A 56,035-nucleotide genomic window follows, 5' to 3' on the forward strand; every position below is an offset into this window, starting at 1 on the left:
ATCATGCTCGCCCTCGCTATGGGCATCACAACTGCCAACGCGCAGGAGAATGTAACCGTTGAAACGACCAACGGAAGTGAACAGCCGACCTTGACGAAGGAGGTCTATCCGCAGAAGGAGGCGGACGGCGACCTGTATCACGGTCTGTCGCGCAAGCTGGCCTTCGACCGCATGATACCGCCGCACGGTCTGGAAGTGACCTACGACAAGACCGTCCATGTCATCTTTCCGGCGGAGGTACGCTACGTCGATTTAGGCTCGCCCGACCTGATTGCCGGGAAAGCCGACGGAGCGGAGAACGTCATCCGTGTAAAGGCTACGGTACGGAATTTCCCCAACGAAACCAACATGTCCGTCATCACGGAGGACGGCAGTTTCTACACCTTCAACGTGAAGTACGCCGCCGAACCGCTGTTGCTCAACGTGGAGATGTGCGACTTCATCCATGACGGCAACACGGTGAACCGCCCGAACAACGCGCAGGAAATCTATCTGAAAGAGCTGGGCAGCGAAAGCCCGATGCTGGTGCGCCTTATCATGAAGTCAATCCACAAGCAAAATAAACGGGAGGTGAAGCATATCGGCTGCAAGCGTTTCGGCATCCAATACCTGTTGAAAGGCATCTACACGCACAACGGCTTGCTTTATTTCCACACGGAGATAAAGAACCAGAGCAACGTGCCTTTCGATGTGGACTACATCACTTGGAAAATCGTGGACAAGAAGGTGGCGAAACGTACCGCCGTGCAGGAGCAAATCATCCTGCCGCTCCGTGTGCAGAACTACGCCACACTCGTGCCGGGCAAAAAGAGTGAGTGCACGGTCTTCACGATGGCGAAGTTCACCATCCCCGATGATAAGTGCCTCATTGTGGAACTTAACGAGAAGAACGGCGGCCGTCACCAGTCCTTCGTGATTGAGAATGAGGATTTGGTACGCGCCAATACCATCAATGAACTTCAAGTGCGATAAGCCATGAGAAAGTACATCACAATAATCATCGCGTCGCTTGCCCTTTTTACGGGGCAGGCGCACGCCCAGCGGTGTCTGCCGAAGATGCAGGGCATCGAGGTGAGGGCGGACATAGCGGACGGTTTCAATCCCGGCGGCAAGGACGGCGGGTACAGTTTCGGGGCCGCACTCTCCACCTACACAAAGAAGGGGAACAAGTGGGTGTTCGGTGGCGAATACCTCCTGAAGAACAACCCCTATAAGGACACCAAGATACCCGTGGCGCAGTTCACGGCGGAGGGCGGCTATTACTTCAAGATACTGTCGGACGCCCGAAAAATAGTGTTCGTCTATACCGGGGCTTCGGCTCTCGCCGGATATGAGTCGGTGAACTGGGGGAAGAGAGTGCTGCACGACGGCTCCACGCTGCACGACCGGGACGCCTTCATCTACGGCGGTGCACTGACGCTCGATGTGGAGTGCTACGTGGCAGACCGTATCGCCCTGCTTGCCAACCTGCGTGAGCGTTGCCTGTGGGGTGGCGACACACGGAAGTTCCATACGCAGTTCGGGGTCGGCATCAAGTTCATCATCAACTGACACGGGCATGGAACGGACGGAAATAGATGCTGTCAGAAGGATGCCGCTTGCAGATTTTCTCGCACGGCTGGGGCATGAGCCTGTTAGAAGGAGCGGTAACGAGCTGTGGTATCTTGCCCCGTACAGGGGCGAGCGCACACCCTCTTTCCGTGTGAACGTGGCGAAACAGCTCTGGTACGACTTCGGGCTTGGCAAGGGCGGCGACATTTTCACGCTTGCCGGGGAGTTTCTGCAAAGCGATGACTTCATGAAGCAGGCGAAGTTCATAGCGGAAGCCGCCAACATGACGGTGACCGGATGGGAAAAGCCCGCCTATCTCCCAAAGCCGACCGAACCCGTCTTTGAGGATGTGGAGGTCGCTCCGCTGTTTCGTTCACTGCTGACGGAGTATTTGGCAGAACGGGGCATACCTTACGCCATCGCATCCCGTCACTGCTGCCGCTTGAACTACGGTGTGCGTGGGAAACGGTATTTTGCCGTTGGCTTTCCGAACATGGCGGGTGGCTATGAAGTCAGAAGCCGATATTTCAAGGGGTGCGTACCGCCGAAGTTCGTATCGCTGGTAAAATCGGACGATACTCCGTCTAATGAATGCCTCGTGTTCGAGGGCTTCATGGACTTCCTTTCTGCGGTGACGCTTGGCGTAACCGGTAACGCTGACTGTCTTGTGTTGAACTCTGTCGCCAATGTGGAGAAGGCGGCGGGATTGCTGGACGGCTACGGGCGCATCGGCTGTTTCCTCGACCGTGACGAAGCCGGACGGCGGACGCTTGCCGCGCTTGTGGGGCGATACGGGGAGCGTGTCACTGACCGTTCCTCCCTCTATGACGGTTGCAAGGACTTGAACGAGCACCTGCAACGGACAACGAAAAAACAGAAAAACAATCATCTAAAAATCGAAGAACAATGAACATACTGAACAACAGAAACAAAAGGACATCCATCTTTAAGGCGGTGGCGTTATGCCTGATAGCCGCCGTGTCATTCACCTTCTTGTCGTGCGACGACGACATGGACATCCAACAGTCCTATCCCTTCACGGTGGAGGTCATGCCCGTGCCGAACAAGGTGACAAAGGGGCAGACGGTGGAAATCCGCTGTGAACTGAAAAAGGAGGGCGACTTCGCTAATACGCTTTACACCATCCGGTATTTCCAGTTCGAGGGGGAAGGCTCTCTCAAAATGGATAACGGCATCACCTTCCTGCCCAACGACCGCTATCTGCTGGAGAACGGGAAGTTCCGCCTGTACTACACGGCGGCGGGTGACGAGGCGCATAATTTCATCGTGGTGGTGGAGGATAATTTCAAAAATTCCTATGAGCTGGAATTTGACTTCAACAACCGGAACATCAAAGATGACGGCTTTACAGCCATTCCCATCGGAGGTTTCAAACGTGTATGAAGATGATGCGTGTATTCATGACAATGCTCTGTTCGCTTCTGGCGGTCTGTTCCGTGTCCGCACGGATCAGCCGCCAAGAGGGAACGGACGGGCAGACGGCAATCTACCGGCTGCCACTTTTCGAGAGGGCGGTGCGCTGCACGAAATATTTTGAGGGCTGGCATTCAGAAAAGCACCACCCATACGTGGGTTGGGGTCACAAAATTCTGCCGGGTGAAAGGTATTCGGCACGAACCATGACGAAGCGGCAGGCGGACGTGCTTCTGCGGAAAGACTTGCGGAAGTTCTGCACGATGTTCCGGCAGTTCGGAAAAGACAGTCTTCTGCTTGCCACGCTTGCCTACAACGTGGGTCCATACCGGCTTTTGGGTAGCAAGACAATACCCAAAAGCACCTTAATCAAGAAGCTGGAGGCTGGCGACAGGAACATCTACCGGGAATATATCGCCTTCTGCAACTACAAGGGGAAACGCCACGCCATGCTGCTCAAACGGAGAAAGGCGGAGTTTGCACTGCTGTATATGCCGCCTTGACTATAAACGAGACTCCGATAAGGTTGGTTTCTTTATCGGAGTCTTCTTTTTCCTTGAATTGAGACTTGATTGTTTTCAATATTCTACATTATTCAGCGGTTGAAATTAGCCACTTAAACATTTTATTAAGGCGGTTTAGTAGATTAAATATCACCACCTTATCTGAATCTTGAAGTATTCCAAAAAAATTAAATAAGGTTTCTGTTTTTGCATCAAGTTTCGTACTTTTTCTGTGTGCGACAGTACAAGAACGTAACTCTTGTATTTCACGTAAGAGTTTGACAAAATCACTATTTAATAACCCTTCTGAAATTAAGAAATATTCAAACTTCGTGATTCCTCCTTGAATATTTGAAGGCTTAAGTTCCTTTACTTTCTTTACTGTCAGTAATTGTTCTACATCCGGCTTTGTGCAATTGATAGCCTTTACCAATTCTTTTTCATTCAATGAATCGATAACCAACTTCGTAATTGACTGAATTAGTCCATCAAATTCCTTTTGATCATCATCTTGTCCCATTAGATGTAAGGTCTGAAAGTGATATTGGTCATCAACTGCTAACTCCTTGAATAACAACCAACCATACTTCTTCGCCCATTTCTTATTTGCCTGTACATAAAGTTGCTTGAACAGCAAATCTGGAGCAATGGAGCAATTCGTTGGTATGGCGCCAAACCATCTACTAAAAGTTGTTATACTATATGAGCCATTTTTTGGGGGCAAAACATTGAAATTTTTCCAATGAAGTTGCTCCTTATGTGGTATTCTACCTAAATCAACAAGAGCAACCACCACATAATCGTCTGAACGATCATTATCTATTCGCATACTCCACGATGGTCCTGAAAGGTAACCATCTTGAACAGAGTATTTCTCTACCGCTTGGAAATACTTAGACAGGACATCTCTTTTGAAGAAAATAGGCGAAAGCGAATAAGGCTCGTCACCTTGTCTTGTAAATAGATTTGGTATTCTATATTCATCGCAAGACATAACAACATCGTTTCCTTCTTCATCTGCACCAACTATGAAATCTTCATATCCTGAGTCACTAAGTTTCCACAGGTGTTGAATATTCTTATCGTTATGTCTAAACACACACTTACCGCGAAATATTGCACAAGATACATATTCCAAACCGCATCCAGCAGATTCATTTAGAGCATAGCTGAATATATAATCTATATCTTTTATAACGCACAAGGGAATAGGATGACCGCTTAATTCATCTATGCGCTTATTACTATAAGCAATCTCATCACAGAAGACCAAAAGATTCTGTTTTTTTACGGCTATATATTCCTTTACATATTTCAGTTTTACTTCCAAATTCATTTCTTTAACTCTGGCAACCTCTACATCATCTCCACACTCGTCTACTTGATAATAGATATATTCATTTTTACCTTTTACTTCCTTGTGTAGCTTGAAGTACATGACAAAATCCTCTGCAAGAAAACATCATTATCCCATCTACCTTCATTCTCTAAATACATAACTATGGGTTCCGAATAATCATTGTTATGTCGATTATAACTAATAAATGTGCCGTCCAATTGTTCATTAATAATAGGTCCCGCTTGATTGTGAGTAATATCCCAAGTGTCATAAGACATACACTTATCAACAACATCGTCATTTACAAGGCATGAAAAAATATGCTCATCACAAAGTGTAATCCAGCCTCCAACATTAAATTTCTGAATTAACCTTTCTACGAACTGTTCGCATAAAGGGTATTGTTTTGAATTAGTCATAGTTATTCTTATTTCAATTCTAAATATTTATCCAATCAATCAAATATTACTTATATACAATTATGATTATCAATGTTTTTGCAAAGATACCCATTATATTCCATATATCGCTTCTTAGCGAGAAAAACAGAGGTTTCTTTGCTACTTTCTTTGTCCGCCATCATGCTCACTGAAAGAAAGTAGGGCGGCTCTCGCCGCCGCCACTCAAAAGCGTGTAAAGCCCTGTCACCATCGTGAACATTTCCTCCAGCATATCAAAATAAACTCCCTCGTGTACGGCAATGTCTTTCGTCCTGCACTCGAATGTCTTTTTGCTGAATGTCTTGCGGTAGAAACGCATATTGTAGAGGTCTGCTCCTGCATCATAGATGATGTCAAGTCGGTTGGCACTTGTCTTGTTCCTTGCAAGGCTCATCCGTAAGCCGTTGCCCATATCTATGAAATCACGGCTACCTGTCATGGCGGTGAAGCGTTTTCCGCCTATCTGCTGTAATATCGTCTTTGCTATCATATCCGTTGTTTTTAGGGTTTTAAGTGTTGGCGGTGTGGACACCGCCAACTTGTTCAAAATTCTCGCATCTCGGAAATGGGTGTCTGCCGTTGCAGCCACTCCTTCACACATTCCATGTTGTATTCGCTCGTGATGACTGCCGTATGGCTGTCGGTGGCGGTGAAACGTGTGCTTTCGTAATCATCTATCCACCCTTTGAGGGTGTCCGTTCCCCACGCTCCGGCATCGTCAAAGATGCCGTCCAATGCCGTGATAGGCTCGCTGAATCTGACTATCAGCGTCTGATAGGTCGTGTTCATCGGTTGCCCTCCTTTCCTGCTTTTGCGTCCAGCCACTTGTCCCTTGCGGTTCGGCACTCGTCCAAAGTGGGCTTGACACAAGCGAACAATTCTCCGTCCGTGTGGCGGTAGTCGTACTGCACAAGCGTCCGCTTGCGTCTGCCGATACCCGATTGGAAACGCTCGTATTTCTCCGTTCCTGCGTCCGTGCAGGTGCTTACTCCGTTGATTGTCATTCGTGTTGCCATAATGTTGCTTTTTAGATGGTTAAAAATGTACTGACAGAACTCTGTTCTTCATCACCATTTCGAGGTTGCTTGTGTAGCGTTGGTGCAGGTAGAAATGGTGAGAGCCGAAGCCGTAAAGGAAAAACTTGTCAAGTTCGTGCTTCTCGGCAAACTCCTTTACGCTCTTTCTTAATCCCTCCTCACTCGTTGTGAGAGTGAGGAGGTTGACAAATTCAAGGAACAAAGCGGGGATTTTATCATCCCACACACAAATCATACTTTCAATTCTTACTTCCATATTATCGTTGTCTTAGGGTTTATGCTATGCCGCTTTCATCCGCTCACGGATAAGGTTGGCGTTCTTGTTCACAAGGTCTATGATGCGGTCGTGGTGTTCGGTGTTCTCGTTGCATAAGCCACGACACTGCACCACCTCAAAGGTTTTCAAGGACACTTCCACCGTTTCTATGCGTCTGCCGTCAATGGTCGCTGAAAGGATAAGGGAGTTTTCCCGATTGTGGTAACCGCCCACGCAGTGGTGCATCATCCGTCCTTCCTCTATCATTTCCTCCACACTCTCTATGACCTTGACGCAGATAAGGTTGTCGGAAAAGGCAAGTCCGAAGAATATGCCTTTGGCTTTCAGATATTGTTTTTCATCCTCAACCGCTTTCTGCCGTTGCTGTTCCGTCCGTTCACGTTCCCTTTGGCGGTTGCGTCTTGCCACCAACCTGTCGTGTTCGGCTTTGAGGTCTTGGGGGCAGGCGTACTTCGGGCTGTTCGTGTCCTTGCCGAAGTGCCGCAGGAGGTCTATCGTGTCACGCCACACGGAGCCGTCAGCGATGGTGTAGCCGTTACGGATGCAGATTTTGATTGACGCCCAATACCCCCCGATATTGAAAGAGTGGTGCAGGTAGTAGCGCAACATCTGATATTGCCCTGCCTTCAACAGCGTTTCCGCACGGCTGTCGGAAAGGATGCCTTTGAATAGGTCGTAAGGCAGGATATTGTGGTATTCGCCTTTGAAACCGTTGCGCTCCACTTCGGGAATGAAACGCTGTCGGGGGTAGGTGCATCTCGGAGTGATGTCGTATGCACGGGTTTCTTGGTTCCTGCGCACCTCCATGTCGCTGTATTCATTCCACAAGTCATAGTAGAATAAAGACATGTTACGCAGACGGGCAACGGTCGTTGTCCTGCCGTTGGGGGCAATCCACCTCTGCACTACCTCAAAGACGGAATACTCGGCTGGTTGTCCTGCCTTGTATCGGGAATTGACGGAAAAGAAACGTACCACTTGGTACTGCTTGCAGGTGGTGACGATGGAGAAATACTCCATATCTCTGAAAACGCTCTTTCGGGTGCGCAACGTTTCCAACTCCATGCCGCAACGTGGGCAGGTGCATCCGCAGATGGTGTCCGCAAGGTCGTGGTCGCTCTTCCACGAATGTCCGCACTCGGTGCAGATATTCATGCCGTTTGCCCTCTTGATTGCGTAATGCTTGAAGCAATGGCAGAAAGCGTATGCCCTTTGTTCTTCGGTCAATCTCGGTAGTCGCTTGCTCAAACGTGCGACTTCCTGCTGTATGCGTGTTCTCGGTTTCATAATCAGAAATTGAATAGGTTGGGTTGTGGTACTTCTTGTGCGGTCGCTTTGGTGGCGGTTCTCGGCTTGTGGCGGTTCTGCAACTTGCGGAGTTCCTCCTCTTGGTATCTGCGGACAGCGTCCTGACGTGCCTCCGCCTTTTCCTCTGCCGTGAGTTCCACAACGTGGTTCACGACCGCTTGGCAGTTCATCGGCTTGCCTACCTCTATCTCGTTCTCGTCATAGTAGTGTACGGCTTGTCCGAAAATCTCTCCGTCCGTGAAACCGTTGCAACCACTTTTTTTCACGTAGTTCAGAATGTAGGTCACGCAATCGTCTATGTTCTTGGCAGGGTTGCGGTAGTTCTTCGCAAAGAGCGCATCTTCCTCCGCACGCTGTTCCAGATACATCTGTATGGTTCTCTTGAAATGGTCTGTTCCTTTCATATCGCTGTTGTTTTTAGATTGTTTGTTTCAGTATTTCTCTCCAATAGGTTGGCTCTACCTCGCTGAAAAGGAAGTCTATGAAATCCCTCCGTGCGTCCTTGTTCAGTTCGTGGTAGAGTTCACGGAACACGGATATGTTGCCGTTGATGTACGTTTCCGCCATATACTCGAAGAAGTTGTCCACCTCGTAGTACCTGCACTGCTGTGCTGCCGTCCTGCTGTTTCTCTTTGCCATGTCGGTAAGGATTAAAGGGTGAATAACCAAAGGATGAAACCGAAGATGGCAATGGTGGAAAGGATAGCCACGATTACGCCTATCGCCACTCGGAACACTCCGTTTACAATCTCTCCGATGATGCCCCAAAGGATGCCGAACACCCCGAAGGCGGTGCGCATCATCAAGCCGCATATCGCCAGCCCGATGTATTGCGCTACTTGTCTGAAATTTGCCGTTGCTGTCATATTTTCGCTGTTTTTGATTTTTTTGTTTTTTATGCGGATTCAAGAGCTGAGGGAGTTGAGTTTCAAACTATCGTATCTGCCTCTCGTTTATCCGACATTTTTTTTATGCGTCTTTCTGTCGCATCGGTCGTTTTCGTTTCGGGTGCTTAAAAAGGTAGGGATTAGGGAATGCAAGGTTTTTCGGTCAAAATACTACCCGCAGGGCTGGAGATTTTTACCGAAAATAGGAGGCTTGACCTTGCTTTCCCGTCCAATCCCGGAATTACCTTTGCGCCCAGAACGGAAATGACTGCCTGATGCGGCTCACTGAAAGGCGCAAAATGGAGGTAAACGGAAGTAGAGGCAGATTAGACTGAAAACTTCAAAAGAGAAATCCGTGAAAAAAGAAATCCCTTCCAACAAAAAAGAATATAGCCGGTAGCGTGAAACCGGGCAAACCACCTGTAAGGAAGTATGGTTTTATCTGTTTGGTCAGACGTGTCGGGGCGGGCAGATAAAACCATTCTTCCCGGTTTGCCTGCTGTGGGTGACGGCTTGTTTCATTTATGGACAAGCGGTCGCACACAGCTTTCCACTTCCGGTTCAAAGGAACAGCGAAAAAGAAAAATCATCAGATAATTTAGAGCGAATAGTTCTAAAAATCAAGCTGTTTTATTTATATGTTTCCCATAAAAACATTACTTTTGCAGGAACAAATGATTTGTGGTAAACAAAAGATGCGTCAAAGTCTTAAAAAATTAATCCAAAATGCAATCGTTTTGCAATACGAACTCCCATATAACATGGGAGGGATAGAAATTCCTCATGCCCATATTTCCACTTTGAATGACCGTTGCTTAAAACAAGTAGGAACTAATGACGATATTGCAAAGTTAATTTATAACGGTATAGTTGAGTATGCGTATAATGAAAATGAGATAAATCTTACGCAACTAGACAATCTACAAATAAGGGCATTGAAAAGTAAGTTGAAATATAATTCTGTCGCCCCACAACCAACGCAACTAGCTTATGGATTTCACGGGGAAGTTATGCTCCATCTCATTCTTGACCATTTCTATAATGCAAGTAAATGTATTGCCCGTGGTTATATGTTTTCTGCATTAGAAAATGCTGAGACTAAAGGATATGACTCCTATTTGATGGTGGAGAATAGGGACGTAATATTTTTGCTCTTTGGCGAAGCAAAATTTTATATTCAAGGGTATAAAACATCATTGAAAGCTATATTTGAGAACATAGAAAAGGCTCTATCTGACGCATATCTTAATCGTAATTTTGTAGCAATGGATAACCAATATGTGAATATAGCGACAGGTAGCAGAATCCCTGCTATTATTGACGAATGGCGGGCAAATCCCTTGATTAACACGGTTGCATGTGCTCGACGTCACAATATGCACTTAGTTTATCCGATGCTTATTATTTTTGATGATAAGGCAAATACATATGACGAATTAATATTGGAGGTAATTAACCATATCCAATCTAAATATGGAGATGTAAATTCTACACTATCTATTCCACATTCCATTTTCTTTATTTTCCTTCCAGTAGAAAATAGTCGAATCATAAAAATGCAAGTATTGCAATGGATAAGTCAACAGCAGCCTGTTATGCAGTAAAGCTAATTAATCAAGCAAAAGAAAATTTGGAATTACGACCTTCGATGATAAAGGCAGTATGTTCCTATTTCGACTTTATGAAAGATAAAGAACTATCTGAAGCAGATAGACTCTTTATGCATTATTTAGCCAATCAGGCTGGGATACCACAGTATTACTATCCTATGCTGAATGTGGGAACAGACGTAGATAAAGAAATTTGCCTACAGACGTTCTCCAATTATATCCATGAAAGCAGTTTGGTGGTTGGCGAAGGAGTTATGTTACACCGATATCAGAAAGAAATTTTAGAAAGGTTTTCCAAAGGAAAGAGAAACAGATATTTTCTAAGTGCTACAACATCTTTTGGAAAGACGTATGGGGCACAGAACGAAACGTATATTGAGGATTGAGCGGAAAGAATATCAAACCTATTGATATACAAAATGTTATGCAAAATATGAGTGGATGGCTCTGCAAAACGAAACGTTTACGTGGGTTTAATTTGCAGCTACATTTATGTGCTTTTTAGGCATACAGATTTGCAGATAGGTTTAATTGGGTTTACATAAGGCTTACATGGTTGATTCTGGTGGGGGAGTGAGTGGCAGCTGCGGCTGCTTTTTTTGTGCCTGATTATTTGATATAATGCTGCTTAAATTATTCCATATAATAGTTATTTGGTATATTTGCGACAAAATATTATTAGTTATGGCAAAGGTAATACATATACATTTGACACACGGAATAGAAGGAACAAAGCGGAAAGACTGGTATTTTAGTAGTATAACGGCCATTTATACTGTTTTGACGGCAGAACAGGTGGGCGCAACGAAGAATTATCTGCTTCATGCAGGATTATCTGGTAACGGGACTGTATGCACCAAAAAGGCTATAATAAAGCAATCTACGCTCATTTCTTGCGGGCGTAGTGGAAATGTATCAGACGAATAATAAGCGGCTAAAAAGGCAATAAAAACGGCTTTAGAATGATCCGGTGTGGGGAGGTGGTTATACCTCCCCTTTTTTTGTGCTTGAAATCGGTCTTTTTTGACGCTGGATATTCAGGTGGATATTCAAAGTGGATATTCACTTTTATAGAACTGGATATTCAAAATAGGGTTTTGGCGGTGTGCGATACAGACATGCTAAAATACCACAATTTTAAAAATACCCCTTGTTTTTTATTTGATAGCCCCCCCCTAAAAACCTATCATTTTTCACGTTTTACTTTTAAATTCCCCAATATCAGTGCCTTTATGCCCTTATATAATGGTAGGGGAGGGGGATTGCTTGGGAGGGGGACATCATGGGGGATGATAGGGGGTACGCTTCGTTTTCCATCACCGGTGTATGGTAATAGTAAATCCGCCTACCCGACATTTGCAGTACCGGAAATGGGCGCATCCGATACATGTTTTCCTTTTCGATTGTCATTTGCCGGATTCGTTCCTCTAAGCGTCCGATTTCTCTATCTTGTTCCCTGATGATTTCTTCTTTTTCTCTAATTAAGGCAAGGAGAGAGGATAGTTCGGTTGTTTGTGTTGTTGTAGATGATGTATTATAGTAAATATCACCTTTCCCAGTAAGTAACCAGGTAGGGTTTATATCATTATGTATTTCGATAATTTTCGACACCCATAAACTTGATATATCTGTTCCTTTGCTAATGCATCTTGAAATTACTCCATTCGAGCACCCAATAGCTTGTTCAAGTGCCCTTGTACTGATACCTTTTTCTTTAATTAGGATTGCAATCCTGTCGGAAATATTCGTCATAAGTCGTAAATTATCTACATAAAACTTTTTAGTGTCGAAAATATTCTATATATTTGCAGCGTGTTCAAAAAGGAACACCGCGCCAAATATACGAAAAAGGCATGTGATTAGCGAATTTTAAGGATTAAAGAAAATGAACGAAGAAATAAAAGAATGGCAGACACAGAGCGTGAAGCACAAGGTGGCTTACGTGTTGATGATGGACGGTATCAGCTTCAGATATACCGAAGAGACCGGGATTGTGTTTTCCGCACCTGATTTTTATGTGAAGAACCTTATCCGCCGCCTGATGAGTTGTTACGGCGTGAGTTTGAAACCGATTATAAACGAATTTAAATAAGTGAGATTATGGAAAACAAGAAAATGAGTTGCTGGGATTTTGTATTCAGTTCTGTAAAGACCCATATAGATGATTTGGTAAGACAGGCTGACAAGTACACCAAAGACATGAATGAGGATTTTGAACATTTCTTCTGCTGGTATGCCGAGGATATGTACAAGACGCAACGTGAACTTTCCTGTTACCGTGCCTTGAAGGTGGTTTTATCTGCCGGTAGCCATGATGATGTAAAGTTATACATGGAAAGCAAGATAAACAGTCTGACTGATAGTCTTCTTACCGGAAGCATCCGCAAGAACAGCACCAGTGCGGCTTCAAATTTGGCGCATACGTTGGAACTGGAAGTGAACCAGAAGATACGTGAGAAATTCACTATACTTCTTGGGATTATTGAAAAAGGTGAAAAGGTTGAGGGACAACAGTAAACCCAGCGTGACAACCCGGAAGGCGTTAAGAGACGGGTGACGGTGTGGAAAGACACACGGGAGTGCATGGTTCTTGTGCCGGGGTTCGATTCCCCGGACTCCCCCCAATATTAATCATTAAAACAAGTGAGATATGAACAAGAGGTACATTCACATTACGAAAGCCGACCGCGACTTTATCGCAAAGGCACTCAACGTGACAGAGAAGACTGTTTATAACGCTATCCGGTTTGATGACCGTCGTGGCAACTCCGAACTTTCTGCAAAGATCCGTAAGTTGGCCATGGATCGTGGCGGTATTGTGATGGTTGTTATTCCGGAAATAGAAACTTTCCATGATTATGACAATGTGATGCGTCAGTACTGTCCGAACGGTGCCTTGATAGAGCTTGACCGTAATGATGGTAGCGGTCAGGTAATATTCAAGGGAGAAACGGTGAAGACTTACGAGCATGTGATGGTTGCCGATATTAACCAAATCCAAGCGTTTGCATCGGCATTGAGATAGGAGGCGGCTATGTTGGTGTATTACGGTAACATACAGTGTATTTCTGCACGTGAGCTCATAGATGGCGGCTATATCACCGAATCCTGCTACAGGAACTGGGTGAACCGTGGCCGTATCAAGGTGGTGCGTCGTGGTGGAGGTGCTGCTGGAAATTGCGCGTTGGTCGCCCTCAATAGCCTGCCTACCGAGTGTCTGGAACGGGTGAAGGAAGACAACCCCGGTGGAACAGAGCAGGCACTTCGCCACTGGATACTCTCAAACTATGTGCTGGATCAGGCTGCAGTAGCCTATTTTTTGGATTGGGCTTCTCATTCTTCCAGCAACAGAGCAACAGACGAACTTGCCCGGAAATATGCGGTGAATGCTTCCGTGTTGAATACTTGTATCAAGCTTTATAACAGAAACAATGATTACCGAAAACTGATGGGTGAAAAATATAACTGGGACATGATGGCCACCACCATCGAGACCCTACGCGAAGACTTTGGTCATGATCTTCCTGCCAGTACCCTTCGTTTCCGCAAGAAAGTGAACGAATATAAGCAATACGGTTATGAATGTTTGATAACCGGAAAATTCGGCAACCAGAACAAACGGAAGGTAACTCACATGGACGAACGCCTGGTGATGAGTTTGAAAGTACTTCCCAACCAACCATACGGCAGTGATGTGCATGAAATGTATCTGTCGTTTGTATGCGGTGAACTGGAAGTATGGGATCTGGAAACAGGAGAGATATTCAATCCGGAAAACTTTACGGATAAGAACGGGGAACCGAAAGAACTGAGCGAAAGCACTATCCGGAACATACTGAACAACCCGGCAAGCCAGCTGCTGATAGAAAAAGCCTTGCGTGGACGTATGGAATTCTATCATGAGCAAATGCCGCACATGCACCGCCATGGTGGTAAGTTCTCCCTGTCACAAATAACGATGGATGACGTGGATTTGCCGCGTCGGATGAAAGGCGGCGAGTATGTGCATGCCTATTATGCTTATGATGTGGTGAGCCAGTGCCGTATCGGGCTGGCCTACGGGCGGGATAAGGATGATGCCTTGGTAGTGGACTGTTTTCGTGATATGTTCCGGCTCATCGAACGCAACGGATGGGGTATTCCAGCCGGTATTGAGGTGGAGCAGCACTTGATGAGCAAGTATAAAGAAGGATTCCTGAAGGCAGGTGAGGTATTTAAGTTTGTGCATTTCTGTGCCCCACAGAACTCACAGGAGAAATATGCTGAAGCTCTGAACGGTGCGTTCAAGACAACCATAGCACATAAGAACCATGAAGCCATTGGTCGCTGGCATAACAAAGGTGCACGGCGGGTGGACCAGAAGAAAGTGAGTGACAGCAGCAACCACACCTGGGAAGACAGAAAGTATTATACGTTTGAAGAGCTTGTGGCGGACGACCGGCGCGATTGTGAAGAATGGAACAATACGCTTCACCCCAATCAAAAGAAATATCCCGGAATGACCCGTTGGGATGTGCTCGTAGCCAAAATCAATCCGACCCTTCGACCGCTTGATAAACTGACCTTGAGCAGATATATCGGAGAAAAGGTAGATACCAGTATTCGTAGAAATTCCACAGTACGTGTGGCAAATGCGGACTGGTGGCTGAGCGGTCCGGAAGTGCTGGAGCAGCTGGAACCAAACAACCGCAAGGTGACGGCTTACTATCTGCCGGATGAAGAGGGCAAGCCTACGGATGTCTTCCTGTACCAGAACGACCGCTACCTTGACAAGGTTCGTCCGGTAGTGACTTACAACCGGGTGATGGCAGAACAGACCGAAGAAGACCGGGTAGCCTATACAGAGCAAAACAAAGTTCTGAGTCATTTCAGCAAATACCTCAATGACCACGCCATCGGAAAGGTGGGAACCGGTACACCGGATCAGCCAACGGATGACCCGGAAGAGGAACTGGAACTTCCCCCGGTGGAACTATCCGATGATTTGCCAGCCGAATTGTCGGCAGATCCGGAATCAGATTATGAATGGCACTCCGGAATAAGCGAGGCAATGAGGGCCATCAGTGACATGTAAGAATAGAATTAGAACAACATTAAAACAGCGTTAGAATTATGATTACAGAAGCGCAAAAACAGAAGATTTTAGCAGCGATAGCCGCCAACCGTGCGAACTATCCCAGTGATGCCAAGCATGCTGCCTCTTTAGCCATCAGTACATCTGTGTACAGTGCAATCAAGAACGGACAGACAGACAAAGCCCTGAGCGATGCCAACTGGATAAGCATTGCCCGCAAATTAGGGGTGAACCTCCGTGGTGAAATGGAATGGAAAGCAGCCAAGACCCCGACCTTTGAATATATAACTGCCCAGCTGGAGTTCTCACAGCAGTCCAGTCTGTCGGGCATCTTGTGCGACATGCCCAATATCGGCAAGACTTTCACGGCACGTTATTATGTGCAAAGCCACAAGAATGCCGTTTATATCGACTGCTCGCAGGTAAAGACAAAATTGAAGTTGGTACGCAAGATTGCTGCAGAGTTTGGTGTGGACAGCAAGGGGAAGTATTCTGATGTGTATGAAGACCTGGTATATTACCTCCGTTCGATGGAAACCCCGCTTATCATCCTCGATGAAGCAGGCGACCTGCAGTATGAAGCTTTCCTGGAACTGAAGGCCTTATGGAATGCCACTGAGCGCTGCTGCGCCTGGTATATGATGGGGGCAGACGGATTGAAAGAGAAAATCAACCGGTCCATAGAATGTAAGAAGGTGGGCTATACCGAAATGTTGAGCCGTTATGGTGACCGGTACAGCAAGGTGACTCCGGATGATGGAAAGGAGCGCGAACAGTTCTTGAACAACCAGGCACGTATTGTAGCCAAGGTAAATGCTCCTGCGGGGGCTGATATAGCCCAGATTGTACGGAAGACATGCGGTGGTTTGAGAAGAGTCTATACCGAGATTGAGAAACTTAAAATGACAGCGGAATAATGAAGCGTGCGTACAGTCCGAAGGAAATAGCCGCCAAGAAATGGGTTACTCTGCCGTGGGATGAGAAATGGAGCAAACCTTTCGGGTTCCCGGCAGAGAACGCTTCGTGGTTCATCAGCGGTGCCAGTGCCAGTGGGAAAAGCAGCTTTGTGATGCAACTTGGAAAGGAACTGTGCAACTATGGGACGGTGCTGTACATGAGTTACGAAGAGAAAATCAACCAAAGCTTCCAACGGCGTATGGGTTATCTGAAGATGAATGAGGTGCAGGGTAAATTTCGTGTGGTGACAGAAGGCAGTCTGGAGGAAGTGATTGCCAGACTGAAAAAACCGAAAAGCCCGAAGTTTATCATCATCGATTCCTTTCAGGTGGCCGGATGGGATTATCCGCAGGCTGTGGAACTGATGGAAACCTTTCCGAAGAAATGTTTCATCTGGATCAGCCAGGAAAAGAAAAGCCAGCCGATGGGTGGCGGTGCAGTAAGATTGAAATATATCTGTGATATGAAGATTCGGGTGGTCGGTTATAAAGCTTATTGTCAAGGACGCGCCATTGGAGACCCGGGAAGCTATTATGTGGTATGGGAAGACGGAATCATTCAAACAAGTAATAATTTACCAAAATGATTATGGATAATAACGAGAAGGCTTTTGAAAGCTACACCGGAACTGAAGTGTTCCAGATACTGCTGGACGGAAATTCCAGCCGGTCCGTATTGGATGACTGGCTGGAGCGAAACATCCAAAGCGACTTAAAAGTGAGAAGAGCGAAAATGCCCGGTCATGTCGTAATAGAAACGGGTGATGTCTTGTTTGCACGTAATGTGCTGATATGGAATCCAAGTTGTAAAGTAAACATTAAAAAGATTTGAAGTGATGGAAAAGAAAGAAGAAAAGAAAGTGTGCTGCATCTGCGGCAAAGAGTATGAGGGCTACGGATACAATCCGTTCCCGGTGAAAGAAGAAGGCTGCTGCTGCCAATCGTGCAACTACAGTGTGGTCGTTCCGGAACGGTGGGAACGGCACAAGGCTTATCAGCGCGGTGAGGCGACCGGTGCCGGGAAGGTGTACATCAGCGGAGCTATCGCGCATTATGACATGGATGAGCGCAAGGAAGCCTTCAGCCGTGCCGAGGAGGAACTGAAGGCACAAGGCTATGACCCTGTAAACCCTTTCAGGAACGGATTGCCGGATGAAGCTCATTGGAGAGCCCACATGCGGGCCGACATTGCCCTGTTGCTGGCTTGTGACTATATCTATATGCTGAAGGACTGGGAACTGAGCAAGGGAGCCAAACTGGAACTTGACGTGGCCAGTTCGTGTGGCATTAAAGTGTTGTTTGAATAAAATTAGTCGATATGGGAAAAATAAAAATGGAAACCGGTGTTGTGGTGATGAAGTTGACCGCTACGGTATATAGAGGAACAATTCGTGAAATCCAATCCTCACGCATAGGTTTTTGCGGGGAGTACAATAAAGAAATACTTTCTAAAATGGGTGATGAGTTCAAAAAGATATTTGCTAAGCAAATTGAGGCTGAATACAAAGGTAAATCAGTGAAGCCGGATAAGATAATTTATCGTGTCAGTACCAAATCAACGGAATGTGAAATGATTCTTAATGGTAAATGACATGGCACAGGAAGTAACCAATTTCGCCCGGTTCTACACATTGTTCAACAAGCTTCCCTGTACAGGAGACCGGGAAGAATTCAAGAAAAGCATTGTGCTGCAGTACACGTGGAACCGGACGGACAGTCTGAAGGAAATGACAGCCAAGGAGTATGAAGCCTGCTGTACGGCTCTGGAGAAGCTGAGCGGACAAGACGAATGGCGACAGAAGCTGCGTGAGGAGCTGCGGCGGAAACGGAGTCTCTGTCTGAACCTGATGCAGAAGCTGGGCATAGATACATCCGACTGGGCACGAATCAATGACTTCTGCAGTAATCCCCGAATAGTCGGCAAAGCGTTCAGACAGATTACGGTGGACGAACTGGATGAACTGGCGGTAAAGCTTCGGTCCATACAACGGAAAGGCGGCTTGAAGCCCAGGAAAGAAAAGCAAACGATTAACCCCGTGAGCATGGTATCACTCATTCAGATTGACCCTGATGCTCCGGCAAACTGATAGGATATGGAAAATAGAAACACAAAGATTTTAGAGAATCTGAAAAAGGAAATCAACCTGCTTGCCTCTGATATGGAGAAGCAAGATGCAGCCGAGTTTTATAGTGAATTGGCTGACTGGGCATACGCCAACGGAGAGGCTATGCTGATGGAAGACGAACCTGAAATGCAGGATTATGAAAACCAATAACCCCAAAAAACAAGAATCATGGAAGAAATGAAACAAACGACCGTGGTAATGACGGCAGAGGAAAAGGCGGAATTTGAAGCCTTCCAGAGAGAAAAAGCAAAGAAAGCGGCAGAGGAAAAAGCCAAGAATGACCGCGAAATGTACAAACAGATGGTGGATGAGGAGATAGCAAACTCCATTCCGGTACTGCTGGGCATCAGTGAGCAGATCAAGGCAAGCAAGCAGACTGTGATGGACAACTTCAAAACCATTCTGGAAATGAAGGCAGACCTTTTCAAGACCAAGGTGAAGGATGACCAGCGCAGCCATACCTTTACTAACAGTGAAGGCGACAAACGAATCACGCTGGGTGTGTATGTGACCGACGGTTACCGTGACACGGTGGAAGACGGTATAGCCATTGTGAAGGAATACATCGAAGGTCTGGCCAAAGATGAAAAGACCAAGGCACTGGTGAGCATGGTGCTTCGTCTGTTGGCCCGTGATGCCAAGGGAACGCTGAAGGCTTCACGCATCGTGCAGCTTCGCAAAGTGGCCATGGAAACCGGAGATGACCGTTTCATTGAAGGTGTGCGTATCATTGAGGAAGCCTACCAGCCGGAAGTGAGCAAACAGTTTATCCGTGCTGAAATCAAAAACGAAAACGGAATGTGGAAACCTATCCCTCTGGGAATGACAGAATCATAAATAATAGAACTATGATACAAGAAGTGGAGAAATCTCCGAAAGTAGCCCTGTGCCGTGCTTGCTACGGTACAGGTAAAGTAAAGAAAGTTGTAGAATATCCCTCTCGGATCTTTGGAAAGAAGCGAAGCGAAACCGTTGAGGAAGTCTGCAGACAGTGTGAAGGAAGTGGCCGGGTAACGGTAAGCGCAAAAATGACGCTTGACATCCGTCCCTATAAACCTAAAGTAGAACCGTCTATGAACGATTAAACCTATATGGGAAAGCGGCACGGAGTCAGTTATCAGAAGCGTGTAGTAGAAGTAAACAGGATATATGACCATTATGCCAGTCACGGTGTACCGAACCGTGAAATATGGCGGCGGTACATATATCCTGTGTATGCTATTAGTGAGCGTACATTCTACAATATGCTTAAAGCGTCCGCAGACCCTAAAAATGATTTGCCGGACGATACGGTACAATTGAAATTTAACTTTGACTGGGAATGAATGAAAACGTAAAAAAAGTAGTGGCCCGGATACTGAAAGACATTCAGGTGGAAATGAGTGATGAGTTTGACAAGAACTTTGAACGGCAGGCTTTTTTCAGTGAGAAATGGCAGCGACGGAAAAGCCCCATCCGGAATGAAGGTAGAGCCATACTAACAGATACCGGGGCGCTTCGGAAAAGTATCGGAAGTCGGACAACGGAAAACAGCATTACCTTCTTTACCTCTCTGCCCTATGCGGCCATTCATAATGATGGCGGTGAAATAGTGGTGACCAAGCGGATGAAGCGTTTCTTCTGGCATAAGTATTATGAGGCAACCGGAGCGTTCGGTAGAAGAAAAGACGGCAAACTTCGAAAAGACAAACGAAATGTCCGGCTTGATACAGAAGCCGATTTTTGGATGTTCATGGCTTTAAAGAAAGCAGGAAGCACCATCAGGATTCCCCGACGCCGTTTCCTCGGCACATCGCCTGAAGTGGAAAAAGCCGTCCGTGAGATTGTAGAAGAGAACCTAACAGAGTATTTTACCATTGAATATAATATCATAAGAAAATGAGAAAAGAACTTTACCGGATGCTTTGCCGGGAGCTGAAGGCCATTGACCTTATCAAGCACATAGACTTGTGGAACCATAATGTGGAATTCATCGAACAGGAAGAAAACTGGGAGCGTCCGGCTGTCTTTGTGGAATTCTGCCCTATACAGTGGAATGCGATTGTTCCCGGTGTGGAATACCGGGCAGAACCTTTGATTAAACTGCACATCGTGACGGACTGGGAAGGTTCGAGTGCTGAGGGCAGCGAGCTGCAGGAGGATGCGCTGAAGGTGTTTGACCTGTCCGGACTGCTTCATGCACAGCTTGCCGGATTGAGCGGGGAGACCTTTTTGGAGCTGGATCTGGTGGAGAGTGATACCAATCACAACCATGAGGATATTGTGGAAAGTATCGAGGTATATCAGTGTGTGGCCATCAAGCGGCTGCAATAGCCGTCTTTATTAGACAGAAAAAGCCGCGGACGTACAAATTACCGTCTGCGGCTTTTTTGTTCAATACAGGCAAAGTAAACGCAATCAGGCAGCCTCTTTCTTGTAAAGCATCATATCTGTGTAAGAAGAGTTGTAATTCATGTGAGCATTGAATTCCACCTTTGTGCAGTTTTCAAAAGGATTACCTAAATCCCTATTTTTACCTATCCATTCGCACAGCTCCAGAATTGAAGATTTGTTGGATGTGAAATATACGTATGAATGCCCCTTCAGTACATTCAGCACATCCAGATAGTCTGCCATATTCCAGTACATGTTATAGGTCCCTACGTCAGTGGACAGATAGGGCGGATCAACAAGAAATACTACTCCAGGAATATCTTTATACCGGTTGAATACTTCCTTGTAATCGCAAGATACGATTTCCAGCCCTTCGAGATAGTCCGTACATTCCGGGTAGCCGGTCTTGCGTATATTGTTGTATAAAGCTTCCTTCCGCATATCCTGAACAGACAGTTTGTATTTCATGGAAAACAAGATAGAGGAGGAGAGGGTAATGAAATCCACATATCCGGTGCTATTCTCTTCCTGCTCGATGCGGCTGAATATTCGTTCACGCAGTTCTCCTTTAATGATTTTATGACGTGGTACGGAATTCCCTACCATTTCGCGAATGTCAGCAAGCAGCTGATTCGTTTGCGGAATGTGCTTCATGCGGAAGCGGTAGTTATCAAAGTCATTATAGATAACAGTAGAGTGGGGCTTGAGGGATTTGGTAATGTGAGACAACAATCCGGAGCCACCGAACAGGTCAACAAACAATGTTCCATCCGGATATTGCTCCAGCACTTTCATGAATTCCTTGGCTAACATACGCTTTTGCCCGACAAATGGGAGAGGGGCTGACAGATACATCTTTCTCATACGTTCAATTCAAATTTTACATTTTCATTGCCGGCAAGCAGCTGTTCTGTTTTGTCGATGTTGTTTTCGTAAATATGCACATTCCCCAGATTCAGGGTGATGGATTTTAGTGGCAACTCAATCTGTCTTGATATTAGATACAAATGATAAATATCTGCCGGCAGTCCTAAATTCGCATCGCTGCTTCGCTGATAGGCGGTCATGACCAGTTCTCCTTGCTCTATCTGGAACTGAACAAGACTAAGGCATGGAGCCTGGTTGCTTTCTGTTCCTGTAGATCCGAGAAACAATATATAGTTTTTGCTGTTCCTTTTTTCCCTGTTTATGCGTTCGATGAGTGGCGGCAGTTTTTCAAAATAGGTTGGGTAGCTGTTCACAAGGATAGAGCCGCAGTAGTCCCACCAGTTGATTCCGGCCTCCCTGTATTTTTCCACGTTTCGTTCGCCCCTCATAAACAGTTGTAACTCGTTTTTTAACTTCTTCCGCGCTATGGTATGCCCCTCGAATATATCAAGAAGGTCGGCAGGGAGCAGCGTCAGCTGTTCATTCAGTAGGTAGCGGATATTCCCTTTTTTATTGCTTTGCATCTTTCCGGACGAAAGCACCTTGCCTAAGATTTGATAATACTTGTCCATGATATGAATGTTATTTATTGCGATACAAAGGTAGGGTAGGGGAGTTTGCCTTTAGTGGGAGGAAGTCCTGATTACACTGCACACAAATTGCAGTCGGTTTTAAAACGCTTGATCAGGTCATACACCTTTCGCTCACTGATGCCATATCGTAGGGAAAGCGTAGCTACGATATAAGACACTTTTTCACCATTGGTCTGCAACTTGTTATATTCATTATATAGTTCTATATATTGCACGTCATCGGGTCGTATGCCCATGTAATGGCACGTTTTTAAAAGCTCTCTGTTCAATTTTAGTATCTCAATTACTTTCATATCCAGTTAAATTTCGTACATTTGCATTGTCTCACTTATCATTGCGCAGAATAGCGCTTACATAAAAAAGCCTCTTACTGGCGAACGAGGGTATCTGCCCCCGGTCGTGCCGGTAAGAGGTGCTTTATGTTTAAATGGTAAGTGAGACGACTATTTAACAGGCCGGGGGCTTTTTTTTATCCTTCCCCCGAAGGGATTGTCAATCATTCAATCCGATATAAATCCAAGTTGAATACATCTTTCCTTTTCCATCCTTCAGCCAGTGTGTTTTGGATGTGTCTGACCGCTTGAATGTAGAAGTCCTTCAGATTATCCAACTTTTCAAAGGTATGGTATTCGGGCTGTTCATCCGAACCGAATTTGAATGTAACCGGAAGGGTCTCTCCGCCCGTCTGAACGGCCAAATCGTATGCTGCCTTATAGTTGTATTGGTTCTCCGTAGAAAGCCATACAGGGGCGCCATTATAGGCGAATCCGGATAGGATAGCTGCATCAGTCTGGCTGTTATACCATGACATAACCAATGTGCGGATTTCCTCATCAGTAGGCTTGTGTCCGAACTCCTCTTCCATGTAGGAGGCAGAGCCGTTCTCTTTTTCCTGCACATCCCAGCGGATGCGCCATTTGTCTTTAACCGGGTTCGTGCATTCCATCAGCGATACACCGGCACTTCCTTCAACTCTTCTCATGTAAACACGTATTTGGTTCTACCTTTGCCGAATGTCTCTGTCTTGATGGTCGTTTCAAACGGGAAACCATCCGGCATTTCCTTTACTTGTGCGAGAATATTCTTCATTTCCTCGCTGTTGGTGAAGAACTTCTTTGCTTCGCCGTTCACTTCGATGGCCACAATACAGCGGTCTTCTCCCTGCTCGGTCTTGATACCGGTCTCAAAGTCCTTCACTACAATCGGTAAGTTTACCAGTTCCCGGATGCTTACCACCACACCGGGAAATCGCTTCTTGCCGTCCTCCGGCTTGTAAGCGACATTCAAGTCTTTAAAACTTCTCATTTCTTTGCCTGTTAATTTTTTAAACAACTTATTACAGTCGGCGTGCTTCGTCATGCCGTAGAAACTGGCAATCAGTTCTCGCCGTCTTTTTCTCGATTTTACCTCGTGCATCTTCCGGGCAAACTTCTGCTTGATACGTTTCCGCAATCTTACATAGTCGGGACGGATAACATAGCCAAGGAAATCAATGCCTTCTTCTACAGGGAATACCCGTTCATTCGGCTTTATTTCCAAGTCTATTTTTCCCATTTGCCTGTGAATAACATCACGAATCTTCCACAATTCCGCTTTCGTTTTACCGAGTACCAGTCCGTCATCGCAATAGCGATAGTAATAACGAACCCCGTACTTATCCTTCAGATAGTGGTCTAAAAATACAGACAGAAGCAGATTTCCTGCCCCTTGTGAACTGCGCAGTCCGAAGCTTATACCTTCCGGCAGCAGCTTAACAAACCGCTCCAGTAGCACCAACAGCCTTTCGTCCTTGAACACCCTCCGGAAGCACCACATAACAAAGTCCTGCCGCGCATTGTCGTAAAACCTACGGATGTCAAACTTGTATGCGTAAAGTGTGCCTTCCGGGTCTTTTTGCAAATCGGTACGTATGCAGTTCATCAGATCATGAGTACCGCGCCTTTTGATGCTTGCACCGGTTGTCCGGATATAACGTTTTTGCAGGTGGCGGTCCACCACATTCATGATGGCAAACACAGCGATGCGGTCTTTCATGGACAGGATCTGCAAAATACGTTTTTTACCGTATTCTTCAATTTCCCTCTCATGGTAGCCGCCCAGCCGGAATGAACCGTCCGCAATGGAAGCCGTCAGTTCGGCGATAATCTTCTCCCTATGGGCAAGCAGGAATCGTCCCTGCCTTGACCTCTTACGACCGGTTCCGCGAAGTACCGAATCGAATGCCTCCGACATATTGGAGTATTCGATGATTTCCTCGATAATATATCCTTCCCTGCGCATAAGCTATTGGTTAATAAACATGAAAGATAAGGGCCTTCCTTTCCCCGGATCTGACTTCTTCGAACTGATAACAGCCTACCAAACTCCACCCGACGCGTGATTTTTCAGCTTTCCACCCTAATGGGTGCTGTTGCTGTGGCTTGCTTCCCTCGGCACCGCTTCGGGGACACGTCCCCGGTGCTGTACGCCGATTAATTAGATTTCCAGACGCGAGCCGATATTCGCATTCGTATTCGAAGCATCGTTATTCGCATTCGCATTCGACACACCGCCATTCGCGTTCGCATTGTTGTACCCGCGATAGACCACACGGACTATCGGGAAGCTCCACCGGGTACAAAGTTACTGATTTAACAGGCAAAATGAGCTAAAGCATTACACTATCCACCAAAATAGGGCCGACAATATGCCGCCTATGACGGTAAGAGACCAGTCTATCCAGTCCCAAAGTCCGCCTTTCAGTTTGTCTTTCAGTTCCAGACAGGAGGCTGCGACAGCTGCAGCATAGAGCGCTGTCCACGGGGTGAAGGCCAAAATGCCTACCAACAAACCGCCAATAAGGTGTTTGTAGCGGTTGCTTTGTTTGAGAAATTCGATAATTTTGTTCATAACGGGTTGTTTTTAAAAATTGTTTTGTATATTTGCAGTGAGGAATAGCGTTAGATGTTCAGAACGGGATTGTAGTTCCCGGAGCTTGCGTCTTTCGCTATTCTTTCTTTTTTATATGTTTGTATAATTCACCTCCTTCTGAAAGACTGTGCAGCGTGTATTCGTGCCAGTCGTATTCCCGAACTATTATCAGTGCTTTTTCACCTCTTACTTCTATCTCGAAAATGTGCGATTGTATGAGGTGTGGAATACCTTTGTGGTTATCTGCTGTTCCCAGGTATTTGGCTTTGGCAAATACATTCTTTATATCCAGAAGCATGAGGTTCTTTTCATGGTAGAACTTGTATGGCTGGTTGGTCCATTCTTGAAGCGTGCGTTTTGATATGTTTACCGGGAATGGGAATTCATTATTCGTGATAACTGTTCCCTGCAATGGCTTGGCTTGCTTCTTTATCTGTTTGGCATCTGCATTGGCCAATGTTCTTACCAGTTTGCATGCGGCGCACAATTCATTTTCCGGAACGAAGACCAGTTTCATATTTCCGTTGTTCATATCGCAATCCTTACAGCGCTTGATGGTGTATGGATTATAGTCGGGCATCGTCTTTTGTTCCATGCCTGCATTGAACCGGAACATTCCCTTTTTGTCAACTTCCAAAGCTGATTTCCCCCTTGCCATGGCCTCTTCGTGGTCTGTAGGCGGATACTTGGATTTGCGTACCTGGACCACGGAACAGCGGCAGCCCCATCCGTTAGGAGGATAGAATTCTGCCCAGAACGGGTCTGAAGCCGGGAGTGTGATGCCGGCCATTTCTGCATGGGTGGGACGTACCTTTGCATCCCCGGCCGTGCGGTACTGTAGATAATAGCGGTCGCCGTCCTGCATGAACCGTTCCCATTTGGCTGCCATTTCAGCCGAAGCCTGTACAAAGGTGAATTCAGCCCGTAGATAGTTTGAATTGTATGTTTCGTCGATCTTCCGGACATCATTCAAAAAGCGTTCGAACGTCTTTCTATTGCCGTTTTCATCCAACAGGGAGGGAAAGGCTTCATTCAGTTCATGGAAGGTCTTCAAGCCGGAGAATACATAGTTGGAACGCTCCAGCCGCTTGCGCATGGTCTCGGACATTTCCACCTTTCGGAATGAACCGTTCAAGACAGAAGAATGAGCTTCTATAAAATCCTGCGCTTCTTCGGATGCCAGGATACCTATTTCAAGGTTTGCCCCTTCTTGCCGGAACAGCACCTTCATCATGCGGTCAAAGCGTTCCGTGAGCTTGTCGCGCATGAGTTTTGCCTCGTCCTCCATGGAGAGGCATAGTTTCTGTTTGCCCAACAGGTGGGCATACCGCTGGTGCAGCCCCGAATAATCATCGGGGCTCAGTCGAAAAAACGGGACAGCGTTTCAGCCGGTTTGCCGTCTTTCTTTTTTTTCGGTTCTGTCGGGTCCGGCTCTTCTTTCGGTTCCTTCTCCTCGCACGGGATACCGTATTTTTCCTCAAAGTACTGAGGCTTTACCTTGTAGTGTTGCAGTACCATTTCCTCGTAAGCTTTCTGCTGTTCGGGCGTGTAGTCAATGGAGTAGTCCCAATCGAAGCGCAGCCCTTTAACAGGGAACCCGTGGCGCACCATGCGCGGAATGAGCTGGTTGTTCACTATATCCCGAAGCATATCACAGTCGCTTTCCACGAGGTTCTGGAACACTTCAAGGTGCGTTTCCGACTGTGATAGGCTGCTTCCGTCCTCGATGGTCATCGTCTGCCCGATGATAAGCTTTGACAGTTCGGAGTTGGCCCGATCGATACGCTTGTCATAGACATTGAATGCGTCCCCCTTGCCGCTTTCCACAAATTCGATTTCGGTTTCCATTCCTGCCACCATGGAGAGGGCGGTTCCGGCTTCACGCAACATCTTGTCGAGACGGTCAATCTCTTTCTGATCGCGCGAAGTGGTGCGTGCTATACGCATGGGCATTCCGAATATTTCCCCGAAGGTGTCCCAAAAGGCCAGCATGTTCTTTTTGGGAATAGTCTGTGAAGCAGCCTTGAGATACAGCCCGAGGTCGTCGGGCCTACCTGCCTCAATGAGCCAGTCGGAAAAAGGAGGCTGGCGGTAGTCTATACCTGTAGTCCAGTCCTGCCCGAGGTCGGTAATGACACGCCCATACTCAGGAATGACATGTTTGCGCGGAATAAGCTTCACATCCGAATAACAGATGCAGCCGTCGCCGTCAGTGCAAAGGTCGCCCAATTCGATGAGCGAATGTCCCCAGTAGATTGAATCAAGTGCATAGCGCATGAGCTGCTTGAACCAGGACTGGTCAAAGAAGTGAACCGCTTCCTCGTTCTCATCCCCTTTCATATCCACGATTTTGAAAGAACGTGCCATGACAAAACCTCTGCGCTGCTCCACACACCCGGAGAGGTGAAGGTCTATTTCCGCGTCCCGGTAGATGTCGTACAGGCGCTGGCGGCTGGGACTGTCCACATTGATGGCATACTGCCAGGCATCGCGCCAGTTCTTGATGTCCTTCCGGGTGAGTGCATCGGTGGTGCGTTGCAGGTCGATGACCATTTTCTGCACCCGCTTGATGTCTTTCCCCTTGGCCAGATTAAAATTGCCGTATGGCGTTTGCAGTACGTTTTTCGGTTTATTGGAAAACATACCGCTGAAAAAGTCTTTAATATCCATAATCCTACCAGTTATGATGAAGCTGCTTCTGACAGCTGTAAACAAATGAATTTCCGGACGGAAGCCCATCTTCTCCGACAGCCAAAGGCAAATCAGGGACAATTTTTCCGGCCTGTACGCCTTCAAGCCACTTGATGGCCCGTTCATACCGTTCCTTGCGTATCTCGCTTCCCATCTTTTGCGGCATGGCTGCACTCATGTGGTAAAGTGAAATGTCGCAGGTGTACATGACAATGAGGCGGTTCCGATGTTCATCCTGTGCAGAGAAAATGGCCGTACAGTCGTATTTCGGCCGTAGATAACCGGCAATTTCTTCCCGGGCTTCCGCTTCTGCATTGGTACGGTTTTCCGGGCTTACCTGCGAGATAACCTTTAATGCGTTGTCGCCGATGACAACTTTGTAATCTTCTTCTGTAATGAACATGACTTTACTTTCATTTAGTGATGAACAATGCCATTTTTTCTATATCCCGGATAGTGGTTCCCTTGCGGAAACGGTGGCGGTGAATCAGTTCACAGATGTTCCTTTTGGGGACAACTTTCAGTTTGCCACCCATATACAGGACGTAGTACTTTCTTCCGTAGAGCTTGGCGTACTTGCAAGCACGGGCAACGGCACGTTTATAGCGCCATGCAAAAATCATTCTTTTAATCAGCTGTATCATGTTACCATATATTTTTGGCGGTCGGCCTTTTACCGAACACCGGTTGAAAACTCTCCTGCCTTGAATTGCGCTGCAGCATCCAGATGGCTCCCTCGTCGGCATCCGGTGCATCATCGTGAATACGGCTGCCACGCTCCAGTGCCAAGGTCTGTTCGATTCCGGTCTGCATATCCGGCGATTCTTTCAACTTCTCATTGTAGAATACGAAACCGCGTTCCCATAATGGTGACACCGCTTCGATGCGCTGGAGCTTGTCCGGTTTCTTTCGTTTGTCCGGCATGATGGGCAGTTGGTATCCACGCAGATTCCCTTCTGCCTCAAACTCATCCAGAATGACATCCTGCATGAAGTTCGCTTCCATAAAGAACTGGACGGCTGCCGTATCACGTGTACGCTCGTAGAGGTCGTAAAGCCACCGTACCATTCCTGAAACGGTATCCTGCCGGACGTAACAGTCTATAAGGTGCAGTTCCTTCCCAATCTTGCCCCAAAGGCGGCAAGCCTTGTAGTCGTTGGAAGTGGTCGATTTGAAAGAGGGGTCGGTATAGCAGACCAGCATTTCATACTTGGATAGCCTGGGCAGTTTCTTGTAACGAATCCAGTCTGCCCGAAAAATAGTTCCGTCCACGATGGGGTTGTGCATCATCTCCTTTTCCCATGCCCGGTAGCCTACGAAATCCCTGTATTCCTGCGCCTCTTCTTTCGTCCATTTTTCGCGCCATACCGGTTCTCCGTTCTTGTCTATTGCCTTGATGACGGATACATGTACCCCTTTTGTCTTGGTGAGATTGGCCAGCACCGAGTTTTTAGAAATGAGGTTCCCGACCATGATAAAACGCCCCCGGCCCACATCCAGTGCACCAAAAAGGGCTTCTTTCACCCAGTCTGTAATGTCATGCACCCGTTTCTCATTGCGGCACAGTTCGTCGTCATCCAAGTCATCGATGACGATGTAGTCCGGACGTGCTTCCCGGTCTCGCAAACCACGTGGAGACTGTCCGCGTCCGCAAGCCAGGAATTTCACCCCGTTGGCCGCCTTGAACTCCCCATCCTGCCAGGAGGCATTCCCCTGCTGCTTGCCGAAGTCGGCAATGATGCGCTGGTTATGTTCCAGTTCTGCCTGAATATCTCCCAGCAGACGTGTGGCTGAGTCCTCACTTTTGCCGACCACCACCATGAAGTTGATGAGACGTTTGGGCTGGAACATCAGCCACAGCGGAACAAAAATGTCCATGTGTGTGGACTTGGCATGGCCACGCGGCCACATGAATACCGCTTTCAGGTTGGGTGTGCCTTTTACTTTAGCCGCTGCCGCATTGTGGAACGGTGCATTGTGGATGGTGCGTATGACTTCCCCGGTGGTTTTGTCACGCAAGGTGAGAAAGTGGGGGAAGTAATATTCACAGAACGCGGCATAGTTACCCTGCAGACGCAGAATACGCCTGTCCTTTTGTGCCGGTGTCTCGCCCGCGAGCAAAGCCGTATCCGTGATGGACTGCACTCTTTTACAGTGTTCCTTCCACTGTTCGTATGCCTGTTTCTTTTCCGCTGCTGTTGCCATAGCCGTTTTATTTTATGCCCATCTGTTCGGTGATATACAGATCCTGGTACTTGTTGATTGCCCTGACCAGTTCCGGAGTCACTTCCGGGTCGATGGTTGAACGGTATTCAATCCATTTGGAGAATGCCATGAACACTTCAATGACATCCACTACGTTGGCCTTCTTGTCTAACTTTTCAATCACCGCCGAAAGTTTGGCCAGTTTGTCCCCGAGACCAGCTACAAGTGCAGGGTCGTTCGATTCGTTGACTTGAGTAATGAGTGTATCAATGGTGAGCAGGAGTTTGTTCACCAGTTCCGGCCGGGTGACGTTCTTTGCCGCCCTTGCCTCTTTCCATCCGTCAGCCGTGCACCATTTTGAGATGGTGACGCGTGACACGTCCACTTTCTCCGCAATTTCAGTCTGTTCCATGCCGGAAAGGAACAGTGAGCGTGCAAGAGATTTTTTCTTTTCGATTTCTGCCTTTGTCATATAATAAAGAATATAGGGTTAAAGGCAGGCTTCGGAGTCCCTTGCACCTGCCCGATTTATTCGCAAAGTTGTCCGCTTATCAGCTTGCAGCCAAAATAATGTGCAACGGTTTCATAGAAGTGTGCAACCATTGCACACTTTTTTGGCTTCCCGGTAAGTGCTCTGTAATATTGCAGCGCCAATGCATAAAGGCGTGGCATGAGAAAATGAGTAAACGTGTAAGAATTTCAAACGACAGCCTGAACAGCTACGGAAGCCGTGTGTTGACATCGGGCATGAGTGTGGAGCAGTATTGCCGAAACCCGGTACTGCTGTACATGCACCAACGCGGAAACGTGATTGGTTATGTGAAGGACCTTCGGGTAGAGGATGGTGAAGTAACCGGGGAACTGGTGTTTGACGAAGCGACCGACCTCAGTAAAAGATGCAAGAAACAGTTTGAATTCGGCAGTCTGAGAATGGTGAGTGCCGGAATAGACATTCTGGAACTGAGTGACCAGCCCGAACATTTGCTGCAGGGGCAGACCAGCCCGACAATAACCAAAAGCAAGCTGTATGAGGTATCACTGGTGGATGTAGGTTCCAATGATGATGCCATCGTACTGATGAAGGATGGAAAACAAATCACATTGGGAAAGGATGGTGATTGTCCTTTGCCACTAATCAATAACCAAAAAACAACAGAAGAAATGGAACTGAAACTTTTGGCCCTTCAATTGGGGCTGCCGGAAACGGCAACGGAGGCTGATGTTAATCAAGCCTTAAATGAACTGAAAGCAGCCAAGGCAGAGAATGATTCCCTGAAGCAAGAAAACGGGAAGCTGACTTTGGCCCGTATCACTGGTCTTGTAGAAAAGGCAGTGGTGGAAAAGCGTCTGGGAGAAGACAAGAAGATACAGTTTATCGAACTTGGCAAGAAGGTTGGTGTCGATGAACTGAAGAATGTGCTTGATGCCATGCAACCACAGGTGAAGATTTCCACTGTATTGAGCTATCAGGGCGGCAAGCAGCAGGCACAGCCGTCCACCTATGCCAAACTGAGCGATGTCCCGAGTGATGCGCTGCTTGAAATGCGCGAGCATAACCCGGAGGAGTACAAGCGCCTGTACAAGGCTGAATACGGCATGACCTGTGAAATTTGAAAACCTTTAAAATGAAGAAAATGGGAAAAATTGTAATGCTTTTGACGGCACTTCTGTTCAATACGCTGACAGGTGTCGTGTGTGCTTCGGTATTGGGATTCTCTCCGGTGGCCGGAGCTGTGGGAATGAATGCGGTGGCAGCCTTTATGGGAATGGCCCCGCAAAGTACTTCAATACTCCGTGAAGGGGTTTATACGGAAATCTGGACAGGGGAACTTGTTAAGGTGCTCCGTGCCGGACTGGAAGGAACCTGGCTGTCAGGAATCCCCGACCAAAGCAGTATCGTGAATAACGATGTGATTCACCTGGTAGAAGTTGGTGTAGATCCGGATGTCTTGATAAACAATAAAACCTATCCGATTGATGTGCAGGCTTTGGAAGACAAGGATATTGCCATCAAGCTGGACAAATTCCAGACCAAGGCTACGCCGATTACAGACGATGAGCTTTATGCCATCAGCTATGACAAGACCGCCCGTGTGAAAGAGGGACATGCCAACAGTATCAATGATGCGAAGTTTACCAAGGCGGCCCATGCGCTTTGTGCGAACAAAAATACGGAAACTACTCCGGTGCTTAAGACTACCGGCGAGAAAGATCCGGCTACAAACCGTCTGCGCCTTACCGTGAATGACCTTGTGGAAATGAAGCGTGCCCTTGACAACCTGCGCGTACCGTCAGACGGCCGCAGACTGGTGCTTTGCCCCGACCATGTGAATGACCTGCTGCTGACCAGCCAGGCATTCCGTGAACAGTACAATATTGACCGCAACAGCGGCAAGGTAGGTAACCTTTACGGCTTTGAAATCTACGAGTATGGCAACAACCCGCTTTATACTACAGCCGGAGTGAAGAAGGCATTGGGTACAACGGCAGAAGCCGGTGAATTTCCGTGTTCATTTGCCTTCTACAAACAGAGGGTTTTCAAGGCAACAGGTTCTACCAAGATGTATTATTCCGAGTCAAAGAATGACCCGTTGAACCAGCGTAACCTGATTAACTTCCGCCATTACTTCATCTGCATGCCCAAGAAAGAGGATGCCGGAGTGGTAATGATGAGCGGCTATCAAGCATGATGATTATGGCAAAGTTGAAATATCTGGTAATACACTGTACGGCAACCCCGGAGGGGCGTGAGGTATCATCGGCGGACATCCGCAAATGGCATACTTCTCCGGTTGCCCAGGGAGGAAGAGGATGGAAGCAGGTTGGCTATACCGACCTGTTCCACCTGAACGGAGGCGTGGAACGTCTGGTAGAAAACAATGAGGATGCACAGGTGGACCCTTGGGAAGTGACCAACGGAGCCAAAGGATATAACAGTGTAAGCCGTCACATCGTGTATGCCGGAGGCGTGGAAAAAGACGGTAAGACCCCGAAAGACACCCGCACTGGCTGCCAGAAAAAGGCACTGGAGAAGTATGTGAAGGATTTTCATCGGAAATTCCCTGATGTACGCATTATAGGACACAACGAACTGGCAGCGAAAGCCTGTCCGAGCTTCGATGTGCAGGAATGGTTGAAAGAAATAGGTATTAATCAATAATAAAACCGGGTGGTATGGACTTGAGCGAATTTATGAACATTATCCTTGGCGGCGGCCTGGTTGGTACGGTGGCGACCATTGGCTCCTTGCGGGCTACTGTGAGAAAAGCGAAAGCGGAAGCGATGAAGGCCGAGGCCGGTGCAGAGGCCATGCGCATAGATAACGCCGAACATGCCACCCGCATTTTGATGGAAAATATTGTAAAACCTCTAAAAGATGAATTTTGTGAAACAAAGAAAGAACTGGCCCGCAATACGCGCGAGATGGCCCGTCTTAGAAAAGCTATTGATACAGCCGGAAACTGTCCTCATCGTGACGATTGCCCTGTGCTTGACAGGTTGCGCGAGTCACCGAAAGAGCATGAACCGGGAAGTCCGGACGGAATCGGCAAGCGCCGACAGCGCGAGCGGAAGCCGACGGGCGGGACTGGTGATGGCGGGTATACCGGCGAGTTCGGTGAAGCTGTCTATACCTGCGGACAGCCTCCGTAAACTTCCTGAAGGTGCCGTGTACCGTGGCAAGAGCGGACAGGCGAATCTGACCGTAGGCAGCGACGACAGCGGGAACATCGTGGCCGAAGCCTCGTGTGACAGTCTGCAGCAGCTGGTGCTATGGTATGAAGAAGAGCTGGCGCGTATCCGTAGCGAAACCAAGAGCGAAATTTCAAATGACGTTCAAACGGTAGAAAAACGCCCTCCGAACCGGATGCGGACGTTTATCACAGGTGTATTGGCCGGCTTGCTTGTCGGTATGTTATTAACAATGAAACTGAAAAAAAGATGAACAAGAATTTCATGTACGGCATAGGAGCCGTAAAGTATAAGGATTTCACAATCGGGTATATTGAAAAGAACTCGTTTGACCTGGGCGGCAAGAAACCCGAGGCCGCGAAGATCGAGGCCGAACAGGTGCAGGGTGCCCCGGTGCTGGTCATCCCACAGAGTAACGGCGGCATCGCCCCGACGTTCAATGTGATCCAGATGAACTATTCGAACCTGCACAAACTGCTTGGCGGCAGCCTGCATTATAAGAAAGAAGATTTGGAAAAGAAAACTCCGATCGGTTGGACAGCCCCGTCGGAGGTGCTTGTCATGCAGGGACCATGGGAACTCTCCCTCGTGTCCGGACAGAGCGTACTGATTCCCAACGCCACGCTACTTTCCAATCCTGCAGGCAAGCTGACCCTTACAGAAACCTCCAAGATAGAGGTTACGCTCGAAGTGGCGATGCCGGAGGACGGTTCGCAGCCTTACGGCGTGTTCGATACGGAAGCAATACCGGACGAGTGGGGGCAGTACAAGCTGCCGCCGGCGGAAGCCGCGGCTGCAGCATCGCTCCAAAGTGAGGAGGGCTAACGTATGGCTGACCGGCTGGAACAACTGATAGAGATGGAGTGTGCGGATGCGCTGCTGGACAGCGGCGTGTCCGTTCCTCTTAAAAGGTGGAAGCTTCCGTGGCTGAAACGCCCGGTGGAGGTGCGTGTGACGATGAAGCGTCCGAGGCTGTGGGGTCAGATTCTGCTGGCGAGGGAATACCTGAAGATGGGCGTTGCGCCCGGGTGGCAAGCAAAGGACAAGGTCGAGGAACTGGCCTTTGTAGCGGAACATGGTAAGGCTGTGAGCCGTCTGCTGGCCTATACGGTATGCCGGGGATACGTGTCGCGGCACGTGGGCATCGGGGTGACAGCGTGGGTACTGCGGAACTTTGTGGAGTGGCGTTATCTGACGGCCATGTTCCAAACATTCGAGCGTCTGATGGGCACGAAGGATTTTATGCGTATTATCAGCTCGACAGCGCGGGCGAACCCGATGACTCCGAGACTGAGCCAGGCAAGGAAGGGGAGTTAAGAACCCGGTATGAGGGTTCCCATAGCCCTTTCGGCTTCGTGTGGCAGATTGCATCGGCGACCGGCTGGAGCGTGGATTACATCCTTGATGGGGTGAATTACCAGACGCTGATCATGATGCTGAGCGACGCGCCGCGGTATGTGCGGAAAAAGCAAGGCGGCGGAAATGGTGCTCCCAGACCGGAACACAGCGCCGAGGATGAAGCGAACGATATAGTAGGATTTTTTCAAAGCAAACTGGAATGAGCAAACCTGTAGAAGTTGAATTTTTGATGAAGGACAAACTCACGCCCGGCATGAACAAGGCCGAGCGTGAGGCGCTGGAACTGCGTAATACCGTCAGGCTGCTGGAGGCTGAACTGGAAAGGCTGCGCCTTGCCGGGGAGACGGCTGCCCCCAATCTGGACCAGAGTGCCAATATCGCGCAGATCCATGCACTGGAGAAGCAGCTTGAGGAATTGCGCGGCAAACTGAAACTGCTGCAGGAGGAATCGGAATCCGTGCAGGTCACCCCTGCAGATGTACCCAACGCGCAGCGCCAGTTGGGCGGGCTTCACAACAGTATCCAGCAGATCGCCCGTGAAATGCCTTCTTTGGCCATGGGACCGCAGATGTTCTTCCTGGCAATCAGCAACAACCTGCCGATTTTTACGGACGAACTGGCCCGTGCCCGCAAGGAATACGATGAGCTGCAGAAGTCCGGCAAGAAGGGCACACCGGTATGGAAGCAGGTCCTGTCCTCACTTTTTTCCTGGCAGACGGCCATGACCACCGGCATCATGCTGCTGGTAATGTACGGTGATGAAATCTGGGATTGGACGAAAAACCTGTTCAGTGCCAAAAAAGGCGTGGATGAATTCAACATATCACTCAAGGAAATGACCGAGATAGAGAAGGACGGCCGTGCCCAGATGGTGCGTACCCGCTTCGAACTGAAATCGGTCATCGATGAAATAAAGAACTTCACCGGCAGCAAGGAACAGGAAAAGGCGAAGGTGGAGGAACTGAACCGCAAGTACGGGGAATCTTTCGGGTATTATAAAACACTTTCCGAATGGTATGATACCCTTATCCAAAAGAGCGAGGACTATGTACAGGTTCTGCTGCACCAGACCAATGTCCAGAACCTTGTAAAAAAAGCTGCAGAAGCCGATGAAGAGGTGAATAAAATCAAGGCGCAGAAACCGGAAGAGGCGGAAAGCGCCATGGGTTTTTTCGGGAAATGGGGACAATATATCATGCAGTCAAGCATGGCAGAATCCGGGCAGTTCTATGACGCACAGGCTGCCATCAAGAAACATGATCAGGAAGCTTATGACGTACTGTTGAAAAATGCCGAAAACAAACGTGACGGTTATCTGAAAAAAGCGGAGGAAGAGGTAAAGAAAGCCGCAGAAGCAGCCAAAAAAGGAAATATCGGTGGGCATATCGACCCCAAGCAGTCCGGGAAGAATCCGGAAGCGGAAGCCAAGCAACGGCTTGCCACAGAGCGTAGGCTGGCGCAGGATCTTGCCGCCCTGCAGGCTGAAAACCGGAAGGAAGAGATAGACCGCATGCAAGCCGGTACCGAGAAGAAACTGGCACAAATCGAATATGACTATAACGCCCGGAAAGAAGAGATAAACCGGCAGGAAGCCGACTGGAAGCGTGAGAACAAGGAAGCCGGTCTTTCTACCGGAGATAACGGACTTACCCGGGAGCAACAGGATGAACTTGAAAAAGCCCGTGCCTCAAACACCGAGTCAAGGAAAAAAGCGGAGGCGGACGTGTACAGGGAAGAGGCGGAAGCCATGCGTGACTATCTGAAGGAATACGGGACCTTCCAGCAGCAGAAACTGGCCATCGCTGAAGAATATGCCGAGAAAATCCGCAAGGCACAGTCCCAGGGCGAAAGACTGACTTTGGAAAAGCAGCGTGATGCGGCTGTGCACAAAGTGGACATGGAATCCCTTACCCAGAAGATAGACTGGGGAGCAGCGTTCGGGGATTTAACCGGCTTGCTTGCAGACCAGATGAAGAATCTGCTTGGCGAACTTAAGCAGTATGTCAAGACGGATGAGTTCAAAAAATCAGGAGCAGCGGATCAGCAGGTCGTTTACGATGCCATTGAACGTATTCAAAGCATGCTCCCCGGTGGCAACGGCACATTGGATTTTGCCCGGCTGCAAACGCAGATGCACGCTTTGGGGGATGCCGTAACACGTGTGCAAAATGCAGAACTGCAGCAGGAAGCGGCATTCATCCGGTTGAAAGCGGCGCAGGCCGATTACAACAAGGCTCTTGAAAGCGGTAACCAGGCAGAAATAGAACGTACCCAAATTGCTCTTCAAACGGCTCAATCGTCCAGCGTTTCAGCTGACGAAGAATACCTGAACGCCACCTCTGAAATGAAGGCGCTTGCCGGGGAGGTGAAAAGTGCCTCCCGGGACACGGTTGACGGATTGAACATGGTATCCAACGGGTTGCACGGCTTTGCGAGCGGAACCTTGCAGGGATCATTTGAAGGAATCCAGAACATGCTTACCGGTCTTTCAAAACTGAATATCGGAGGCAAGGTCGGCGATGCCATCAGCCGGATGTCCGAAACCCTGTCAAGTGCCGGAGTCATCGGGCAGATCATATCGGCCATTCTCTCCATACTGGATTTGCTGAAAGACGGTATTGGCCCGATTATCTCATCATTGATAGACACCATTTTCAATGCGATAACCGGAATACTCGACAATATCCTCAGCGGAGACCTGTTCAAACAGATAGGCGGTTCCCTTGTGAAAGGTATCGGGGGATTGCTGAACACGGTGTCTTTCGGAGGTTTCAACAAACTGTTCGGCATCGGCGGGAACGCCAAGGAAGTGCAGGCGGCTATAGACCGTCTTACAGACCGGAACGAGCTGCTGCAGACCTCGATAGAGGATCTGACCGACACCATCAAGCAGAGCCAGGGGACGAAGAGTGTGGCGGCTTACCGCGACGCGTACAAGATGCAGCAGGAAACGAATTCGAACTACCTGCAGATGGCTATGGCGCAAGCCGGCTACCACGGAAGTCACCACAGCTGGAACTACTACTGGGGCGGTTTCAACCAGGCACAGATAGACAAACTGAGCGGACAGATCGGCCGCCAGTGGGACGGGAACCTGTGGAGCCTGAGCCCGGAGGAAATGAAGGCACTGCGCAGCAACGTGGATATGTGGACGCAAATCCAGAATACCGGTAAGGGAGGCTATGGCGGGCGACTGACCGAGAAACTGGATGACTACATAGACCAGGCCGGCAAGCTGGAGGAACTGACCGACCAGCTGTATGAAGGGCTGACGGGCATTTCGTTCGACGGTATGTACAGCAGCTTCATCGACAACCTGATGAACATGAAGTACGGTGCCAAGGATGCGGCGGAGGATATATCCGAGTACTTCATGCGGGCGATGCTGAGCAACAAGATCGGTGAGATGTACAGCGACAAACTGAAAGGCTGGTGGGAGAAGTTTGGCAAGGCCATGGAGGACAACGAACTGACCGAGGCGGAACGGAACGCGCTGATGGAAGAGTACATGCAGTATATGGATGAAGCCCTTGCCCTGCGTGACAACCTGGCGGCAGCCACCGGTTATGACAAGACGCAGCAGGGCGGTACGAGCCAAAGTGCGAAAGCGGGCGGCTTTACGGCCATGACGCAGGACCAGGGCACGAAACTGGAGGGCATGTTCACCGGCGGGCTGCAGCACTGGAGCAGCATGGACGACCGGCTGGAAAGCGTGGTGGAGAAGATGGACACGGCTGAAGGGCATCTGGCCCGGATAGCCGAGAACACCGGTGTGAGCGCCGGACACCTGGGCGAACTGAAGGAAGTGATAAAGAAAATGATACGTGACGGACTAAAAGTGAAGTGATATGGGCAATATACTGAGCGGACTGGTGCTGGTGAACGGCACGGACATCTGGACGGAATACGGCGTGTTCCTGGTGGAAGACCGGCGCGGGGGCATGGAGAACCTGACGGCCATCCTGACCCCGAGCAAGGCCAAGAAGGATACGGCTGTGGACATACGGGAAGAGCACGGGGAAAATACAGCCCCGTGCTGACCCCACGGAATGAAGCGCGTGACGTGACGCTGCATTTTGCGCTTTACAACAAGACCCAGGCAGGCTGGATGAAGCAGTACTTTGCCTTTGTGAATTTCCTGAAGCAAGGGAAGGACGGCTGGCTGGAGATCCGTTTCCCCCAGCTGGATCTGCAGCTGCGGGTGAAGTATGCCGACTGTACGAAGTTCACCCCGCTGACCTATCTGTGGACGGAAGGTGTGCATGCCGGAAAGTTCCGGGTAAAGTTCCGGGAACCGAAACCGATTATATAACCATTCAAACGCTATTAGAATATGCTTCTAACGATATATGATAAAGCCGGAACCAAGCGTGCGGATGTGGCCGTGAACGACAGCTCGACGCAAAGCAAGGAAGTGCAGGGAGACAATGTGCTTTCCCTGTCGTTCAGCTATTATGCCTTCCTGCCCCTGGACGTGAACGACTACACGGACTATCTGGGCGAACGGTACTGGCTGACAGAACGCTACACGCCGAAGCAGGTGAGCGATGGTGAATGGGAGTATAACCTGAAGCTGTACGGTATCGAGAGCCTAATCAAGCGGTTCCTGGTGCTGGAGACGACGGACGGGGACACCAACCCCCTGTTTACCCTGACGGCCACGCCCCGCGAGCATGTGGCGATGGTGGTGAAGGCTATCAATAACGGCATGGGCCACATTACTGACTGGAAGACGGGTACGGTGGAAGGTACGGAGCTGATCACGATAGACTACGAGGGGATGTACTGCGACGAAGCGCTGAAAGCCATCGCGGAAAAGGCAGGCGGCAAGGTGGAATGGTGGGTTGAGGGGCAGACTGTGAACGTGTGCCGCTGCGAACACGGGGAAGAAATCACCCTTGGCTATGGCAAGGGGCTGACCTCCCTGGAAAGAGATACGAGCAACACGGCCAAATTCTATACGCGCCTGTTCCCGGTAGGCTCGACCCGCAACATCGATGCGGAGAAATACGGCAGCCCGCGTCTGATGCTTCCCGGCGGCAGGAAGTACATCGAGCAGGGCGTGGAGGAATATGGCATCTATGACCATTACGAGCAGGATGCTTTCAGCGGCATCTTCCCCCGTCGGGTCGGTACGGTGAGCTCGGTTCGCAGCGAGGAGGTGGCAGACGATGAAGGAAACAAATTCACCGTCTATTATTTCCGGGACGGGGAACTGGACTTTGACCCTAACCTGTACGAGCTGGCCGGAGAAACCAAACGTGTGTCGTTCCAGACGGGCGACCTTGCCGGACTGGGAGAAAGCGATGACCACTACTTTGAGGTGAACTACGACAGCGCGGCACGTGAATTCGAACTGATCACCATCTGGCCCTACGATGACGACACCCAGCTGCCGGGCGGCAAGCTGGTGCCCCGAGCAGGCGACACCTATATCCTGTGGAATATCCGGATGCCGGATGAGTATTACCGGCTGGCCGAAGAGGAGTTTGCGGTTGCGGTGGACGAGTACAACCGGGACCACTGGCTGGACATTGCCGCCTACAAAGCCCCGACAGACCCGGTATACATCGAGGAGCACGGCATAGACCTGTTTGTGGGCAGACGGGTGAAGCTGGAGAGCCGGAAGTATTTCCCGGAAAAAGGCTACCGTCAGAGCCGTATCACCAAGATCAGCCGCAAGGTGAACGAACCCGGGCAGATGGACATCGAGATAAGCGATGCGCTGCAGGTGGGCAAGTTCGACAAGGTGACGGACAGCATCGGTGCGCTGAAAAGCTATACGAAATCAAAGACGGAAGGCGCTGCCCTTCCGGACATCATACGAAGCTGGGACAAGACGCTGCCCACGGACAACAACCTGTTTTCCGCCCGGCGCAGCCAGAAAGAGTTCCTGAGCAAGAACCAGCCGGACACAGCCAAAGAGTCCATCCGCTTCCTGAAGGGTGTGAGCTTTGGCGAGGCTGCTGGCGGCAAGCCCTGCGGCATCGTGGATGGTGAGGGCAATGCCGAATACTTGACTGCCGTGATCCGCGAACTGCTGCGCAGCACGGAGTTTGTGGACGGGCTGACCGGTGAGGGCTGGCAGCTGTGGATTGACCAGCTGACCGGACTGACAAACCTGACGGTGGACAAAGTGACTGCCCGGCAAAGCCTGGTGGCGCTGGAACTGCTGATCGAGAAGGTGCGCAGCGTGTGCGGCCAGCTGGTGGTGTCCGCTGCCAACGGCAAGATCAAGGACGTGGTGAAGCAGGGCGACAACTACCGCATCGTGTTTGAGCAGGAATCGGGCTTTGTGGCCCATGACCTGATGCGCTGTGCGGTTACGGGTGGTAAGAAACTAAAAGCATACTGGGTGGAGGTGGCTTCGGTGATAGCCGGCGGTGTACTGGTCCCGGTAAGCGAGTTTGGCGGGGTGAAGCCGGAGGCAGGCGATGAGTGCGTGCTGATGGGCAACACCGAAACCCCGCTCCGGCAGAACCTTATATCCATTGCGGCCACGGAGGACGGACAGCCCCGTATCGACATTCTGGACGGTGTGAAGGCCAAGAACTTCAACGGCTGCCTTCGTTGCCGGCTGGGTAAGCTGGACGGCATCAGGAGCAGCGCTTTCCCGGCAGACAAACAGCCGAAAGGAAACGGCCTGTATGCCGACAACGTGTGGCTGAAGGGTACGTTCGTGTTGATGACGGGCGAGGACATCCTGACGCGGTTTGAGATAACCGAGGGGAAAATCCATTCAGCCGTGGAAAGCTTGCGCAAGGAAATACGCGAAGAACAGAGTTATCTGGACAACAGCAGTTTTGCCGACGGCATGGACAAATGGAAGACGGGCAGCAAGGCTACGCTGTTCACCCTGGGCGGACGCTGGATCTGGGCGAACGGCGGTCCTTACGGTACGAAGCCGGACGGCCATGCCGAGATACGGACCGACGGCAAGGTGCCTTATGCCTATATCCGGAACAGCTATATCATGCAGAAACTGGAGGACTTCCGGCTGGTACCGGAGTACCGGCAGACGAACAGCCAGGGCGAACGGGTGCCCGGCGTGGTGTATCTGTCGTTCAGCTACCGGGTTATCAAGGCCGGAAGGTTGAAAATAGAATTTGTGAACGCTGATAAGACCGGGTTTGAGAACTTCAACATGTTCGGCCATGAAGAGGACCTGCCCGTTGGCGGTGAGAAGATGTTCACGTTGGACGGACTTTGGAACGGCACTGGCGACTTCAAGCTGTCGTTTACGGGCGTGATTTACATTTCGCTGCTGGTGTTCAGCACCAACAAGGCGGACGCACTGGCCTATAAGTACCGTACACTGTTCGAACAGAGCGACCGGCTGGTAAAGATTTCAGCGGCGGTCTTCGACAAGGACGGTAATGCGCTGAAAGAGACCGGGCTTGTCATAAAGCCTGAAGGTTCCGGTCTGTATGCGCAGGACAATACAGGAAAGATTGCCCTTATCGGGGTGAGCGTGGAGGAAGAGGACGAGTACGGAAATACCGTGAGCAAAATCAAGCTGACAGCCGACCATATACAGCTGGAGGGACTGGTAACGGCCAACGGCAACTTTAAGATACTGGAAGACGGCAGCATTGAAACGACCAACGGTAAGTTTACCGGAGAGATAGACAGCAGCAAAGGGAAAATCGGCGGCTTTGAGATAGGGAACGGCCGTATCGGTTCTGTGGCCGACTCTCACGGGAGCGGTGGCGGTCTTGCCATTTATGATGATTTTTTCCGTGTCGGCGGCAGCAAAGGATATGTGATGTTCGGTGATGATGTGATACCGTCTTCTGCAGGAGGAGCTTTTACCGCTGTCGGTCGTATCGTGAACTCAGCCCCCAATATATACGGGAATTACGGCTTCGACCAAGCGAACTATGGATTGTTTATAGATGTTACCGGCGGTACGAAGAACTACGGTATCAGCAGCAATGCGGCATTACTTGCCCCGGCGTTTATCAATACGAAAGCCAAGCTGCTTACCTTCGGAAGTGGAAACTACACGGTGGATTTCTCACAACACAATATCATTTTGATGTATTACAATGAACCCAACTACAGTAAGGTAGAGGTTACGCTGCCGTCGGAAAGTTCTGTGGCATACAAGTTCGGCATGAGTTACTTGCCTACCGATTTTGCAGCCATTGTCACGTTCAGGGTCAGACCCGGTTCAAAGAATATCATACTAAAAGGTATCTATAACCACAATGAAGATTTGCAAAACTACGAGATGGCATCCGGGGACTCCGTAACGGTACTTATTACAAAAGCGGACGGATTCCGTTACCAGATATTGAATCATTCATCCTAAAAAACAGATATATATGAAAAAGTTAGATTTCAGGAATTTCAGCGTTCCCACCGGAATAACCCGTCAGACGAGGGAGGTTTTCGATGCACGTGAGCAGATAGCCGATTTGCTGTATACGCGTGTCAGTGGCATCAAGGCCCATCGGCTTGCGTTCAAGATTTTCGAGAGTACCGGCGAGACCGAGTTCAGCGATGAGGAAACCGGGATGATACACATGGCGGTGGAACGCTATTGTCTTCCCAATGTGATAGATGCCCTGAACGAAATCCTGGGCGGGTCAGAAACCGATAAAAACGAATGAGTATGGCAGAAATGACACAAGAAGAACTGGTTCAGGAAGTGCTGGACCGTGTACTCCAGAGTTCTACCGGCGTGGAGGACTTGGAGACCGTCACCTCGCTGAGCGGTGTGAAATCACTGCCCGGGGAGAAGGACGGCAAGATGGTGAACGTCCCCCTGGAACTGATAGGGAAGCCTGCGAGCGATGCCGCCGCCCGTGCCGAGGCTGCCGCCAAGAAAGCGGAAGGAGCCGTAGCCGGACTGGAGGAAAAAGACCCAGGCCGCCACGGAAGCGGCCACCAAGGCCAACGAAGCGGCAGCCAAGGCAGAAAACGCCGCTGCCAAGGTGGAACAGACTACGGCAGCAGCCATCGGCGGGGCTACCGCACGCTTTTCCTCATGGATGGAAACAGGCAACGTTTTACCTGACAAGAGTACCAAACCGGGCGGCAGCGTAGTGTATGTAGCGGATGCCGGGAAGTTCGCCTACCACATGGACTCCACCCTGTACGGGGACTGGGATGTGGCGGGTGTGCCTCCTGCCGGCATATTCATGAATGCGGACCGGACAGCCATCCTGCCGGACAAGCTCTACCTGCTGGGTGATGCCGTATATACCGGAACAGGCGGCAGCCTGAGACTGCTGGCCTACCGGCATGAGGTGATGAGCGGGGAAGCTTACGAGGCGCTGCAGGACAAGGATGCGAATACGCTGTATCTGATTTATGAGGAGGATTGACGATGATAACCATAGGCGGTAAGGAAATAACGGCTGCGTATGTGGGGAAACGTGCCCTGTCGGCTGTCTATGCCGGGGCAAGACTGGTATGGTCTGCGATAAGCAGCTGTTTCGGACTTGGATACTGGAAAGGCGATGAGCCGTGGAACGGATCGGACGCATGGAACGGTAGCAGTAAAACTGATAAATGAATGATTATTATAAAAGGACAGTATTATGGTAAAAAGGAAAATAAGCGGAATCATCAACGCGACTGAACATCCGATGAATCTTGAAACACCATGGAATCAGAAACAGCCAGACGGCACCTATCATGCCTATGCAGGCGATGACATCGAAGCGTTCCTGAAGAAGGAACTGTCAAACCGTACCCCTACCGAGGAACTGGTGAGCGGCGAGACGAAACCTCCTACATCCGGAACGGTGTTCGATGCGATGGTGGGTACGGTGACGGACGTGGACGTGCAGGACAGCGAGGACGGTACCCAGTACGTGATGACCGTCAAGCAGAAGGACAACCAGGGCGGCGAGAGCTCGAAGGAAGTGCGCTTTTCCAAGTACACGGATGACGACAAGGTGGTGGTGAACATCGACCTGACGGACAGCAGCGGTGCGGGACTTCCCGCCTCGCAGTATCTGGCACTGGGAAGCGGTTTTGTGGTGAAATACTCCGTGGGCGTAGGTACTGCCGGTGGCGGTACGGTGGACGGCTACAGCGACCTGAAAGCCCGCGTGATTGTGAAGCGCGGTTCGACCGTGATCAGTGAGTTCCAGGATGCGGAGTTTGTGGGCGTTACAGCCGGACAGAGCTACACCTTTGACGCATCGCCTTACCTGAAGGATGTCACCGCCTATACCGTGCAGGTGGAGGCGCAGGCTACCTACCAGGGCGGCACGCTGATGAAGACAGCCACAGCCAAGGTGACCATGGTGGCCATGACGCTGGAGACCACCTACTCGGCGGGCAACGGGCTGGCCGACGGCGGGTACCGGAACGACGTGAACATCCCCTTTACGGCCAAGGGTACGAGCGGCGAGAAGAACATCTACTACCGTGTGAACGGCGGACAGGCCTTTACCCTCGGTCTTTCGGCCGGCAGCGGGGTGCAGCAGAAGAACGTGACCATCCCGCTGACGCAGATGCAGGAAGGTACGAACGTGGTGGAAGCCTATGCGCAGCATGAGAACTCCGGTGTGGTGAGCCAGGTGCATTACATTACGCTACTGAAGGCAGGCGGCGGGGTGACTGCCTATGCCGGCCTGATGTTCAGTCACCGGGCGGCAGGGTTCCAGAGCGACTGGAAACGCCCGGTACTGGAGGCGGAACAGTTCACGGCATGGAGCTTTTCGTATGCCGGCTATGACCGCGATGCGTACACGGCCCGCGTGAAAGTGACGGGTCAGGGCAGTGTGGTGAAGGAAGACCTGCTGCAGCGCGGCGAGACCGGCAGCTACGGGCGGACCAACGTGAACGTGGAACCGCTGGACTACCGCGTGTCGTGCGGTGATGCCGTGCTTGAGGTGCAGGTGAACACCGCATCGCACCCCGACATTGAAGCCACCTTGGCCCCGGATGCCGTGTGTACGTTTGACGCCTTCGGGCGAAGCAATACGGAAAACAACCCGGCCAGCTGGGTAAGCGGTGACAAGCGGATGGAGTTCCGGGACGTGCTGTGGAGCGTGAACGAATACGGTGCCGGTAGCGGATGGCACAAAGACCGTCTGCTGCTGGCCGGCGGTGCGGGCATGACATTGACGGCTGACGGCGGTTACCGTCCCTTCAACGAGGCGGAGAAGCCCGAAGGGTTTGCCATACGCGATGTGGGCATGACGCTGGAGATAGAATACAGCACGGCCAACGTGACGGACACGAATGCGGAGCTGATCACCTGCCTGGGGCAGCTGGACAACGGCAACCGGTACGGGCTGATTGTGACCCCGGAAGAGGCCAAGTTCCTGACCGGTGTGGTGACCGAGGCGATGGATGCCGGACAGGTGCTGCGCTATGAGGACTCGGTGGGTACGAAGTTCCAGCCGGGCACGAACATCCGCATTACCTATGTGTTCTACCCGAACGTGCAGACGAACGAACAGCGCACGCTGATCGGCTTCTATGTCAACGGTGAGGAAAGTGCCGCCTCGAAGTGGCTGGACAAGGTGAACTTCAACATCCAGAGCCAGCTGGAGTTCAAGTCAACGGGTGCCGACCTGAACGTGAAGAGCGTGCGCATCTACAACAAGGCGCTGACCTCGGACGAGGTGCTGAACAACTACATCGTGGACCGCAACCACCTGGAAGATGCCGACGGGGAACCGGGCGTGCGCTCGCTGGATGAGGACAACCGCGTGCTGAATGAAGGAGATACGGTGAGCATGGAGAAGCTGATGGGGCTGATGAAGAAGCGCCGGAACTCGATCCTGGTACTGATAGGCACGGGCAGCGTGGGCAGTGAGGTTCCGAGCGAGAGCGACACGCTGAACGTGGTGGATGCACTGGCCCAGCTGAACGACAAGAAGGCCAATAAACTGGTAAGGGAGGTCCGTTTCTATAACGGAGAGGACAGGACGCTTGACTTTATCCTTACCAACGTATATGTCCGTATTCAGGGTACTTCTTCCGTGAACTATGCCAGAAAGAACTTCCGTTTCTACTTCCAGAAGACGGCAAGCGGCTGGACGGTTACATTGAGCTACGGGGAGATTGACGGAAACGGCAGGCAGAAGAATCCGGTGGTAACTACCGGCAAAAAAAATCTCTTCAAGTTACGCAGGAACTCGGTAGGCGCGAAGCTGGCATGTTCCAAATGCGACTTCTCGGACTCGTCCATGACCACCAATACCGGAGGTGCGAAGCTTATCAATGACGGACTGAAAGAGATGGGGCTGCTTACGCCTGCCCAGCGTTACGCCAAAGACCATGGGCTGGAGGATGATTACCGTTCGGCCATCGACGGCCTGCCGTGCGACCTGTTCGTAGCGAAGAGTGCCGACGAAGACCTGACCTATTACGGCCAGTACAACATGAACAACGAGAAGAGCGACAGCTACCCCATCTTCGGGCAGGATGAGACCATCGGCGGCGAGAAATGGGGCGAGGGCGACACGCTGAACTACCTGGAAGCCGACGAGGAAGGACACAAGCAGTACCTGCCCGTCTGCTTCGAGACGCTGAACAACTCCAATCCGCTGTGCCTGTTCCACTGGTTGCCGAGTACCGAACCGGAGCATAAGGATTTCATGGACTACAACTTTGACGGAGGACTGGAATTTAATCATCCGAAAGATACCTTCTGGTCGGACGGAGGCGGTGACGCGGAGGAAGAACCGAACCTGAAAGACCACCTCGGTACCGGTGACAAGTACGACAAGATGTACAAGGCCACCGACCGCATGATGAGTTTCGTCTACCGGTGCGTAAAGGAAACGCCTGCGGGCAGGAACATGGTTTACAGCACGGAATCCCATTCGTTCGAGGGGGTGGACTATGAGGACGACGGCGACAAGTTCCCTACCGCCAAGTGGCAGAGCGATACGTTCAGGAAAGAGGCCGGGAAGTATTTCGACCTTCCCCACCTGATTGCCTACTATCTGTACGTGCAGTTCAACCTCGGCGTGGACCAGCTTGCGAAGAACATGCTTATCCGCACATGGGACGGTGTGAAATGGTCGATTGACTATTATGACGGCGACTGCCAGCTCGGTTCTGACAACAAGTCGTTCCTGACCGGGAAGTATGACGACAACCGCCAGACGAAGCGCGACGGGGCTTATGTGATGCAGGGTCATAACTCGTGGCTGTGGAACCTCATCGTGGCCAATTGCTGGGACATGATTGTGGAGATTATGGTGAGCGGATGGAACGGGGGCGCAAGCTTCATGAGTGCCTTCAGTATCCAGAAAGCCATTGACCATTTCGATACCGAACAGATGAAGAAGTGGTGCTCACGCCTCTATAACAAGTCCGGCATCTTCAAATACATCTACCCGTTCCTGAACGAAATGCCGGTGGGTGCTGACGGTGCCAAACAGACCTATCCGCAAATCTACGGTCTGAAGGGTTCGTTGAAAGCACACCGGAACTACTTCATCCAACGCCGGTATGACCTGAAGCAGGTGGAGTACGGCTATGTATCCACGCTGGGTGCCCAGTTCTACCAGAGTACGGCATCGCTGGACAAGGCTTATAAACTGAAACCGATGCAGTACCGGCTGACCATCCCGTACCGTGTGCAGCTCTCCACCAGCAACGGCGTGCAGGCCGACAGCGGCGTGGTGGATGCGGACGTGCTCCATTCCCTGCAGCTGACCCGTGCCTTCGGTGAGAACGACCCGCTGAAGATTATCGGTGCAGCCAAAATCAAGGAGCTGGTATGGCACGAGGATGCGTTCGCAATCGGCTTCAACTTCGGTCTGCTGACCTCACTGGTAAAACTCGACATGAGCGTGGAGAAAGCCAGCGGTTACCGGAACGGCTCGTTCATGGCTTCGACCAATGGTATGCTGCTTCTGGAAGAAGTGAACATGCGGAACAACCGGCTGGCCCGGAACGGGGACAACGGGAATGTGGCCACTTTGGACTTGAGCTGGCAGGGCCGCCTGAAGAAACTGGACGTGAGGGGTACGGGGCTGACCCGTGTGAAACTGGCCACCGGTGCGCCCGTTGTGCAGTTATGCCTGCCGGACACGATTGAGGAACTGTTCCTGGAATATCTGACCAAGCTGTCCGATAGTGGCCTGATACTGGAAGGGATCAATAATGTGCGGGGCTACCGCTACACCAACTGCCCCGGCATCGACGGGTTCGCTATGCTGGAACGCCTGCACCAGGCCAGACTGAACGGCAGCGGCAAGCTGGAGCGCTTCGTGCTGGAGATAGACCGGGAAGACGACGGAACCCTGCTGAAGAAGTATTACGACTACGGAACGTATACACAGACGGGTGCCGTGGATGACCGGCATTCGGGACTGAGGGGCAAGCTGACCCTGACGAAGTATCTGGCCGATGAGGAACTGGAGAAGTATGCCGCCCGTTATCCGGAACTGACCATCAAGCAGCCGCCCTATACGATGATCGAGTTTGACGACAGCGTGGCCGACGATGCCAATGTTTCGAACCTGGACAACAAGACGGGGTACAAATTCGGCAATACGTACAAAATGAGCGGGCATGTGAATGCCATCCTGTCCAAGCGCCACCGCGTATTGGCCAAGGTGACGAAGATGCCCACGAGCCGGAAGGTGGAGATAGCCGGGCAGCAGGTGGAAGTGAACAACCCGGACGGGGAGATGACCTATTTCCCCCTGCATGACGAAAGCTCGAACTTCTATGCCGATGCGGAGGATATGAACGACTGTACGGTGGCGAAGCTGGACGGCAGCGAGGGAGACTGGATGATGTATGAGCCGTTTTACTGGAGCAAAGGCATCAACGATTATTTGAACAACAAGAAGTACGCCTGCTACAGCAGTTATCCGGAGGACGAAATGCCCCCGGTGCCTGAAGCGACGGTACTGACACTGGATGCCATCAAGGAGACACAGGGCGGCTGGCTGGGTGAACGCAAGATCATGAGCGGCAAGCCCACGCTGATGGAATCCTATACGACGGACAAGGCTTATTCCGTGTGCAAAGTGGACGTGTCGGGTTACAGACGTGTCCGCTTCCCGAGCGTTCCAGGAACAGGGCTTATCGGCAGTGTGTTTGCTGATGCGGAGGGAAACATCCTGAAGAGTATTGTGGTGCCGACCATCGGCTTGAAATTTGAAGCCGGCATGTATCTGATAGCAGACGTTCCGGAACGTGCTACAGCCCTGCATTTCTCCATTCTGAACACGGCAGAGTTTGACTGCGTGGTACTGAGCCACAGCGACAAGATAGAGGACATGGAACCGGATTGGGTGGCCAATGAGGAGCATCTGTGTGCCGTTGTGGGCAGTTCGGTGGTGGGCAGTAAACTGCGTGCCTGCATCACCGGAGCTTCGACCACGGCAAGCATGACCTGGACGGACTTCCACTACTACAGCCAGCAGCGGGGTATGCAGCAGATAGATGCGCTGATGCACAGCCGCATCGCGAACCTGAGCTATGCAAAGTACGGGCGCAGGGATATGCAGGAACAATGCGGTGCCGGTCAGCATAACAATAACCGCACAACAGGCGGAACGGCCGAACACGGGATGACAGACACCATCGGCTACGATGAAGCGTATGTCATTAACAACAAAATCACGAATTCGCTGATTGACGGCCTGGTGCACCAGTATGCCTGGTATAAGAGTCGGGACGAATACGGACAGGCGACTGTGGTGCAGGTGAACAATATCTGCTGCCTGGGCTATGAGGACATCTACGGCAACAAGTATGACATGATGGACGGCGTGGATCTGCCGAACGACAGCGGTAACGTGGGCAAATGGCGCATCTGGATGCCTGACGGCAGTATCCGTATGGTACAGGGCAAGAAGGACAGCGGTCAGTGGATTACAGGCGTGGCGCACGGCAAGTATATGGACATGATTCCGGTAGGTAATCTGAACGGATCATCTTCTACTTACTATACCGACATGTACTGGATAAGCACCGCTACGGTCCGTGTGGTCTATCGTGGCAACGCCTACGCGAACCCGTATGGCGGTGTTTCGATGTCGTATGCGAGCTACGATTCCTCGTATCCGAGCACGGGCATCGGTTCTCGTCTGGCCTTCCGCGGCAAAATCGTCCGGGCGCAAAGCGTGGCAGCGTACAAGGCGATACGCGAGGTGGCGTAAGCGCAAAGCGCCAAAGCGTGGAGCGAAGCGACTAAAACGAAAGAACGGGATTCGGATGGTTTCCGAATTCCATTTAAAAGGTATTCAAATACCGGCGAAGCCGGCCGAATTTTTTTAGAATATTGATAGGGTAGGGGAATACAAAACTGAACTGATTTGAGGGTAAACGACCTCAATTTAACTATGTAAAGATAGTGATTTTTGTTGATATTTGCAAGTTATTTTTCTGTTATTTTTAGCTTAGAATTGACCAGTTCAAATGGAATAAAGAGTGCTTTAAATTATACGCTTCGTTTTGTGAAATGAACTTTTCATTTTGAAACGCGCGAACATTTCGATTTGCGGATTATAGACGTTTCTGATATACGAGATTGTAAGGAAAATGAGGTATATAAATGTAGCATTTATATTCCCAACAATCTCACTACTCTCAGAAAATTTGTTCAAGATTCATGTGTTACCGGCGTATGGATGGATAAAAGAAAATTATACCATCCATACACTTAGTGATGCAGAAGCGATGGGCAAACGAAACCTTTTTATTTTTACTCCTGAACGATTTTTATCATTTTTGGATAAGAATAAAGCTGTGACGTTGGATTTTGTATTTGTGGATGAAGTATATAAGTTGGATAACGACTTCATTATAGACGAAGTACCACAAGAAAATGAGCGAGATGTAGCTTACAGAATTGCTTTACATGAGTTATTGAAAAGTGAAAATACTGATTCTCTACTTGCAGGTCCATATATTATGTTTCCGGGTGAAGATGATATAAACAATCAATCCTCGTTTAGGGCATTCCTTGATTGGTATGATTTTAATCTTGTTGATTACAATCTCTATGATATAGTAAATAAAGAAGAAGTCATAGTCAATACAGCTCTGAATATAAAGGTGGATGACACATTCCATTTGACATTTACAGAGAAGACAAAAACTGCTCGTGTTGTTCAGTTAGTGAAGCAACTAATAAATCGAAGCGAAAATGCTATTATCTATTGTAATCAAAAGTATTTGACAGAAAAATGGGCTAAAGAACTTCTTAATGGAAATATCGGTTTAGAGGACATTGACAATGAAAGAGTTATTAGGTTGACAAAACACATAGAAAGTCTATTTGCAGATAGTAAAGGGATGCAGTGGATTGTGACAAAAGCACTGAAAAAAGGAATAGGAATACATCACGGTTTAGTACCAAAGTACATGCAACAAGAAATCATATCGTTGTTTAATGATAACATTCTGAAAATTCTCATTTGTACTACTACTATTACAGAGGGCGTAAATACAACGGCTAAGAATATGATAGTATTATCTGGGAAAAAAGGAACTAAGGAGTTGAAAAAGTTTGATGCACAAAATATTGAGGGGAGAGCAGGCCGTTTTATGCAACATTACAAAGGAAGGGTTTTTATCTTAGACAAAGAGTTCTCAAAGCATATGAAAGAAGAGAGCGAACTACTACAGCATAAACTTTTCGATAAAAATGTCGATAAAAAGGATGTGGACCTTGTGCTTACTGAATACGCTTATCTTACAGAAAAGCAAGTCGCAAGGCGGGAACAGCTTGATGGAATGAAAGAGAGCGGGATAATGCCCAAAGCTTGTTTTGAGGAGTTTAGAACCGTATCTTATGATGACAAAATCTATTTATACAACACGATTACACGTTTTTCGGCATCGGACAGAGAAAAGATTAAGGAATTAATAAGACGTTTTGTAGGTCAGCATAAACCATTTTATCCCGGGCTTGAACTTATATGTCAAAGTATCCGCCCTATCATTAAGACTGAGAATTTACGATTTTATGTAGAAAATGGGGATAAACAGCGAGATAACTGTTATCTCGTAGATATGATTTCTGCATTCATATCGAAAGGCTTTGCTGGCTCTGCAAATTATTACATCAAGAAAGAACAAAATGTAGATAAAGGAATTCGAAAGGCTGCAGAATTTGTATTCAATACGCTTCGCTATCAAGTGGTTAAATATTTTGGCTTGTTTAATTTGCTATATAAACAGTTTGAGGCGACAAGGAATAATGTAAATGTTGATGAAATTAGTGGCATTGAGGCTTTGTTGCTTAGACTAGAATATAGCGCAGATACACAACTGGGAAGACGAGCAAGCGACATCGGTGCATCTTTTAATGTAGTGAAATACTATGATGCGAAAGAGAAGAATATAAACAACCAAAGGGGCATTGAGCAACTCTATAACCAGTTAGATGACTTTGAAAAATATAATGTGTCAAAAATAGACTTGATATTATAACATATAGAGAATCTGAGAAAAGAAAAATTATCTGAAAACCTGTAAAAGCACCTCTATGGCATAAGTACGAAAGAAATGGGCTTTGTATGATCACTCTAAACTATTGTTTAGGCGTGAGACAAAGCTCTTTTCTCCGCTTATGCGGTAGTCGGAATACATTTGTTCAAAACCCGTTTTGAGCGATGGTGTTCCAACGGATAAAACCGCTTTTACGGAAAATTTTATGTATAAAGAAAAAAGCTGGAGATTTATTTCAATATCTCCCACTAAATAGCTACTTTTGCATAGGAAGAGTTCTTTGAAGGTTACGCAATGCGCAGAAAGATAATGCAGTAGATAACTAACTAAATCGTAACCTATTACTATCAAGAGCAATTAACCTGCGCTCATTTCCAATAAATTACACTCTTTTCGTAACTTCAGAAAGCAAATATATCATAATTCTTTTATTTTTGCTTCTGCTCTCAAACAAAACTTATTCGAAATCTATTAAAAGTGATGAATGTAAACTATGTCTATGGAATCATCTTCCTGTTTTTAACATCTTGCCTTTCTCCCACAGATAGGGTAATTCCTTCTTTATTGCGTGCAGATTCTTTGATAGAAGTTGGATGTGCAGATAGTGCATTGAGTTTATTGGAACGTATGAATCTTGCTGAGTTGTCTTCTATACAGTCTAGAGCTAGATATGCCCTATTGTTAACACAAGCCAAAGATCAGAACTATGTTACTCACACGGATGATTCGCTAATTCGTGTCGCTGTAGATTATTATGACACTTCCGATGATATTACCCTAAGGGCAAAAGCTCATTATTATCTTGGACGAGTTTGTCAAGACAGAGGTGATATTGAAGGAACTGTACGTGAATTTTTGGTGGCAATGCCTTTGGCTGAGAAAGCGGAAAATTATGATTTAAATATTCTATTGAAAAGTAATTTGGGTTTATTATTCTGGCGGCATGGGTTGCAAGAGGAGGCTGATTCTCTTTATAGACAGGCTGTTGAATTGGCTGAAGCACATCATGATTCATTGCGTTTAGCCGTAGTGCTAGTACATTGTGCAGATATTTGCATGGAGCGAGGAGAAGAATATTATACAGATGCGGAAAAATATTTAAAACGGGCTCTAAAGCTAGTGAAAGATACAGATAAACAACATATTGAGGAGCTTGTGTTTAGTTCTCTTAGTTATCTTCTGGAATATCAAGGGAAATCACGCGAAGCTATATTGTATGCAAATAAAGGTATGCGGTTGGTATTAGACAGCTCTGAGAGATATGGTTACTATCTAGTTATCGGGAGTGCTTATTTGCAATTGGAACAATATGATTCAGCCTTTGTTTATTTGAATAGAGGCATACCTTCTGATAATTATTATGCAAAAACAAATGCATACATGAAACTATCGGAAATGGCGATGAGGTTGGGAAAACAAAATGAAGCATTGGAGTACGAAACTTTATATACTATATATAAGGATTCCATGAAATTAGTAGAGCAACCGGTTGAGGTAGTTTCTTCTTTAAAGGATGTGTTATATCGTCAATCAACGGAACGCTATGAATCCTTTTTGACCCGGTATCGTTTTTGTCTATTGTTATTTGTCCTATTGTTTATTATTACGATTTATTTCTTTTTGCAGAGGCGTAGAAAAAGGAAGAAAGAAATAGCACGATTGGTTGACAAACGTCAATTGTTGTATAAAAGTATAGAGGCTATCAAGAAAGAGTTGGAGGAAAAAAAACTAGAAATAAAAGAAATACAGCAACATTGTGAATGTTTAGAGTCGGATGTTAACTCCAAAGTGCAATTAGATAGTTGTCTTAATGAACTATTAGAACAATACCATTCAATGCAAGAAGATTTAGAACGCCGGCTTGTAGAAAGAGATGAGGAAGTAAGGCGATTGAGAAATCTGAATCTGAAATTTATATTAATGTCTTCTCCTATTTATCAAATGTTGATAGCATTGTGTGAGTATAATAAACTTAACCCTGATGGAATGAAGAAGATTACTAATGATGAATGGGTAATTTTATTGCATGAAATAGATATGGCATCTTTGGGATTTGTAGAAAGATTAAGCACTGAATATGAGTATTTATTGGAGGAAGATATTCGTTTTTGTTGCTTAGTTAGGTTGGATTTTAAATATGCCGATATTGCCTATCTTTGGGGATGCACTTCTGCTGCTGTATATAAAAGAAGTTGGTCTGTATTGGAAAAGATGGGTTTAAATAAAGATAAGAAAGTAAAATTGGTTGATATATTACGCAAAGTCTAAGCTTTGTGTATTATTATTTGAGTTTTATGCAATACAACGCATTCTTTGCATTCGTTAACATAATGGTATAATACTTTTCTT

62 protein-coding genes and 2 pseudogenes are annotated in these 56,035 nt (G+C 48.7%); 41 read left to right on the forward strand and 23 right to left on the reverse strand.

Translation table 11 applies throughout. The features are described from left to right. From traN to HMPREF9007_RS23620, 5 genes are all read left to right on the forward strand, one after another. Positions 1-972: conjugative transposon protein TraN (traN, locus tag HMPREF9007_RS23640; RefSeq protein ID WP_277754592.1), on the forward strand; the 972-nt coding region annotated here is incomplete at its 5' end. 3 nt (positions 973-975) lie between these two features. After that, positions 976-1,551 carry a conjugal transfer protein TraO gene (locus HMPREF9007_RS23635; protein ID WP_008759660.1) on the forward strand — a complete coding sequence of 192 codons (576 nt, stop codon included), beginning with the start codon at positions 976-978 and terminating at the stop codon, positions 1,549-1,551. Between the two features lie 7 nt (positions 1,552-1,558). After that, positions 1,559-2,461 carry a toprim domain-containing protein gene (locus HMPREF9007_RS23630; protein ID WP_008759661.1) on the forward strand — a complete coding sequence of 301 codons (903 nt, stop codon included), beginning with the start codon at positions 1,559-1,561 and terminating at the stop codon, positions 2,459-2,461. Further along, positions 2,458-2,955 (forward strand): DUF3872 domain-containing protein, encoded by a 498-nt coding sequence (locus HMPREF9007_RS23625; protein WP_008759662.1) that lies wholly within the window; start codon positions 2,458-2,460, stop codon positions 2,953-2,955. Before HMPREF9007_RS23630 ends, HMPREF9007_RS23625 begins: the two co-directional genes overlap by 4 nt. A gap of 2 nt (positions 2,956-2,957) precedes the next feature. Next, a complete protein-coding gene (locus HMPREF9007_RS23620) occupies positions 2,958-3,488 on the forward strand; it encodes a lysozyme (protein ID WP_008759663.1) in 531 nt (176 codons plus the stop codon). Positions 3,489-3,576: 88 nt separating this feature from the next. Here the strand turns inward: HMPREF9007_RS23620 and HMPREF9007_RS23615 are convergent, their stop codons facing one another. The 10 genes from HMPREF9007_RS23615 to HMPREF9007_RS0124505 all read right to left on the reverse strand — a co-directional run bounded on the left by HMPREF9007_RS23615 (position 3,577) and on the right by HMPREF9007_RS0124505 (position 8,755). After that, positions 3,577-4,926 (reverse strand): hypothetical protein, encoded by a 1,350-nt coding sequence (locus HMPREF9007_RS23615; RefSeq protein ID WP_008759664.1) that lies wholly within the window; start codon positions 4,924-4,926, stop codon positions 3,577-3,579. After that, positions 4,899-5,246, reverse strand: a complete 348-nt coding sequence (locus HMPREF9007_RS27370; protein ID WP_008759665.1) for a hypothetical protein — start codon at positions 5,244-5,246, stop codon at positions 4,899-4,901. Before HMPREF9007_RS27370 ends, HMPREF9007_RS23615 begins: the two co-directional genes overlap by 28 nt. Positions 5,247-5,412: 166 nt before the next feature. After that, on the reverse strand, positions 5,413-5,757 hold the full coding sequence (locus tag HMPREF9007_RS0124495; RefSeq protein ID WP_128567763.1) for a hypothetical protein: 345 nt from the start codon (positions 5,755-5,757) through the stop codon (positions 5,413-5,415). A 53-nt stretch (positions 5,758-5,810) separates the two neighbouring features. Continuing rightward, positions 5,811-6,113: a hypothetical protein gene (locus HMPREF9007_RS23610; RefSeq protein WP_008759667.1), complete on the reverse strand. Its 303-nt coding sequence runs from the start codon at positions 6,111-6,113 to the stop codon at positions 5,811-5,813. Continuing rightward, a complete protein-coding gene (locus tag HMPREF9007_RS23605) occupies positions 6,053-6,283 on the reverse strand; it encodes a DUF3873 domain-containing protein (RefSeq protein WP_008759668.1) in 231 nt (76 codons plus the stop codon). The genes HMPREF9007_RS23610 and HMPREF9007_RS23605 overlap by 61 nt, the downstream gene beginning before the upstream one ends. A 19-nt stretch (positions 6,284-6,302) precedes the next feature. Continuing rightward, on the reverse strand, positions 6,303-6,560 hold the full coding sequence (locus tag HMPREF9007_RS23600; RefSeq protein WP_008759669.1) for a hypothetical protein: 258 nt from the start codon (positions 6,558-6,560) through the stop codon (positions 6,303-6,305). A gap of 24 nt (positions 6,561-6,584) precedes the next feature. After that, complete coding sequence (locus HMPREF9007_RS23595) at positions 6,585-7,868, reverse strand: PcfJ domain-containing protein (RefSeq protein ID WP_008759670.1); 1,284 nt, start codon at positions 7,866-7,868, stop codon at positions 6,585-6,587. A gap of 2 nt (positions 7,869-7,870) precedes the next feature. Next, complete coding sequence (locus HMPREF9007_RS23590; RefSeq protein ID WP_008759671.1) at positions 7,871-8,293, reverse strand: PcfK-like family protein; 423 nt, start codon at positions 8,291-8,293, stop codon at positions 7,871-7,873. A gap of 13 nt (positions 8,294-8,306) precedes the next feature. Continuing rightward, positions 8,307-8,528, reverse strand: coding sequence for a hypothetical protein (locus HMPREF9007_RS0124500; RefSeq protein ID WP_032850025.1), 222 nt, complete (start codon positions 8,526-8,528; stop codon positions 8,307-8,309). Between the two features lie 11 nt (positions 8,529-8,539). Then, entirely contained in the window at positions 8,540-8,755 is a 216-nt protein-coding gene (locus HMPREF9007_RS0124505) for a hypothetical protein (RefSeq protein ID WP_032850026.1), read from the reverse strand. Positions 8,756-9,414: 659 nt separating this feature from the next. Here HMPREF9007_RS0124505 and HMPREF9007_RS23585 point away from each other — a divergent pair. From HMPREF9007_RS23585 to HMPREF9007_RS23575, 3 genes are all read left to right on the forward strand, one after another. Further along, positions 9,415-10,380 (forward strand): DUF1837 domain-containing protein, encoded by a 966-nt coding sequence (locus HMPREF9007_RS23585; RefSeq protein WP_277754593.1) that lies wholly within the window; start codon positions 9,415-9,417, stop codon positions 10,378-10,380. Next, positions 10,347-10,772: a hypothetical protein gene (locus HMPREF9007_RS26755; RefSeq protein WP_008759675.1), complete on the forward strand. Its 426-nt coding sequence runs from the start codon at positions 10,347-10,349 to the stop codon at positions 10,770-10,772. The genes HMPREF9007_RS23585 and HMPREF9007_RS26755 overlap by 34 nt, the downstream gene beginning before the upstream one ends. Positions 10,773-11,070: 298 nt before the next feature. Then, a complete protein-coding gene (locus HMPREF9007_RS23575) occupies positions 11,071-11,313 on the forward strand; it encodes a hypothetical protein (RefSeq protein WP_008668359.1) in 243 nt (80 codons plus the stop codon). A 303-nt stretch (positions 11,314-11,616) separates the two neighbouring features. On the opposite strand, the gene HMPREF9007_RS0124510 is transcribed toward HMPREF9007_RS23575, so the two are convergent. Continuing rightward, positions 11,617-12,138 carry a hypothetical protein gene (locus HMPREF9007_RS0124510; RefSeq protein ID WP_277754595.1) on the reverse strand — a complete coding sequence of 174 codons (522 nt, stop codon included), beginning with the start codon at positions 12,136-12,138 and terminating at the stop codon, positions 11,617-11,619. A 133-nt stretch (positions 12,139-12,271) separates the two neighbouring features. On the opposite strand from HMPREF9007_RS0124510, the gene HMPREF9007_RS23570 reads away from it, so the two are divergent. The 16 genes from HMPREF9007_RS23570 to HMPREF9007_RS23495 all read left to right on the forward strand — a co-directional run bounded on the left by HMPREF9007_RS23570 (position 12,272) and on the right by HMPREF9007_RS23495 (position 20,855). Beyond that, positions 12,272-12,478, forward strand: a complete 207-nt coding sequence (locus HMPREF9007_RS23570; protein WP_008620891.1) for a hypothetical protein — start codon at positions 12,272-12,274, stop codon at positions 12,476-12,478. 8 nt (positions 12,479-12,486) lie between these two features. Continuing rightward, positions 12,487-12,903 (forward strand): hypothetical protein, encoded by a 417-nt coding sequence (locus tag HMPREF9007_RS23565; protein WP_008620889.1) that lies wholly within the window; start codon positions 12,487-12,489, stop codon positions 12,901-12,903. Positions 12,904-13,036: 133 nt separating this feature from the next. Beyond that, the gene (locus tag HMPREF9007_RS23560; RefSeq protein WP_005798318.1) at positions 13,037-13,411 is read left to right on the forward strand and encodes a hypothetical protein; all 375 of its coding nucleotides are present in this window, start codon (positions 13,037-13,039) and stop codon (positions 13,409-13,411) included. Between the two features lie 9 nt (positions 13,412-13,420). Continuing rightward, positions 13,421-15,460, forward strand: a complete 2,040-nt coding sequence (locus HMPREF9007_RS23555; protein WP_008759676.1) for a hypothetical protein — start codon at positions 13,421-13,423, stop codon at positions 15,458-15,460. Between the two features lie 38 nt (positions 15,461-15,498). Next, a complete protein-coding gene (locus tag HMPREF9007_RS23550; protein ID WP_005798313.1) occupies positions 15,499-16,377 on the forward strand; it encodes an AAA family ATPase in 879 nt (292 codons plus the stop codon). After that, positions 16,377-17,003 (forward strand): ATPase AAA, encoded by a 627-nt coding sequence (locus HMPREF9007_RS23545; RefSeq protein ID WP_008620887.1) that lies wholly within the window; start codon positions 16,377-16,379, stop codon positions 17,001-17,003. The genes HMPREF9007_RS23550 and HMPREF9007_RS23545 overlap by 1 nt, the downstream gene beginning before the upstream one ends. Continuing rightward, entirely contained in the window at positions 17,000-17,248 is a 249-nt protein-coding gene (locus HMPREF9007_RS23540; protein ID WP_008620886.1) for a hypothetical protein, read from the forward strand. The genes HMPREF9007_RS23545 and HMPREF9007_RS23540 overlap by 4 nt, the downstream gene beginning before the upstream one ends. A gap of 4 nt (positions 17,249-17,252) precedes the next feature. After that, positions 17,253-17,723, forward strand: coding sequence for a DUF4406 domain-containing protein (locus HMPREF9007_RS23535; protein ID WP_008620884.1), 471 nt, complete (start codon positions 17,253-17,255; stop codon positions 17,721-17,723). Positions 17,724-17,734: 11 nt separating this feature from the next. Beyond that, positions 17,735-18,007 carry a hypothetical protein gene (locus HMPREF9007_RS23530; protein WP_008620883.1) on the forward strand — a complete coding sequence of 91 codons (273 nt, stop codon included), beginning with the start codon at positions 17,735-17,737 and terminating at the stop codon, positions 18,005-18,007. Position 18,008: 1 nt separating this feature from the next. Continuing rightward, positions 18,009-18,503 (forward strand): hypothetical protein, encoded by a 495-nt coding sequence (locus HMPREF9007_RS23525; protein ID WP_008668365.1) that lies wholly within the window; start codon positions 18,009-18,011, stop codon positions 18,501-18,503. 6 nt (positions 18,504-18,509) lie between these two features. Continuing rightward, the gene (locus tag HMPREF9007_RS23520; protein WP_005798303.1) at positions 18,510-18,692 is read left to right on the forward strand and encodes a hypothetical protein; all 183 of its coding nucleotides are present in this window, start codon (positions 18,510-18,512) and stop codon (positions 18,690-18,692) included. Positions 18,693-18,710: 18 nt separating this feature from the next. Next, on the forward strand, positions 18,711-19,379 hold the full coding sequence (locus HMPREF9007_RS23515; RefSeq protein ID WP_005798301.1) for a DUF3164 family protein: 669 nt from the start codon (positions 18,711-18,713) through the stop codon (positions 19,377-19,379). A gap of 11 nt (positions 19,380-19,390) precedes the next feature. After that, a complete protein-coding gene (locus tag HMPREF9007_RS23510) occupies positions 19,391-19,627 on the forward strand; it encodes a hypothetical protein (protein ID WP_005798297.1) in 237 nt (78 codons plus the stop codon). 6 nt (positions 19,628-19,633) lie between these two features. Then, positions 19,634-19,867 carry a hypothetical protein gene (locus HMPREF9007_RS23505; protein WP_005798295.1) on the forward strand — a complete coding sequence of 78 codons (234 nt, stop codon included), beginning with the start codon at positions 19,634-19,636 and terminating at the stop codon, positions 19,865-19,867. Then, positions 19,864-20,424, forward strand: a complete 561-nt coding sequence (locus HMPREF9007_RS23500) for a phage virion morphogenesis protein (protein ID WP_005798293.1) — start codon at positions 19,864-19,866, stop codon at positions 20,422-20,424. The genes HMPREF9007_RS23505 and HMPREF9007_RS23500 overlap by 4 nt, the downstream gene beginning before the upstream one ends. Continuing rightward, the gene (locus tag HMPREF9007_RS23495) at positions 20,421-20,855 is read left to right on the forward strand and encodes a hypothetical protein (RefSeq protein ID WP_005798290.1); all 435 of its coding nucleotides are present in this window, start codon (positions 20,421-20,423) and stop codon (positions 20,853-20,855) included. The genes HMPREF9007_RS23500 and HMPREF9007_RS23495 overlap by 4 nt, the downstream gene beginning before the upstream one ends. Positions 20,856-20,939: 84 nt before the next feature. Here HMPREF9007_RS23495 and HMPREF9007_RS23490 read toward each other — a convergent pair whose 3' ends face one another. The 12 genes from HMPREF9007_RS23490 to HMPREF9007_RS23435 form a co-directional block, all read right to left on the reverse strand. Then, a complete protein-coding gene (locus HMPREF9007_RS23490; protein WP_005798287.1) occupies positions 20,940-21,779 on the reverse strand; it encodes a DNA adenine methylase in 840 nt (279 codons plus the stop codon). Continuing rightward, positions 21,776-22,414 (reverse strand): thymidylate synthase, encoded by a 639-nt coding sequence (locus HMPREF9007_RS23485; RefSeq protein ID WP_005798286.1) that lies wholly within the window; start codon positions 22,412-22,414, stop codon positions 21,776-21,778. The genes HMPREF9007_RS23490 and HMPREF9007_RS23485 overlap by 4 nt, the downstream gene beginning before the upstream one ends. A gap of 71 nt (positions 22,415-22,485) precedes the next feature. Further along, positions 22,486-22,728: a hypothetical protein gene (locus tag HMPREF9007_RS23480; protein WP_008620879.1), complete on the reverse strand. Its 243-nt coding sequence runs from the start codon at positions 22,726-22,728 to the stop codon at positions 22,486-22,488. Positions 22,729-22,931: 203 nt separating this feature from the next. Continuing rightward, the gene (locus HMPREF9007_RS23475; RefSeq protein WP_005798284.1) at positions 22,932-23,417 is read right to left on the reverse strand and encodes a hypothetical protein; all 486 of its coding nucleotides are present in this window, start codon (positions 23,415-23,417) and stop codon (positions 22,932-22,934) included. Then, complete coding sequence (locus tag HMPREF9007_RS23470) at positions 23,414-24,715, reverse strand: reverse transcriptase domain-containing protein (RefSeq protein WP_008620877.1); 1,302 nt, start codon at positions 24,713-24,715, stop codon at positions 23,414-23,416. The genes HMPREF9007_RS23475 and HMPREF9007_RS23470 overlap by 4 nt, the downstream gene beginning before the upstream one ends. A 375-nt stretch (positions 24,716-25,090) precedes the next feature. Then, positions 25,091-25,324, reverse strand: a complete 234-nt coding sequence (locus HMPREF9007_RS23465) for a hypothetical protein (protein WP_005798281.1) — start codon at positions 25,322-25,324, stop codon at positions 25,091-25,093. Positions 25,325-25,421: 97 nt separating this feature from the next. Further along, positions 25,422-26,633 carry a phage minor head protein gene (locus HMPREF9007_RS23460; protein ID WP_005798279.1) on the reverse strand — a complete coding sequence of 404 codons (1,212 nt, stop codon included), beginning with the start codon at positions 26,631-26,633 and terminating at the stop codon, positions 25,422-25,424. Positions 26,634-26,704: 71 nt separating this feature from the next. Next, positions 26,705-28,015: a DUF935 family protein gene (locus HMPREF9007_RS23455; protein WP_005798277.1), complete on the reverse strand. Its 1,311-nt coding sequence runs from the start codon at positions 28,013-28,015 to the stop codon at positions 26,705-26,707. 4 nt (positions 28,016-28,019) lie between these two features. Continuing rightward, entirely contained in the window at positions 28,020-28,439 is a 420-nt protein-coding gene (locus HMPREF9007_RS23450) for a phage protein Gp36 family protein (protein WP_005798274.1), read from the reverse strand. 10 nt (positions 28,440-28,449) lie between these two features. Continuing rightward, a complete protein-coding gene (locus HMPREF9007_RS23445; protein WP_005798272.1) occupies positions 28,450-28,680 on the reverse strand; it encodes a hypothetical protein in 231 nt (76 codons plus the stop codon). A 1-nt stretch (position 28,681) separates the two neighbouring features. Continuing rightward, positions 28,682-30,241 (reverse strand): hypothetical protein, encoded by a 1,560-nt coding sequence (locus tag HMPREF9007_RS23440; protein WP_005798270.1) that lies wholly within the window; start codon positions 30,239-30,241, stop codon positions 28,682-28,684. 7 nt (positions 30,242-30,248) lie between these two features. Continuing rightward, positions 30,249-30,713 carry a terminase gene (locus HMPREF9007_RS23435; RefSeq protein WP_005798268.1) on the reverse strand — a complete coding sequence of 155 codons (465 nt, stop codon included), beginning with the start codon at positions 30,711-30,713 and terminating at the stop codon, positions 30,249-30,251. 206 nt (positions 30,714-30,919) lie between these two features. Between HMPREF9007_RS23435 and HMPREF9007_RS23430 the strand changes: the two genes are divergently transcribed. The 17 genes and pseudogenes from HMPREF9007_RS23430 (at position 30,920) to HMPREF9007_RS23350 (ending at position 55,954) form a co-directional block, all read left to right on the forward strand. Beyond that, positions 30,920-31,855, forward strand: a complete 936-nt coding sequence (locus tag HMPREF9007_RS23430; protein WP_005798266.1) for an HK97 family phage prohead protease — start codon at positions 30,920-30,922, stop codon at positions 31,853-31,855. 35 nt (positions 31,856-31,890) lie between these two features. Continuing rightward, positions 31,891-32,931 (forward strand): hypothetical protein, encoded by a 1,041-nt coding sequence (locus HMPREF9007_RS23425; protein ID WP_005798264.1) that lies wholly within the window; start codon positions 31,891-31,893, stop codon positions 32,929-32,931. A 5-nt stretch (positions 32,932-32,936) separates the two neighbouring features. Then, a complete protein-coding gene (locus HMPREF9007_RS23420; RefSeq protein WP_008759683.1) occupies positions 32,937-33,401 on the forward strand; it encodes an N-acetylmuramoyl-L-alanine amidase in 465 nt (154 codons plus the stop codon). A gap of 14 nt (positions 33,402-33,415) precedes the next feature. Further along, positions 33,416-33,892, forward strand: coding sequence for a hypothetical protein (locus HMPREF9007_RS23415; RefSeq protein WP_005798262.1), 477 nt, complete (start codon positions 33,416-33,418; stop codon positions 33,890-33,892). Then, positions 33,858-34,184, forward strand: coding sequence for a hypothetical protein (locus HMPREF9007_RS23410; protein WP_224202110.1), 327 nt, complete (start codon positions 33,858-33,860; stop codon positions 34,182-34,184). The genes HMPREF9007_RS23415 and HMPREF9007_RS23410 overlap by 35 nt, the downstream gene beginning before the upstream one ends. Further along, positions 34,181-34,756, forward strand: a complete 576-nt coding sequence (locus tag HMPREF9007_RS23405) for a hypothetical protein (protein ID WP_008620860.1) — start codon at positions 34,181-34,183, stop codon at positions 34,754-34,756. The genes HMPREF9007_RS23410 and HMPREF9007_RS23405 overlap by 4 nt, the downstream gene beginning before the upstream one ends. A gap of 3 nt (positions 34,757-34,759) precedes the next feature. Continuing rightward, complete coding sequence (locus HMPREF9007_RS23400; protein WP_008668370.1) at positions 34,760-35,248, forward strand: hypothetical protein; 489 nt, start codon at positions 34,760-34,762, stop codon at positions 35,246-35,248. A gap of 38 nt (positions 35,249-35,286) precedes the next feature. Then, positions 35,287-35,493: a hypothetical protein gene (locus HMPREF9007_RS23395; RefSeq protein ID WP_007562496.1), complete on the forward strand. Its 207-nt coding sequence runs from the start codon at positions 35,287-35,289 to the stop codon at positions 35,491-35,493. After that, positions 35,490-39,137 (forward strand): viral A-type inclusion protein, encoded by a 3,648-nt coding sequence (locus tag HMPREF9007_RS23390; protein ID WP_008620858.1) that lies wholly within the window; start codon positions 35,490-35,492, stop codon positions 39,135-39,137. Before HMPREF9007_RS23395 ends, HMPREF9007_RS23390 begins: the two co-directional genes overlap by 4 nt. A gap of 1 nt (position 39,138) precedes the next feature. Then, positions 39,139-39,602: pseudogene (locus tag HMPREF9007_RS23385) on the forward strand (hypothetical protein). Between the two features lie 21 nt (positions 39,603-39,623). Beyond that, positions 39,624-43,604, forward strand: a complete 3,981-nt coding sequence (locus HMPREF9007_RS23380; protein WP_007751559.1) for a hypothetical protein — start codon at positions 39,624-39,626, stop codon at positions 43,602-43,604. Between the two features lie 13 nt (positions 43,605-43,617). Beyond that, positions 43,618-43,905, forward strand: coding sequence for a hypothetical protein (locus HMPREF9007_RS23375; protein ID WP_005798244.1), 288 nt, complete (start codon positions 43,618-43,620; stop codon positions 43,903-43,905). Further along, positions 43,902-44,622 (forward strand): annotated as a pseudogene (locus HMPREF9007_RS28015) (hypothetical protein). The gene HMPREF9007_RS23375 and the pseudogene HMPREF9007_RS28015 overlap by 4 nt, the downstream one beginning before the upstream one ends. 2 nt (positions 44,623-44,624) lie before the next feature. Then, entirely contained in the window at positions 44,625-44,813 is a 189-nt protein-coding gene (locus HMPREF9007_RS23365) for a hypothetical protein (RefSeq protein ID WP_007562482.1), read from the forward strand. 25 nt (positions 44,814-44,838) lie between these two features. Further along, positions 44,839-51,390, forward strand: coding sequence for a hypothetical protein (locus HMPREF9007_RS23360; protein ID WP_008759685.1), 6,552 nt, complete (start codon positions 44,839-44,841; stop codon positions 51,388-51,390). 382 nt (positions 51,391-51,772) lie between these two features. Then, complete coding sequence (locus HMPREF9007_RS23355; RefSeq protein WP_128567764.1) at positions 51,773-53,668, forward strand: helicase-related protein; 1,896 nt, start codon at positions 51,773-51,775, stop codon at positions 53,666-53,668. 498 nt (positions 53,669-54,166) lie between these two features. Then, positions 54,167-55,954, forward strand: coding sequence for a tetratricopeptide repeat protein (locus HMPREF9007_RS23350; protein WP_032850030.1), 1,788 nt, complete (start codon positions 54,167-54,169; stop codon positions 55,952-55,954). The last annotated feature ends 81 nt before the right edge of the window (positions 55,955-56,035 follow it).

This window comes from Bacteroides sp. 1_1_14, from assembly GCF_000162515.1.
Lineage (GTDB): Bacteria > Bacteroidota > Bacteroidia > Bacteroidales > Bacteroidaceae > Bacteroides > Bacteroides thetaiotaomicron.

Excerpts from the sequence above, each read along its gene's own strand:
- HMPREF9007_RS23635 (WP_008759660.1), top strand. The coding sequence starts at position 976 with ATGAGAAAGTACATCACAATAATCATCGCGTCGCTTGCCCTTTTTACG.
- HMPREF9007_RS23630 (WP_008759661.1), top strand. The coding sequence starts at position 1,559 with ATGGAACGGACGGAAATAGATGCTGTCAGAAGGATGCCGCTTGCAGAT.
- HMPREF9007_RS23625 (WP_008759662.1), top strand. The coding sequence starts at position 2,458 with ATGAACATACTGAACAACAGAAACAAAAGGACATCCATCTTTAAGGCG.
- HMPREF9007_RS23620 (WP_008759663.1), top strand. The coding sequence starts at position 2,958 with ATGATGCGTGTATTCATGACAATGCTCTGTTCGCTTCTGGCGGTCTGT.
- HMPREF9007_RS23615 (WP_008759664.1), bottom strand. The coding sequence starts at position 4,926 with ATGTACTTCAAGCTACACAAGGAAGTAAAAGGTAAAAATGAATATATC.
- HMPREF9007_RS27370 (WP_008759665.1), bottom strand. The coding sequence starts at position 5,246 with ATGACTAATTCAAAACAATACCCTTTATGCGAACAGTTCGTAGAAAGG.
- HMPREF9007_RS0124495 (WP_128567763.1), bottom strand. The coding sequence starts at position 5,757 with ATGATAGCAAAGACGATATTACAGCAGATAGGCGGAAAACGCTTCACC.
- HMPREF9007_RS23605 (WP_008759668.1), bottom strand. The coding sequence starts at position 6,283 with ATGGCAACACGAATGACAATCAACGGAGTAAGCACCTGCACGGACGCA.
- HMPREF9007_RS23600 (WP_008759669.1), bottom strand. The coding sequence starts at position 6,560 with ATGGAAGTAAGAATTGAAAGTATGATTTGTGTGTGGGATGATAAAATC.
- HMPREF9007_RS23595 (WP_008759670.1), bottom strand. The coding sequence starts at position 7,868 with ATGAAACCGAGAACACGCATACAGCAGGAAGTCGCACGTTTGAGCAAG.
- HMPREF9007_RS23590 (WP_008759671.1), bottom strand. The coding sequence starts at position 8,293 with ATGAAAGGAACAGACCATTTCAAGAGAACCATACAGATGTATCTGGAA.
- HMPREF9007_RS0124500 (WP_032850025.1), bottom strand. The coding sequence starts at position 8,528 with ATGGCAAAGAGAAACAGCAGGACGGCAGCACAGCAGTGCAGGTACTAC.
- HMPREF9007_RS0124505 (WP_032850026.1), bottom strand. The coding sequence starts at position 8,755 with ATGACAGCAACGGCAAATTTCAGACAAGTAGCGCAATACATCGGGCTG.
- HMPREF9007_RS23585 (WP_277754593.1), top strand. The coding sequence starts at position 9,415 with ATGTTTCCCATAAAAACATTACTTTTGCAGGAACAAATGATTTGTGGT.
- HMPREF9007_RS26755 (WP_008759675.1), top strand. The coding sequence starts at position 10,347 with ATGGATAAGTCAACAGCAGCCTGTTATGCAGTAAAGCTAATTAATCAA.
- HMPREF9007_RS23575 (WP_008668359.1), top strand. The coding sequence starts at position 11,071 with ATGGCAAAGGTAATACATATACATTTGACACACGGAATAGAAGGAACA.
- HMPREF9007_RS0124510 (WP_277754595.1), bottom strand. The coding sequence starts at position 12,138 with ATGACGAATATTTCCGACAGGATTGCAATCCTAATTAAAGAAAAAGGT.
- HMPREF9007_RS23570 (WP_008620891.1), top strand. The coding sequence starts at position 12,272 with ATGAACGAAGAAATAAAAGAATGGCAGACACAGAGCGTGAAGCACAAG.
- HMPREF9007_RS23565 (WP_008620889.1), top strand. The coding sequence starts at position 12,487 with ATGGAAAACAAGAAAATGAGTTGCTGGGATTTTGTATTCAGTTCTGTA.
- HMPREF9007_RS23560 (WP_005798318.1), top strand. The coding sequence starts at position 13,037 with ATGAACAAGAGGTACATTCACATTACGAAAGCCGACCGCGACTTTATC.
- HMPREF9007_RS23555 (WP_008759676.1), top strand. The coding sequence starts at position 13,421 with ATGTTGGTGTATTACGGTAACATACAGTGTATTTCTGCACGTGAGCTC.
- HMPREF9007_RS23550 (WP_005798313.1), top strand. The coding sequence starts at position 15,499 with ATGATTACAGAAGCGCAAAAACAGAAGATTTTAGCAGCGATAGCCGCC.
- HMPREF9007_RS23545 (WP_008620887.1), top strand. The coding sequence starts at position 16,377 with ATGAAGCGTGCGTACAGTCCGAAGGAAATAGCCGCCAAGAAATGGGTT.
- HMPREF9007_RS23540 (WP_008620886.1), top strand. The coding sequence starts at position 17,000 with ATGATTATGGATAATAACGAGAAGGCTTTTGAAAGCTACACCGGAACT.
- HMPREF9007_RS23535 (WP_008620884.1), top strand. The coding sequence starts at position 17,253 with ATGGAAAAGAAAGAAGAAAAGAAAGTGTGCTGCATCTGCGGCAAAGAG.
- HMPREF9007_RS23530 (WP_008620883.1), top strand. The coding sequence starts at position 17,735 with ATGGGAAAAATAAAAATGGAAACCGGTGTTGTGGTGATGAAGTTGACC.
- HMPREF9007_RS23525 (WP_008668365.1), top strand. The coding sequence starts at position 18,009 with ATGGCACAGGAAGTAACCAATTTCGCCCGGTTCTACACATTGTTCAAC.
- HMPREF9007_RS23520 (WP_005798303.1), top strand. The coding sequence starts at position 18,510 with ATGGAAAATAGAAACACAAAGATTTTAGAGAATCTGAAAAAGGAAATC.
- HMPREF9007_RS23515 (WP_005798301.1), top strand. The coding sequence starts at position 18,711 with ATGGAAGAAATGAAACAAACGACCGTGGTAATGACGGCAGAGGAAAAG.
- HMPREF9007_RS23510 (WP_005798297.1), top strand. The coding sequence starts at position 19,391 with ATGATACAAGAAGTGGAGAAATCTCCGAAAGTAGCCCTGTGCCGTGCT.
- HMPREF9007_RS23505 (WP_005798295.1), top strand. The coding sequence starts at position 19,634 with ATGGGAAAGCGGCACGGAGTCAGTTATCAGAAGCGTGTAGTAGAAGTA.
- HMPREF9007_RS23500 (WP_005798293.1), top strand. The coding sequence starts at position 19,864 with ATGAATGAAAACGTAAAAAAAGTAGTGGCCCGGATACTGAAAGACATT.
- HMPREF9007_RS23495 (WP_005798290.1), top strand. The coding sequence starts at position 20,421 with ATGAGAAAAGAACTTTACCGGATGCTTTGCCGGGAGCTGAAGGCCATT.
- HMPREF9007_RS23490 (WP_005798287.1), bottom strand. The coding sequence starts at position 21,779 with ATGAGAAAGATGTATCTGTCAGCCCCTCTCCCATTTGTCGGGCAAAAG.
- HMPREF9007_RS23485 (WP_005798286.1), bottom strand. The coding sequence starts at position 22,414 with ATGGACAAGTATTATCAAATCTTAGGCAAGGTGCTTTCGTCCGGAAAG.
- HMPREF9007_RS23480 (WP_008620879.1), bottom strand. The coding sequence starts at position 22,728 with ATGAAAGTAATTGAGATACTAAAATTGAACAGAGAGCTTTTAAAAACG.
- HMPREF9007_RS23475 (WP_005798284.1), bottom strand. The coding sequence starts at position 23,417 with ATGAGAAGAGTTGAAGGAAGTGCCGGTGTATCGCTGATGGAATGCACG.
- HMPREF9007_RS23470 (WP_008620877.1), bottom strand. The coding sequence starts at position 24,715 with ATGCGCAGGGAAGGATATATTATCGAGGAAATCATCGAATACTCCAAT.
- HMPREF9007_RS23465 (WP_005798281.1), bottom strand. The coding sequence starts at position 25,324 with ATGAACAAAATTATCGAATTTCTCAAACAAAGCAACCGCTACAAACAC.
- HMPREF9007_RS23460 (WP_005798279.1), bottom strand. The coding sequence starts at position 26,633 with ATGGAGGACGAGGCAAAACTCATGCGCGACAAGCTCACGGAACGCTTT.
- HMPREF9007_RS23455 (WP_005798277.1), bottom strand. The coding sequence starts at position 28,015 with ATGGATATTAAAGACTTTTTCAGCGGTATGTTTTCCAATAAACCGAAA.
- HMPREF9007_RS23450 (WP_005798274.1), bottom strand. The coding sequence starts at position 28,439 with ATGTTCATTACAGAAGAAGATTACAAAGTTGTCATCGGCGACAACGCA.
- HMPREF9007_RS23445 (WP_005798272.1), bottom strand. The coding sequence starts at position 28,680 with ATGATACAGCTGATTAAAAGAATGATTTTTGCATGGCGCTATAAACGT.
- HMPREF9007_RS23440 (WP_005798270.1), bottom strand. The coding sequence starts at position 30,241 with ATGGCAACAGCAGCGGAAAAGAAACAGGCATACGAACAGTGGAAGGAA.
- HMPREF9007_RS23435 (WP_005798268.1), bottom strand. The coding sequence starts at position 30,713 with ATGACAAAGGCAGAAATCGAAAAGAAAAAATCTCTTGCACGCTCACTG.
- HMPREF9007_RS23430 (WP_005798266.1), top strand. The coding sequence starts at position 30,920 with ATGAGTAAACGTGTAAGAATTTCAAACGACAGCCTGAACAGCTACGGA.
- HMPREF9007_RS23425 (WP_005798264.1), top strand. The coding sequence starts at position 31,891 with ATGCTTTTGACGGCACTTCTGTTCAATACGCTGACAGGTGTCGTGTGT.
- HMPREF9007_RS23420 (WP_008759683.1), top strand. The coding sequence starts at position 32,937 with ATGGCAAAGTTGAAATATCTGGTAATACACTGTACGGCAACCCCGGAG.
- HMPREF9007_RS23415 (WP_005798262.1), top strand. The coding sequence starts at position 33,416 with ATGGACTTGAGCGAATTTATGAACATTATCCTTGGCGGCGGCCTGGTT.
- HMPREF9007_RS23405 (WP_008620860.1), top strand. The coding sequence starts at position 34,181 with ATGAACAAGAATTTCATGTACGGCATAGGAGCCGTAAAGTATAAGGAT.
- HMPREF9007_RS23400 (WP_008668370.1), top strand. The coding sequence starts at position 34,760 with ATGGCTGACCGGCTGGAACAACTGATAGAGATGGAGTGTGCGGATGCG.
- HMPREF9007_RS23390 (WP_008620858.1), top strand. The coding sequence starts at position 35,490 with ATGAGCAAACCTGTAGAAGTTGAATTTTTGATGAAGGACAAACTCACG.
- HMPREF9007_RS23380 (WP_007751559.1), top strand. The coding sequence starts at position 39,624 with ATGCTTCTAACGATATATGATAAAGCCGGAACCAAGCGTGCGGATGTG.
- HMPREF9007_RS23375 (WP_005798244.1), top strand. The coding sequence starts at position 43,618 with ATGAAAAAGTTAGATTTCAGGAATTTCAGCGTTCCCACCGGAATAACC.
- HMPREF9007_RS23365 (WP_007562482.1), top strand. The coding sequence starts at position 44,625 with ATGATAACCATAGGCGGTAAGGAAATAACGGCTGCGTATGTGGGGAAA.
- HMPREF9007_RS23360 (WP_008759685.1), top strand. The coding sequence starts at position 44,839 with ATGGTAAAAAGGAAAATAAGCGGAATCATCAACGCGACTGAACATCCG.
- HMPREF9007_RS23355 (WP_128567764.1), top strand. The coding sequence starts at position 51,773 with ATGAGGTATATAAATGTAGCATTTATATTCCCAACAATCTCACTACTC.
- HMPREF9007_RS23350 (WP_032850030.1), top strand. The coding sequence starts at position 54,167 with ATGAATGTAAACTATGTCTATGGAATCATCTTCCTGTTTTTAACATCT.